Below are 54,875 nucleotides of genomic sequence, written 5' to 3' on the forward strand. Positions count from 1 at the left end.
CGTAGGCCGAGAGGGGGGCGTGCCGCGGTGCGGTCCCCGCTGCTGCCATGTCGGTGTAGGCGGTGCGCTTGAGCTGCATCGCCAGGTTCTCGAGCGCCCGGGCGGCCGCGAGTTCGTCGCCGATCTCGGGCACGTCGCTGTCCGTGGGGTTGCAGCGCGCGGTGCCGTGGCCCGTGAGGCGGGTGGTTCCGGTGTCGAGTTCGATGCGGACCTTGGTCGCGTGATCTTCCTCGAAGAGGTAGAGGTGGGTCTTCCATTCGGTCGTGTGCGACATGGTGTGCCTCCGATCGGATCAGGAGTAGCAGTGGTGCCGGCGTCGGGCCCAGCGTCGGACCTCGTCGCTTCCCCAGACCAGCGGTGGGGGCCGAGATGAGGAGGACGACATCCCAAGGCGGCAGGTCTCGCGGTGAGCGGCGGCTCGGTTGCCGTCCGTGACGGACGGCAGGCAGGTCAGCGCGAAGGCGGATGCAGACGGGTCCGGGTGCGGTCGGCATCACGCCTGAGCGGGTTGGCCCCCGTCCGTTTCGCCCGGTGGTGCATGGCACGCCTCCGTGCTGGTGCGTACCGGAGCAGGGCCGTCCCTTCAGGCGGCCACGATCTCGGCGCTGATGTGGTGGGCCCACTTCTGGATGCGCTCGGGGTTGCGGAAGTCGCCGCCCTTGCCCTGGCGGTTCAGCGCCTTGGCGAGGAAGCCCGGGGTGTGGGCCGTCATGCTGCCGCCGAAGGTCATGTGCTCGCGCGCTCCGATCAGCTGCATCTCCCGAGCGACGGCGGAGACCGGCGGGATGTCGTGTTCCTCGGTCGAGCGGTCGAGCGGGCCGCTGCTGAACATCCACACCGGGCGGTGCCGCAAGGAGGCGGCATTGCGTTCTGCGCAGTGCTTGGCCTTGCTGCTCCAGTGGCCGGCGTAGAGGGCGCCGCCGAGGACGACGGCGTCGTAGGCGCGGACGTCGTGGACATCGTCGGCGGGCAGTACGACGGCGTCGAGACCGTCCTCCCGGAGGGTCGTGCCGATCTGTTCGGCGATGCCGGCGGTGGCTCCGTGTTTGGTGCCGTAGGCGACCAGGACTCGCTTGGTGCTCATGGCGGGTGCTCCTTGGTTCCGTGGCGAGGGGCCGATACCACTGTCACGCGGCCGCGGGCCGGTCCGCTTGGGCCGGACGGACCCCTACTGAGGCCATTCGGTCCTCTCCGAAGCGGCCTTCCTCGACGGCGAGGTGTTGCTTGGCAGCGGCGAAGCTGTCAGGGGCTACGGAGATCGACTTGATTCCGACGCGGACGAGGAAGGCGGCGCAGGCCGGGTCGTCGCCGCAAACCTGCTCCTCAACACAGCCCGTCCGGAAGGGCCTACCACCACCGCGTAGGCCTGCGCGCCCTCGGTTGAGTGAGACCCGACCAGGGGCACCCGGCCGTGCCCGTGCGCACGACGGTGGGCTCGGCTCCCGGGACGGCCCGGCTGCGCGCGGAGACGAAGGAGTGGCTGGGCCGAACGCCAAGCGTGTCAAGGTGGGGCTACGGGACGGACACGTCCGCCCGGACGATGGTGATCGGACACGGCGCGTGGACCGCCGCCTGCTGGCTCACCGAACCGAGCAGGGCTCGGCGGAAGCCGCCGCGACCGCGGCTGCCCACGACCAGCATGTCCGCACCCTCTGCCGCATCCACCAGGACATCGACCGGATTGCCGCGCACCAGGCGCTGGTGCACGGAGGAGGCACCGTCCTCACCGAGGACCGTGCTGACCTCCTCGACCAGACGCCGCTCGGCCTCCTCCTCGTCGAACGTGGCGTCGACCGCCGGGGCCGACCACGACGCGGCACCGGGCAGGTCCCATGCCGCGACCGCCTCCACTCGCCCGCTCACCAGCGCTGCGTACCGGACCGCCCAGCGCAGCGCGGCCTGGGACGAGGGCGATCCGTCGACGCCCACCACGATCCGGGGAGCCTCATGCTGCCTGTCCATTCCGTTCACCCTTCCCAACGGCTGATACATCCACAGTGTGCGCATCACGAACGCACCGCCACGCGGAACCGCGGTGGCTACCGCGTCAGCCATTGGGGAGCCGGAACCACCGCTCCTGGCCTGCGGCAATGCGTTCGAGGTAGCCGACCATGAGGGTGGCGGCCTCCTTGGACGCCTGGTAGCGGTTGGGTGTGTCCCGTTCGGCTTCAAGGATGCGGTCCAGGCGGCGGATGTCGTGGTAGCGGGTGCGGTGGACGTCCCAGTCGAGCTCGGCGAGGTCCCCGTAGCCGTGGAACTGGCTGATCACGCCGCGATGAAACGGCACGTACAGGCGGCGGGACACGTCTTCCCAGACGGTGAGCTCGTCGGGGCAGACGCCGAGCTGAGTGAGGAGCTCCGCGCGCCGGGCCGCCGGGAGTTCCCCGTACAGGTCGAGGGCGCGGGCCAGTACCCACGCGGCGGTGACGTGGGTGTAGGCGTTGTCGTCGATGCCGGGATCGGCGGCATCCGGGTAGGCGTCGTGATACTCGTCCGGTCCGACGACGCCGCGGATCCGGTAGCGGCCCAGGCCGGCGTCCCACGTCGCCGCGTCGCCCCAGAAGTGGGCCATGTGCAGGAGGAGTTCGGCGCCCGGGCCGTGCATGAATCCGGCGTCGCCGGTGGCCTGCCCGTACCGCCACACGTTCCAGGCGACGGCCGACCCCACGTGGCGCTCGAGGCGGGAGTGGTCCGGAAGCCAGCGGCCGGAGCGCGGATTGAGGAGCAGCCGCGGTGCCTCCTCGCTGCCGGAACTGCCGCTCTGTGGCGGGCAGCGAGGAAGGCGCGTACGCCGTCGAGACGGGCCCTGCCGTCCATCAGGTCCCGGTACTCGCGGACGGCGTCGAACGGGCGCGGTCGTGCTCCGGCCTGCGATGGCTGCCACTCGGGGAGGCAGCCATCGAAAGTCTCCTTCCAGGCGGCCGCATGACGGTCGGCCGTCGCGAGGAGCACTCCGTCGGTGTCGAAGACGACAGCCCGAAGTTCGTTCATGAGTCGTGCACCACGCGACGGCCGGTGATGCGGGCGGGGGTGACCTTCATCCAGTGGCTACGCGGTCCGCCGGCCCAGGGCTGAGAGCGGGCCGTGTTGCTGAGGTGGTGCGTCTCGTCGGGGTCTGTGACCGCTGCCAGTTCACCCACGGCCAGCACGCTCCAACCAGTGGCGGTCACGTCGTCGATGTTGTCGATCTCGAAGGCGACCTCGGTTCCGGCAGCTCTGGCAGTGACGGCTTCGGCGGAGGTGCGGAAGGCGATGTCGGGTCCTGCGATCAGGTAGTTGACAGGAAGGACGGCCGGGCCTTCGGGGGTGAAGACGGCGATGCGGCCCACGCCGTGCGTGTTCAGCAGCCGTCGGCATTCGGTCTCGTCCAGCGGTACGAGCGTACTGTCGCGCCGGGCGGTGGATCGGCCGGCGACGCGGTGGGCGTTGACGCCGGTCAGGTCGTCGACGGTGAGGCCGAGCGCGTCGGCCACCCGGACGAGGGTGCCGATGGCAGGACTCGCGGCGTGCTCCTCCAGGTAGGCGATGTACGTGCCGTCGGCGCCGCACCGCCGGCCCAGTTCGTCGCGGCTCAGACCGAGGGCTTCGCGGCGGGCCGCAAGGCGGCGGCCCAGGTCGGTGCGTCCGGTCATCTCGCCGGACTGCTGCGGGTGGGTGCTCGGTGTGCTCTTCACGGCACTCACTGCTCCTGGGGCGGTACGGCGACGGTGTCGTGCTGCGGTCCGCCGAGCACGACTTTGAGAGCGCCGGTGTCTCCGGCGCGGGAGAAGACGTCGTACGCCTCCTCCATCTGGTCCAGCTCGAAGCGGTGGGTGACCATGGCGGCCCCGGGCAGTCGGCCTGCGGCCATCATGCGCAGGAGCATCGGGGTGGAGTGGGTGTCGACGAGACCGGTGGTGATCGTCACGTCCTTGATCCACAAGTCCTCGAGGTGGAGGACGGCGGGCTTGCCGTGCACGCCGATGTTGGCGACCCGGCCGCCCGGTCGGACCATGCGGGTGCACATCTCGAAGGCCTCGGGCACGCCCACGGCCTCGATGACCACGTCCGCCCCGAGCCCGTCGGTGAGGTCTTCCACCAGCCGCTCGGGCTCCTCGTCCGCGTTCGCGGTGGCATCGGCGCCGAGGTCGCGCGCGGCAGCGAGCCGGGACGCGGCGAGGTCGACGGCGATGATCCGCCCGGGGCTGTAGAGCTGCGCCGTGGCGATGGCGGCCAGGCCTATGGGTCCGGCGCCGACCACGACGACCGTGTCGCCCGGGCGCACGTTGCCGTTGAGCACGCCGACCTCGTAGGAAGTCGGGAAGATGTCGGCGAGCAGTACGGCGTCGTGGCTGGCCAGGGCGCTGGGCAGCGGGTAGACGGAGAGGTCGGCGAAGGGGACGCGTACGTATTCGGCCTGCGTTCCGTCGATGGTGTGGCCCAGGACCCAGCCACCTCCTCCGCGGCACTGGCCGTAGTGCCCTTCGCGGCAGAAGCGGCAGCGGCCGCACGCAGAGATGCAGGAGATCAGGACGCGGTCGCCGGGGCGGACGCTGCGGACATCGCCGCCGACCTCGACGACGGTCCCGACGGCCTCGTGCCCGAGGATCCGGCCGGGCGTCACTTCGGGGACGTCGCCCTTGACGATGTGCAGGTCAGTGCCGCAGATGGTGACGGCGTCGACCCGGACGATCGCGTCGGCGGCGTCCTTGATGGAGGGGTCCGGGACGTCCTGCCAGGAGGTCTGTCCAGGCCCGTGGAAGACGAGTGCCTTCATGGCGCGGCCTTCTCTCTGTGCGCTGCGCGGGAGGGAGTCACCGTCAGGCTGTGCCCGTACCCCTCCGTCCGGCTTGGGCCGGTCGGCCCCTATCCGGGGCCGGTAGGTCCCCAGCGGACAGAGCGTTCCGGTGCGACGGTGGAGACCGGCATCCGTCCCGAAAGGAGGGCTGCTGCCATGTCCCAGTCAGCCCCGTCTCCTGCTTCCGCCCGCCCGGCCCTGCTGAGGTTCCTCGGCGGAGTGCGGACGGTCACCGGCAGCAAGTTCCTGGTAGAGAGCGATCACGCCCGGATCCTCGTCGACTGCGGACTCTTCCAGGGTGTCGCGGACCTGCGCCGTCGCAACTGGGACAAGCTGCCCTGCGAGGCCTCGGACATTCACGCCGTCATAGTGACCCACGCCCACCTGGACCACTGCGGCTACCTGCCGCGACTGGTCCGCCACGGCTTCCGCGGCCCCATCCTCACCAGCGCCCACACCGCCCGGCTCGCCGAGATCGTGCTCCGCGACAGCGCCCGCCTCCAGATGGAAGCCGCCGAGCACGCCAACCAGCACGGCTGGTCCACGCACCGCCCGGCCAAGCCGCTCTACGACGACGATGACGTCGACCAGACGATCAAGTACTTCGACCCGGTACCGGTGGGCAGCGAGATCGAGATCATGGCCGGCACGAAGCTGATGCTGCACCACGGCGGTCACATCCTCGGCTCCGCGTGGGCGTCCCTGACCCTGGAAGACGGCCACACCCTCGCCGTCAGCGGCGACCTCGGCCGCCCCGGCCACCCGCTCCTCCTGCCGCCCGAGCCCTTCTCCGGTGCCGACGTCCTGCTGATGGAGTCGACGTACGGAAACCGCCGCCACGACCACGAGAGCGCCCGCCGGGAATTCGCCTCGGTGATCACGCGGACGTTGTCCCGTGGCGGGACCGTGGTCATCCCGGCCTTCGCGATCGACCGCACCGAGGTCGTCCTGCACGAGCTGGCCACCCTGCGCAGCGACGGCACCCTGCCCCGCCACGTACCCGTCTACGTCGACAGCCCCATGGCGCTGGCCGCCCTCGACGTCTACCGCGACGCCGTACGGGCCCACTCGCCCGAGCTGCGCCCCGAGATCCTCGCCCGGGGCGAGGCGGCGATCAGCCCGGAGCCCTTCCTGGCCGCCCGGACCGTCCAGGAATCGATCGACATCAGCAACACCACCGGCCCGGCGATCATCGTCTCCTCCGCCGGCATGGCCACTGGCGGCCGCGTCCTGCACCACCTCCACCGCATCCTGCCCGACCCCCGCAACGCCGTGGTCATCGTCGGCTTCGCCGCCGCCGGCACCCGCGCCCGCGACCTCGTCGACGGCGCCCGCACACTCAAGATGTTCGGCGAGTACGTCCCGGTACGGGCCGAGGTCGCCGACGTACCGCACTTCTCCGCGCACGCCGACGCCGACCAGATCATCGACTGGCTGCGCGCCGCCCCCGCCCCGCACACCACCTACCTCGTCCACGGCGAGGAGACCGCCTCCGAAACCCTGCGGGACCGAATCGACCACGAACTGGGATGGACGGCCGTCGTACCCAAGTCCGGGGAGGCCGTCCTGGTCCGCTGACCGGGTCGGACGGTCCCCACGGTGTGCCGTCGGCGTGGTCTCCGAGGCCGATCTCCTGCCCAAGGAGGAGTTTCACGAGCACCGCCCGGGCCTGGTCGAGCAGATGCGCCACCTCGGCGACACCGCCGAGGCCGGCTCCACCCGCGCCGAGAACATAATGACCACCCCGGCCGTCACGATCTGCCCCGACGCCACACTTCCTCAGGCCGCCCACCTCATGGCCGACCGGCACATCAAGTGCCTCCCGGTCGTCGACGCAGACGGCATCCTCAAGGGCATCGTCAGCCGCGCCGACCTCCTCAAGGTCTTCCTCCGCACCGACGAGGAACTCTCCACCGAGATACGCCGCACCGTCGTCGACCGCCCTCTTCCCCCTCTCCCACGAAGCCGTCAAGGTCACCGTGACCCAAGGGATCGCCACCCTGACCGGCGAGGTCCGCGACGCAGTACCTGTACCGCATCCACAGACTCCGCCCGATGCGAGGCTCCGGTGAGCTTGCAGCCGCTAGACTTGCAGAGTTATGCAATTTACTAGTTTCGGATTGGGTGGACGGGGGTTGCGGTGTGGCTGGGTTCGCGGAAGCGGCGCTGGAGCGGGTCCGGGTGGCGCGGGCTCGTCTCGCGGCTGCGCGGGAGGCTGATGATGCCTTCGAAGAGGGGCAGGCCTCGGACGAGCTGGAGGACGCGCTGCGTGTGGCCCACGATCACGGCGTGGCGACGGGCGACGAGGACGGCCGGTGAGCCCGGCGGCGTCGAGCCGGCCGGTTGCACGGTGATGGGCCGCCGTTCGAGCGGTCAGGCTCCGGCGGCGTCGGCGCGCAGGCATGCGTGGACGGTGCCGCTGGTGCCGGGTTCTGTGCGGTCCGCACGCGAGCGCACCGCGCGGTCGCTCGTGCTGTTCGGCCTGGAGAGCAGCTCGTCGTTGTTCGGGGCGGTGCTGCTGGTGGTCAGTGAACTCGTCGCCAACGCGGTACGGCACGCTCGGCAGTCACCGGACGCCGAGGTCACCTTGCAGATGACCGAACACCTTCTGGTGGTCGGCGTGGGGGACCTGGATCCGCGCCCCATGACCCTGGCCGACGCTGAGCGTACGTCTGGGCAGGGGGTGCGCACCGTGGCCGAACTCGCCCGTACGTACGGCGGCGACGTCCGCGTGGAGCCCACGGGCGAGCGCGGCAAGACCATCGTGGTCCGCTTCATCCTGCCGGAGGGAACCCCGTGATCAGTAGTCACAGACCAGAAGCCCAGCTGTACCAGATCACCTACCTGGGCACTGTCGGCGAGCCCGATGCCCGTACCGTCGAGGCGGGTGAGGTCGCGGGCATCATTGCGGAGGCCGGGCAGCACGGCAGGCAGGTCCTCGTGCGCCCGTACGCGCACCCGCAGGATGCCCTGGACGCCGGGGAACGGAGCGGGCTCGTGATCGGCGGCAAACCCGAGGAGAGCGCAGAGGCGGAGCATGAGAGGTGGCTGGCGAAGGGTGTCGCCCTGCGTGCCTTCTTCTATATCGCCGGCACGCACCTGTTCGCCGGGTTCGTGTGGCTGCTGTTCTACCTGGGCCAGCACGCACAGAAGTAGGAAGCGGCCGTCTCCCGGTGTCAGAAGCGCGATGAACCCCGCGCTACGGGAGACGGCCGCCGTTCCTGGCCCCGTGCTATCGGGGGCTGTTGGCGCGAAGGTCGGCGAGCAGTTCGGCCTGACCTTGAAGGACACCGGAGAGGATGCTGCGAGCAACTCGCAGCAGCTCTACGACCTCGTCGCTGGTGAGCCGGTAGTACACGTTCGCGCCTTCGCGGCGGGTGATCACCAGGTTGGCCTTGCGTAGGACCGCGAGCTGTTGGGACAGGCTCGCGGCTTCGACGCCGACCTCGGGCAGCAGCTCGGCGACCGCATGCTCACGCACACTGAGCAGCTCCAGAACGCGGATGCGGACCGGGTGGCCCAGTGTTTTGAAGAACTCCGCCTTGAGCTGGTACAGCGGTGCGCTCACTTGGGTACCCCTGCCTCGACTGCCCATCGCATCCACCCAGAACCGTTTCGCCGTAGGGGGCGTCCTTTCGCCCCTACACACCTTGTGACCTCCACAATTGCAGATCAGCGCAACTCCTGGCGCAAGGCGGCCCGTCTTTGTGACGTTCGGCCCCGCACGGAGGGCTTTCGCCGTCAGCCCTCCGTGACGAACGCGGTCCCCATGGAGCAGGCCCCCTCGGCCGGCCACTGGTCGCTGCTCCATTGGCGCTGCTCGTCGCCCACCGCGTGGTGGGCGGCCAGCGCGGCGGGAAGGTCGCAGTGGACGGGGATCGGCGGGCAGGAGCCGTCGGGGACGAGGGAGCCGTCCGCGGGGATCGAGGCGAGTTCCAGGGGCCGGCCCTCCTCGGCGAGCCGGCGGGCCGCCTGGGCGACGGCGAGCTGTCCGCCCACCGACCAGCCGAGCAGTCCGCTCAGGTCGAGGATGACCGGTCCGGTGCCGCGGGCAAGGACCCACCCGATCGCGCCGGTGAAGCGCGCGATCGCATCCGAGCCGAGGTGTCCGGCCAGGGACAGGACGCCCAGGCCGGGGTGGGTGGTGTAGCGCCACTCGATCGTCATCGTCATTTCCTCAGGTCTCACAAGGGAAGGGTGATCCAGATGCTCTTGCCGTGCCCGTCCGCATCCGGCCGGACCACTGCGGTCCCGCCAAGCTCCATCGTCATCTCGACGACGGTGGCCAGCCCGCTGCCCGGAGCCGTGGCCAGCGCCCCGAAGAGGGCCGGCTGGTAGGGGTGACGGTCGTGGACGGCGAACGCGTACGCACCCGCCCCGTGCGCAAAGGTCACCGTGATCATCGGCGACAGCACGACGGCGTGGCGGACGCTGTTGGTGACCAGCTCGGCCAGGATCAGCAGCCCCGGCCCGACGCTCGGATGCCGCAGGCCCACACCGCACTCGACCAGCACCAGTTCGGCCGTCTCCCGGGCGATACGTACGGCCGAGCCCATGGCGGGGACGCTCAGCACGTGCCGGTAGGACATGGTCTGGACCTCGACGCTCACCGCCCGGCCCCCTGAACGGGGCGGGCGAGACGGAACCCCGACACCTGCTGCGGGTGGATGCGCACCAGCGTGTCGTGCGGGCCGTGGGCCCAGCCGGGCAGCGTCCGCCGGTAGTGCGCGGCCTCGTCCGGGTCAGTGATGATGTCGGCGGGGCCGTGGGCCGTCACCGTCCATCCGGTGCCGGTCGGGGTGCGGATCTCGTCCGCGTGATAGGTCAGCACCGCCCTGCCGGGGATCGCCGCGGCCTGCACGGGCGTGCGGACGATCAGGCGCCCGTACTCCATGACGTGGGTGGCCGGGCGGACGAGAGCGTGCTCGCGCTGGACGTAGACCAGGCGTCCTTGGGCAGAGCCTTCGAGGAGCCACAGGGCCTCGGTGCCGGAGACGTCGATCATGAGGCGGTCGGCGGGGACGGTCATCGTGCGGCCTTCCGGATGCGGTGCGGACGGTGCTTGAGAGGCAGCAGCCCTGCCTGCTCCAGATGCTTGCGGGCGCCTGCGATCGCCTCGGGCGTGGTGGCGTACTCCCGGCCCTCGTGCCGCAGCAGGTCGAGTGCACCGACGGCCTCCAGCGCTTGGCGCTGACCGGGTCGGATGCCGGACGTCATGACGGCGATGCCACGCCGGTTGAGTTTCTGGACCGCGTCCTTCAGGACGAGGGCGCCGGTGGCGTCCATCGTGGTGACGCGGGACATGCGCAGGATCACCACCTTCACGTCGGAGACCTCCGACAGCTCCAGCAGGAAGCGGTGCGCGCCGGCGAAGAAGACGGGCCCGTCGATGCGATAGGCGACGATGTGCTCGGCGAGCAGCGCGTGCTCCTCATCGCTGTGCTCGCCGGGCAGGTCCGGGCGGAAATCCACCTGGTCCATCCGCGCCTGGCTCGCGACCGCCTTCAGGGCGAGCGCCCCGGCCACGACGAGGCCAATGATCACCGCGTAGACGAGATCGAGGACCAAGGTGGCGGCCGCCGTCAGGACCAGCACGACGGCGTCCGAGCGGGTCGCCTTCGCCATTGCCCGGAGCGAGCCGACCTCGACCATCCGGATCGCGGTCGCCAGCAGCACCCCCGCCAGGGCGGCGAGTGGGATCTTGGAGACCAGGGGCGCGGCGGCGAACACGATCACCGCGAGCACGGCGGCATGCGTCAAGGCGGCGAGCCGGGACGAGGCACCGGTGCGGACGTTGACCGCGGTACGGGCTATCGCCGCAGTGGCCGGCACGCCGCCGAACAGCGGGGCGGCCAGGTTCGCGATGCCCTGCCCGAACAGCTCCTTGTCCGGGTCGTGCTTCTGCCCGACCGTCATCCCGTCCGCGACCGTGGCCGACAACAGCGACTCCAGCGCGGCCAAAGCTGCCACCGCAACCGCCGGAGCGAGCAGCGAACCCAGCGCGGACAGGTCGAGGAAGGCCAGGGAGGGCGCGGGCAGCCCGGACGGCAGATCTCCGATGGGCGCCGCGGCGTCCAGGTGGAAGACCTGGACGATCACGGTCGCGGCGATGACCGCCACGATGGAGAACGGGACGGTGGGCCGCCAGCGGGCGCCGAGCAGCATCACGGCGGCGACGCCGAGTGAGAGCGCGCTGGCCGTCCAGTTGGGGGCGTGCGCGAACTCGACGACGGCCCGCCAGGCAACGGCGAGTACCTTCTCGCCGTCCGGCTCGGGTACCCCGAGCGCGCCCGGTATCTGCTGAAGTCCGATCACGCACGCGATACCGAGAGTGAAGCCCTCCACTACCGGCGCCGGCACGTAGCGCATGTACTGCCCGGCCTTCAGCAGTGCCAGGGCGATCAGGAGGACACCGGCCATCAGCCCGACGGTCAGCACCCCGCCGGGCCCGTACTGGGCGACGATCGGCACCAGAACCACCGTCATCGCACCCGTGGGCCCCGACACCTGAAGGTTCGACCCGCCGAACAGCGCGGCGAGCGCACCCGCGACCACGGCGGTGGCAAGCCCGGCCTCTGCGCCGAGCCCGGAGGAAACCCCGAAGCCGAGCGCGAGCGGCAGAGCGACAATCGCGACGGTGAGACCGGCCAGCAGGTCCCCGCGGGGGCTTCGGCGCATCACCTCGAAATCGCCCCGGGCCGGCATCAAGGAGCGGACCCGGTCGAGTGCGGCGGTCAGCACGGTATTCACTGTGCGGGGACCTCGGACTCGCGCAGTTCCTCTAGGAGTTCACTCTGCCCGGTCAGCACCTCGGTCAGAATCCGCCGAGCCGCCCGCATCAGCTGCGCGACGTCCCCACCCGCCAGTTCGTAGACCACCGTCGAGCCGTCACGGACCGAGGTCACGATCCCCGAGCGGCGCAGCACCGCGAGCTGCTGCGACAACGCCGAGGGCTCGACCTCGATCGCGGCCAGGATGTCCCGTACTGGCATCGGCCCGTCCTGCAGCAGCTCCAGGACCCTTATCCGTACGGGGTGCCCGAGCATGCGGAAGAAGTCGGCCTTGGCCTGATACAGGGGAACAGGCATGGTCTCGCATCCTTCTCATCGCCCCGGGCGCCGGGGAAGTGGCTGGGCCTGTGCCCGCGGCTACCTACGGGCGCGGGCAGTACAGCATCTACGAAATTGCATAATTTTGCAATTCGTGGATTCTGCGACCGTTCCCGTCCCGGAGGCTGTAACGTCACGGCGTGGGCCCCGCCGCATCCCCCGTCGGCGGGGCCCCTCCGGCGGGTTCCGTGCCGGCGTCGGTCGTCCTCGACTGTGTCCTCAGCCTCCCGCGCGCGTGCGTGCGTGCGCTGCGCCGCCATGAACGGACGCGGCGCCCTTTGAGTACAGGGAATTGCAGAAGTTTGCAATTAAGATATCCTCGTCTCGCCATGGCGCGGGTGCCTCAAGCCCCGCATGTACGTACCGAGCTAGGACAGAACAGATGACGGCGAGCCTGCCCCCGTGCCCGAAGTGCTCCAGCGAGTACACCTACGAGATGAACGCGCTGATGGTCTGCCCGGAGTGCGCCCATGAGTGGGTTCCCGCTGCGACCGGGACGGATGACGAGAGCGCCTCGGGCGCGCGGGTGATCAAGGATGCCGTCGGGAACATGCTGAGCGACGGTGACACCGTGACCGTCGTCAAGGCGCTCAAGGTCAAGGGGAGCCCGTCGGGGATCAAGGCGGGCACCAAGGTGCGCAACATCCGCCTGGTCGACGGCGTCGACGGCCACGACATCGACTGCAAGATCGACGGGTTCGGTGCCATGCAGCTCAAGTCGAGCGTGGTCAAGAAGGCCTGACCTGGCTCCCGGTTTCGGAGAGCCTGATCAACACTTTCGGGTGCACTCCGGCAGGCGGGCGCTCTCGGCGGCTGTCCGTTGTCATCCAAGCGAGGCGTTTGACAGCGAACCCAGTCGTACCGGTGACTCCGGTCAACGGGCGGGAAGTGAAGCCAATGCGAGATCCCACTGTTCGGCCGCGTGGAGCAGAGCGGCTGTGTCTACCCGAGCCTTCACGAAGTACTGGTAGATGTCCGGACCGTTCTCACCCTGCTGCCATGGGGGTGCCGCCTCCATGGACAGGTGGACGCGAATCACTGCACCGGCGTCACTGCGACCGGCGAGACTGAAGGCCATGACCGGCTCGATGAACCACGTGTCCGGGGACAGGTAGCCGTCAACCTCTGGCCCAGTCACCTCAACCGTCCCTGCAGCCACGGCGCGCAGCCAAGCGGCCACCTCGCGGGCCTCATCGGTCAGCAGACAGGGATCGGTGAAAGACCAGGTGCCTTCCGGGGTCATTGCAGTGCCTGCGACGACCAGCCAGTTGTCATCGTAGGAGTCGCCGTTGACCTCGGAGAACTGATAGCGCAGGGGGCAGAGCTCGACACTGTTTACGTGATCACCCAAGAGCATTGCCCCAGGGTGTCACGGACCGTCTCGACGTTGCACAGGCCCTCAGAGCATGCCCGCACAGCCCTATGGGCGCGCGGGGGACGCAGGGCCGTTTGGCATCCAAGTTGGTCGCTCCAGGTCAGGGACCCGCGCTGGACCAACTTCCTTGTCAATGGACACTCGAGCACACGCGCTTCCCGGCGCCGCGCGCTACACGTGGCGGACGACCTGATAGATCGTCTGGGACACGGGCGCCGGGTGCTGGGCCCCGGTCTCGTTCCAGCCGATCTCCTCGGCGCGCTCCTCGATGGCCTTGTGTGCGGCCTGAGCTGCGGCTTCGTCCTCAAAGAAGGCGACGGACAGCCCGTTGCCGGTAGCAGGATCGACGAGGTGGTACGCGCCGTGGACACCGGGCACGGCTGCGACGGCATCTAGCACCCAGCCCCGGTCGTCAGCTGGCATCGGCTCCCACACTGCCACCCTCGCGATCATCGCCGCCTCCTTCGTTGGTCTGGGCCTCCAGGATGAAGCAGCCTTCGGTGACAATGCTCACCTTCCCTGCGACGGATCAGGTGTCCCGACACACGGCGGTGATGGGCGGGGCTGTCCGTTGTCATCCAAGCGAGGCGATCTGACAGCGAACACAGCCGTTGCGACTTCCTGGCCAGCGAACCTAGTCGTGCGAGGTGAGCGCTGGGGGTGCTGGATGGCTGTCCCTGCCGAAGTGGATCTTGCGAGTCGGCGGTGGAAGAACCAGCGGGTTTCGGTGGCGAGCTCGGCCTGATTCCTGGCCCGGAGGCCCCCCGCCTTTGGCGTCTTGAAGCTCGGAAGAAGCTCTGACCGTGGGTAAAGGCTCGCCGGAGCGACAGCGTCGGCGAGATCATGCGGGCAGCAGCCGTCTGACAGAGGGGTCGGCCTCGGGGGCCTGACCGGTCGGCGCGAGGAGCTTGCTGCTACCGGCCGCACCGTCGTCATCGCCGCCGTCGACGGCCGGGCAGTCGCCCTGATCGGCATCGCCGACGCGCCCCGGGAGACCGCTGCCGCCGCCGTGAGCGAACTGCACGCCCTGGGCGTTGAGGTCGTCATGGTCACCGGCGACAACCAGGCCACCGCCGAACGGATCGCGCAGCGCCTGGGCATCGACACCGTCATCGCCATCGGCGCCGGCACCGACGTCGCCATCGAGACCGCCGACCTCGTCCTGATGCGGTCCGACCCCCTCGACGTCCCCACCGCCCTGCGCATCGGCCGCGGCACTCTGCGCACGATGCGCCAGAACCTCGGTTGGGCCATCGGCTACAACGCCATCGCCCTGCCCATCGCCGCAGGCGTCTTCGAACCCGCCACCGGCCTGATCCTCCGCCCCGAGATCGCTGCCCCCTCCATGTACGGATCCAGCATCATCGTCGCGCTGAACGCGCTCGCCCTCAAGCGCCTGCCCCGCCCAGCCCCCACGGGCCCGGCCGGGGGAGGCGTTCGCGGTGGCGAGTAGTGCCGCCCGGGCCGCGCTGCGCAGTGCCCGGGTGCGTTCTACCGTGGAAAATGTGACCGGCCGCGAGCCCCGCACGCAGCCGCAGCCCCTGCTGCGGCTCACCATGCTGCTCGTCCTCGCCGTCATCGTCGGGCTGCTCGGCATGCACGCCTTGGGCGCCGCCGCCCTGCCGTCGGCAGGCGCCACCGAGCACACCTCCCACCACGTGGCGGCAGCCCTCGCAGCCCCCGGCTCGCAGTACCGATGCCCCGACGACGATCGCGACACGGGTCGCCATGTCATCCACACGGACCAGATGTGCGCGTCGGCTGCCGTGCCGGGTTCCCCCGGTATCGCCGCCGCGGACACCGAGTCGGTCGCCACCACGGCGCATGGCGCCCATGCCCCGGTCCTGTGGCCGATCGCGGTGGCCTACGAGCCGGCTGGAGGGCGGGCACCGCCCTCACTCGCCGGACTGCAGCTCCTGCGGATATAGGAGCCCCGTCTGCGGCCCGCGCCCCCCACGGTGCCGCACACCGCGCTTCCTGTTCGCATCCGATCACTGGAGCTCAGCGAAATGAACACGAACCGATCCCTGCCGCGTCGCGCGGCCCTGGCGGCCACCGCGGCCACTGCCGGCCTGGTCCTGGCCGCCTGCGGCAGCAGCGACAGTACGAGCACGCCCGGCACGACCGCCGCGACCACCACCGCCCCGGCTTCCACGGAGGCCGACCGGCACAACCAGGCGGACGTCGCCTTCGCGCAAGGAATGATCCCCCACCACCGGCAGGCCATCGTCATGTCCGACATGGTCGAATCCCATGGCGCCTCCGACGAGGTCAAGGAACTCGCGGAAAAGATCAAGAAGGCGCAGAAGCCCGAGATCGACACCATGACCCGCTGGCTCGAGGCATGGGGCGAGAAGGTTCCCACCGGCACCGGGATGGGGCACGGCGACGACGACTCCGGCATGCCCGGGATGATGGGTGACCAGGACATCAACCGGCTCGGGAACGCCAAGGGCAATGCCTTCGACACGATGTTCCTGACCATGATGATCGAGCACCATGAGGGCGCGATCGACATGGCCAAGACGGAGAAGGAGCAAGGCGCCTACGGTCCCGCGAAGGCCCTCGCCGACAGCATCATCACCTCCCAGACCGCCGAGATCGCCCTCATGCGGACGATGCTTGCCGGCTGAACGCCAACCGAGCCCGGTCTGGTGCGGCGTCCTGGCTTCCTCCTCCTGGGCAAGCCGCACCGGCCGGCACGGACCGCGGGCGTACGGACTCTACGGCCCGGTCGGGGGACCCTGAAGACATACGGATCCACCTCCTCGTCGTGCCCGACTGCCCGCACCACAAGCCCGCAACCGAGCGGCTGCGGCGTGTGCTCGAGGACATCGGGAGCAGCACCACGATCGCCACAAGGGTCATCACCGACCAGGCCGAGGCGGAACGGCGGATCGGCTTCATCGGCTCCCCGACCATCCTCATCGACGGCCGCGACCCCTTCCCCGAACCGGGACGCGGTGCCGGACCGGAGGCGCACATCCCTGCGGTGAATGGGTCGATGCTGTGCGCGGCTCCGGTGGACCGGCCCTTCCGTGCGGAAAGGTGAGTGGCGGACGCAGGAAGGGGAAGCCGGATGACCTGGTTGTTCAACGTGGCGGGTGTGGTCCTGGTGTTGTTCGTCCTGCGGGACGTGTTCCACACGCTTTGGCATCCCACGCGCCACGGTGGCTTGAGTCGACTGGTCATGACCGGTCTGTGGCGGCTGTCCTCCTCGTTGACATCGCGCCGTCGGGCCTCTGGCCTGGCCGGCCCCGTGGCCATGGTCGCCGTGGTCGGGGTGTGGGCCCTGACCGTGGTCTTGGGCTGGGCGCTGATCTACTGGCCGCACATGCCGGAAGCGTTCACCTATGCCGCCGGACTTCGGCCCGCCGACCACGCCTCATTCGTCGACGCGCTGTACATCTCCCTGGTCAACGTCTCCACCCTAGGCCTCGGCGACATCGCACCCACCGAGGGATGGCTGCGGATCCTTGCTCCTCTGGAGGCCCTCGTCGGGTTCGCCCTCCTGACCGCGACCGTCTCGTGGACCCTCGGCATCTACCCGGCACTGGCCCGCCGCCGCGCCCTGGCGCTGCGCCTGTCCCATCTCGCCCGCACGCACCCCACGACGGATCAGATCGACACGGACGCGGGGGCGGCGGTCCTCGACAGCCTGGCCGTTGGGATCTCGGTGATCTCGGTCGACTTCATGCAGTACGCCGAGTCCTACTATTTCCACGACGGCGATGACCGGACGTCCTTGGCACTCCACATCGCGTACGCCGACCACCTGGCCGACCAGGCGGCCGTTGCCCGCCATCCTGATGTCCGCCTCTCGGCCGCCGTACTCCGGGCCGCTCTGGAGGACCTCGCAGTCATCCTCGACCAGCGCTTCCTTCACACCCGTAGCGCGACGCGAACCGTCTTCGACGCCTTTGCCCGCGACCACGGACGCCATGCCGGTGCCTGAGGGCGCGTCGTCCCGAGGAATGCTCCGTGCCACCCAGGGAGCACATGGCCACAGGCCCCGCTGTGCAGACGATCCCCGCCGCTTCCCGGAGAGCCAGTCGCTCCCCACGACGCCAGGCCGGCAACGGCAGGGCGACGACGAGATCGGCGCCGCCACCGGCTGGACCGGTGCGACAACCCCCCTGTGAACGCCGTCGATTTTCCCACCCCCAACGTCACGGAATGGGACATGGGGACGTCGGAGTTGCGCCGTCGTCCCCATGGGGATGCCACACCTTCCCGGGCGGCCCTCTCCGGAGGCACGGCATGTCAAGGCCGGCACGCGGGGACGGAGGAGGACGAGATGGGGAATCGCGTGAACGCTGACACCCCCCAGCGACAGCTCCAGAGCATCCCGAACGCCCCCTGAGAGCGGTTCGTGGGAGAGGGCTCCCGTCAGGTGGTCCCGGACCCGTATCGCGAGGTTGCCGTTCGGGAACGCCAGCCGCGCCACCAGGGGAGTCCCGGGCAGCTGCATTCAATTCGGAAGCGCGCACTGCTCGAGAGCTCGCCCTTTCAGCAGCGCGACCGCCGGAGTGTGGGTCACAACCAACGCTGGACGGTTCCGGCCCAGCTCATTCCCGCGCCGACAGCGACGTGGAGAACGGTGTTCTCCGGGCGGAGGCGGCCCTGGTCCCGTGCCACGTGCAGGGCCATGGGAATGGAGGCCGCGCCCGTGTTGCCGAAAGTATCGGCGGTGACGACGAGTTGTGAGGCGGAGATGCCCAGCGCACGACTCAGGGCACGCAGCATGCGGGGATTTGCTTGATGCGGGATGACGAGGTCGATCTCGTTCAGGGGTAGACCGGACAGCTGGACGAGTCTGTCGACGATCTTGGGGAAGACGTCGTGGAAGTATGCGGCGACTGCCTTTCCGTTCATGTGGAGGTAGTGCCCGCCTTCGGAGAGGGTGTGTTCGGTCGTCGGCTGTGCGCTGCCGCCGGCGCGGATCCCCACGATGTCGGCGAGTGCGCCGTCGGTTCCCTGTGCGCTGCACAAGATCCCCTTTCCCGTGGTTGCCGGGCCTACCACAGCGGCGCCGGCACCGTCGGCGAACAGGACGCCCGTGGAGCGGTCGACGGGATTTTGGAACTTGGAGAACGTCTCGGCTCCGATGACCAGGGCGTGCCCTTCGGGATGGGATGCGGCGAGGATGTCGCGGGCGGTTTTCAAGGCGTAGAGGAAGCTCGCGCATGCTCCGCCGACGTCGGTGGCCCAGGCCCGGTCAGCGCCGAGACGGTGTTGTACCCGGCAGGCCGTGGAGACCGCGAGCTGATCCGGGGTGCTCGTGGCCACGAGGATGACGTCGATGTCCCGGGGTGACAGGTGTGCATCGGCGAGGGCGTGTTCGGCGGCCGAGACTGCGAGGTCGGACGTGGCCTGGGCGGGCTCCGCGTACTGCCGTTGCCTGACACCGGTCATGCGCTCGATCCACTCCGGGTCCACCCCGTACTGGCTGGCGATTTCCGCATTGCTGACCCGGCGCTGCGGGATGTGGACACCCAGGCCCTGGATCCCGAATGCGAGGGACGGCACCGGACCGGTCACGTGCGGACCTCCTGGGCGTTCGCTTGCTGAACCACGCGTGCACAGTGGGCCACGGTCACGCCCTGTTCGGCCAGTAGCGAGTCGTCGACGGGACTGCCGAATTCCTCCTCGGCCCGGACCGCGATCTCCACCACCTGGAGCGAGTCGAGGTCGAGGTCTTCGACAAGCCGGGATTCCGCGGTGATTTCATCGACCGGACGATCGGCGACGGCGGCGACAAGGGCTGTGACCCGCTGCAGAACGTCAGATGTTGTGGACATGGTGGATTTCCCATCTCGGTGGACAGCGCGGAGAGGTCTTTTGAGTGTGGTGTCGGTCAGCCGCCGGCCAGGACGGCGTGTTCCGGCGATACGGCGTGCGATGGCATCGATCCTCGGGCTGAACTTCATGTGATGGTGCTGCGGTCGCCGGCGGTGAGGATCTCCAAGTCGGTGTAGAAGCGTCCCGACGGGCGGGGCTGGCCCAGGAGGATGCGGCGCGCGGCGTCGGCGGTGAGGGCGCCGCCCAGTGCGACTCCGGAGGCGAGTTGTGGCCAGCTGCTGAGGGTGACGCCGATCTGGGAGATGGAGGCCGTCAGCTCCGGGCTGATGCGTTCCCGGTCGACCATGGTGAGGATGACGTCGACCATCTCCTCGTGGGTGAGGTCCTTGAGGTCGCTGGAGGTCGTCTCTCCGAGAAGGCCGTGCAGGAGGGGGCGGTCGGGTTCGAGGTCGAAGCGCTCCACGTCCAGCAGGCCCCTGTCGTTCGCGTCCATGACGACCGGGATGCCCATGGCCCGGGCGCGCTCGCGGGCGGCGATCTTGACGTAGGGGGTGTCGCACTCTTCGACCAGGAGGTCGATGGGGCCCGCACCGCCGGTGAAGAAGTCGTCCATGGTGTCGTCGGTCAGACCGCCCTGGTAGAGCTCGATGTCCAGCCAGGGGTCGATCTCCAGCATCTGCCGGGCCGCGAGCACGCACTTGTTCAGGCCCAGGTGATGCACGCCCGCGCGCAGGCGGTTGAGGTTCGAGACGCTGAGGGAGTCGAAGTCGGCCAGCTTGAACGATCCGCCGATGCCTTCCATAGCGAAGGTCAGGGCGGCGCTGCTGCCGACCGAGAGACCGATGATGCCCACGCGGCGTCCCAGCAGCCGGCGCTGCTGGGCCCGGTCGATCCGTCCGCGGTTGCGGTCGGTGCGTACGAGGCGGAACTCGTCGCGGGGCAGCAGGTGCACCAGGCGTCCGGACCACGGGTACCAGATCCATGTCCCGTACTCCTGCGGGCTGGTGCCGGCCAGTTGTTCCGCCACGGCCCGCTGCACGGCGTCCGGAGAGGAACGCAGACGGGGCTCACGGCTGGTGACCAGCTCCGTCAGCTGATCCGAGATCGTGTCCATCACCTCGCGGACCTCACCCGAGTCGATCAGACTCTGCAGGCCGATCCGGTCCTGCTCGAGCTCCGGGGTGAAGAGCACGGGCTGCCAGCACGCGCCGGAACGTGGATCGCCGCTCGTGGCGGTGGCCGCGACCGTGAGACGGGTGGAGGACGGGTGTACGAGGTCCTGCGGGGCTGCGCCGGGCCGTGGCGCAGTGCTCAGCCCGGCATGGCGGGCGGGGACGACCGAAGCAGGAAAGACTTCCTCCACTTGCTCGATGAGCCCGCTGAACTCGCCTGCCGAGAACCCGGGGCGGTACAGCATGATCACCACGTCTTCGGTGTAGTGCTCGACATAGCGGCGCGTGCCCGGGACGGGGCGGAAACCGAACCGCTCGTGGAACCGGTCCTGCCCGTCGGCGGTACCCGAGGTCCCGATCATCGCCTTGGCTCCCAGGAAGCGCGCGGCGCCCATGGCGAAGGCGTTCAGATGGATTCCCAGGCCCAGCCTGCGCGCCTGGTGCTCCACCACCAGGCGGCTGTGCTCAAACGTTTCCGCAGCGCCGAGGCCGTTCTCCCGGAGTACTTCGTCGTAGCGCTCGGCGCCCAAATATGCCCGGGTCTGGAAAAGGTCGCCCGTCTCCGGTGTCGAAAGCCGCACGTACCCCAACGGCGGGCCTCCCGCCTCCCGCCTTCCGATGAAGTGCCATGCGCCGAAGTCCAGTTCCTGGTCGTCGGCGTATCCGCCGTCCAGTGTCTGGAAGTCGGGCCGGCGGCCGTGGTCGAAGAGAATCCTGGCCCTCAGCTCACGGACCCACCCGACCAGCTCAGCGTCCCCTGACCGGCCCGCTTCGACGCGGAACGCGGATACGTGCCACGCAACGCCCGTGGTCGTATGAATGTTTTTCACAACCAGTAACCCACTTCGACTAGCGCATATTGCTCAGCTGTGCTCCGGGGGCGCACGCCTAGCGCACCCAAGATCACAACGAGTGCGCCGATGATCGGTTGCGCGCTCGTCGTCGTGATCGTCAGGAACTTCCCGGCGAGGGGTGACGTGCAGGGGACCGGGGACGGGCGCAATGCGTTTGAACCCTTGGCGCGGCCGGAGTTGGCGCCCTGACGCCCGGCCCTTGCCATCGGTGCCGGCCTCGCCCAGGGGGTGATGCTGCCTGATTTGCCGCCGAGCGGATGACAACCGGATGCCTGTTCCCCACGCCCGGACGGGTGATGGGCGCGGGTTCCGGCGATCGGGCCCGCCAAGGATGGTCCGGAACCGCATTGACGTCCCCCGCTACATGGAGGAGCCCTCATGGCCGATACCGTCACCCCGGTGTTGACCCGCAAGATGCACTACATGTTCACGCTGCTCGACGCCGACCAGGACGGCTTCCTCGGGGAGGACGACCTAGCCGCCGTAGCCGACCGGATGGCCGACGTGTTCCCGGGGCGGCCGGACCGGATCCGGGCGCTCCGCGACGCCCTGCACCGGCTGTGGGAAGACCACCTCGCCCACGTCGATCTCGGGGGCGGCCGTCTCGACCTCAAAGCTTTCGAGCAGGGGATCCGACGGTCGGTCGCCGCCAGTCCTGTCACTCTGCTGGAGACTCTTCACGCGGGGGCCTCGGCCTGGATCGCCCTCACTGGCGTCGAGGACGACGGACTGATCGGGCTGGACGAGTACCTGCGGCTCAGCCAGGCAATCGGTGGGGTCCCCGCACAGCGGATGGAGGAGGCGTTCCGCCGCCTGGACCGCGACGGAGACGGCACGCTGGATCCGGCCGAAATCGGCGCCGCCGTGGTGGAGTTCTTCACCAGCGAGGACCCGGATGCCCCTGGCAACTGGCTCTACGGCCCGTTCTGATCGGCTTCGAACGCGCTCCCTCTGGCCGAGGCCATCGCAGGGCCGACGGCGATACTGACGACGGTGTCCGCGATCTGGTTGCGACTCGAGACGCCGGCCGCCAGGGACACCTCGGTCGCCGCCCCGGCCCCGGCGCCCGCGCCGGTCGAGACCAGCCTGGTCAAGCGCTGGAAGCTCGACGAGTTCGGCAACGAGCTCCTGATCACCAGCAAGCGCCTCGCGCTCTACTTCCTGGGCTTCGCGACCCTGGGCTTCCCGATCAGCAACACGATCCCCACCCGCTACCTGACCGGGTACCTCGGCGGCAGCAACTGGTACTCCGTCCCGCTCGCCGCGCTCATCGGCATCCTCTTCACCGAGGCGGTCGTCCTCGGTTGCACCGCCCCGATGTGGCTCTGACCCACTTGGCCTGAGGGCCCAACGCGACCGACGGCAAGGGCCCGTCCCCTGCTCCGGGGCGGGCCGCAGCCATGTCCGGAGGCGGTAGGGGCTGCGACCGCGGTCACCCGCGGGTGCCCGGTGCGCATGCCCGCGGCAGGGATTCCTCGCCGATAGTCGGTCGGCGAACCCTGCAGCGCGTCTGCGTACAACCGTGCGCCCCCGCGCTGCCGGAAGCGCGTTAGGCCACGCTAGTGACGGTGCGGCTGCGACGAGGACGTCGATCACCTCGCGAACGTATCGGTACGCGGCCGCGACGGTGATGCGGAACCCGGCGGCGAGCCAATCGTAGGTGTCCCCGCACGGTAGGCGGGCCAGGTGGCGCACGGTACCGCTGGACAGTCGATCGACGAGGCGTAGACATCCGTCTGCCAGGCGCTTCGTCGTTCCGTACGGCTGACCGCCTCCAACACCTCGCCGTCGAAGTCGGGTTGGAGAAGGCGCAGCTATGCCTTGGTGGCCTTCGTCCACTCGATTAGCTTCTGCATTACTTCGATGACCAGCTCTTGCCTCGGCCGAGGTAGAAAGATCCATGACAGCCAAGCTGGGGCCAAGAGTAGGACGACGATCAGTAGCGGAACGAGGCGCAGTGCTGACAGGACGTGACGTGGGCTGAGAAGTTCTAGAACTGCGGACATCCCGTTGGGCCCTTCGAACGGAGCGGGTTGCTGCGATGTCCGTTCGAGGAGCGCACCCCTGATGAACCGGCGCGGTTCACGACGTCACCACAGCAGCATTGCGGCATGGCTTCGATTTATCGAAGTCGAGAAGAAGCGATCGCGCGCTTCGACGAGGGTTGGCCGACTCCGGAGGCGTCGCCTGAGGCGCCCATGAACACAGGCCTGCCTAGGCTCAGCTGCCTCAAGAGGCCGAAGGGTTGCCGCAACGTAACAGGCTAGACGTACGGAGAAGTGACCTGAGGCTCATGTGCCTCCCCCTCCGCGCTAGGTCCCTGCCCTCACCCGCTCATGCCGGAAGGGTCCGCTCAATGTAGGCACGCTGCGTGATCGACAGCAAGAACCTCATTTCAGCCACAACTTACCTTGAAACAACCGGAGTTCAGGCGATAGTGATCCACGTTGTGGCCTCGGTGGAGGTCCACCCAGCCCTTCAGCGCCCCTCGATTGGAGACCCCGCCCCCAGCAGTTGGGCGCCCTTGCTGACGCCGAACATCCAGTCGACCCGCACCGAACAGCAGGGGGCAATTGCAGCCAACTCCACACCGACGTCTGGGGATACGGAGCCGGAGGGGGCGGGGGCAGTCGGCCGCACCGAGCCCGAAACCCCCGTGTACTGGGGGCTGCCCGGCGGAGGGGTCGAGGAGAGCGACGAGTCCCGGGAGGCCGCGCTCCACCGGGAGATCCACGAGGAGATCGCGGGGAAGGCCGACATCGTCCGCATGGCCCAAACCGCTCGGGCAGGTCCCGCCAGGCAGCCCCCGTCGACAGTTTCCACAGGATCCCGTTCAGGACCTGTCGACGTTCCCGCACCGGGCTACCGGCCGGCGCCCGTGAGGAGTTCCTCCGCCACACCCGTCCGTGAGTAGAGCACGACCCGCCCCGCCCGGTGCGCCGACACCAGACCGGCGGCGCGGAGCGCTCCGAGGTGCTGGGACACCGCGCCGGCGGTGAGGCCGGTGCGCCGGGCCAGTTCGGTCGTCGCGGCGGGTGCGGTGAGCTCCGCGAGGAGCCGCGCCCGGGAGCGCCCGAGCACCCGGGACAGGGCCGCGGAGGCCAATCCCGGCGGGGCCTCCCACAGCGTTCCGATGCCGCGCGGCGGATACCGTAGCGTCGGCTGGTACACGGCGTCCGTCGTCGCGAAGACCCGAGGCCACACGAACGCCGACGGCACGAGCAGCAGCCCTCGTCCGTCGAGTCGTCGCACGCCCCGCAGGAAGCGGTGCTTGACCTTCAAAGTCCCTGACGACCAGGACAGTTGGGGTGCGAAGTCCTCGAAGAGGCTGTGCGTGCCGTCTTCGGCGAAACGGCGGGCCCGGTAGTGGATGTCGGCCTCCAAGTGCATCTGGATGCGGGGCCAGTACGGGGCCATCGCGAGCTCCCAGAACGCGGCGATGGCATCGGTGAGGCGCCCGAGCCCGCGCCCGGGATCCGCCCGCAGTGCCTCGATGCCGGCCTGCGCCTCGGGCGCGGAGGCGCGCAGCCGTTCGGGCGGGGTGGCGCGCAGGGCGGCCAGCTCCACGCCGAGCGACGGGCCGGACGTGCTGGGCGGAGGGCAGAGGAAGCCGGGGACGGAGGTGGCCGTCACCGGCACCAGCGCGGTCAGCGGGCTCAGATCGATGCGTGCGGCCGCGATCCGGTCGCGTGCCTGCCCGGCCCACCGGCGGTGCAGCACCTGCTCGTCGGCGCCGGACAGGATCCGTACCCCCGCCACGACCTCCCAGAGCGGCGAGATGGCGAAGCGGGTCCGTGCGACGTCCTCGGCCGAGAACTCGATCTCGAGCACCGGGTGCCCTCCTCCCTGGAAGACCATGGAGGCCGTCCGTACGCCATGGATTTAGGACAGGCTAAAACATTCGGTCGGAGCTGCGATGACCGGCACCGTGACGGGCATGCCCAGACACCTCCCCGCGACCGTCGACGCGCACTCCCCGTGGCGATCGGGCGGCTTCCGCGTGCTCTTCTCCGCATCAGTTCTCGGCGTTGTCGGTACGAACGTCTCCTACGTCACCATCCCGCTGATCGCCGTACTCGCCCTTGACGCGGGCCCCGGGCAGGTCGGGGTGCTGGCCGCCCTGGGCACGGCGGCGTTCCTCCTCATCGGCCTGCCGGCGGGGGCATGGGTCGACCGCGTACGGCCCCGTACGGTCCTCGTCGCCGCGGACCTGCTGCGCGGCATCCTGCTCGCCGGGATCCCGCTGGCCTGGTGGTGGGACGTCCTGACCTTCGAAGGGCTCTGCGCGGCGGTGTTCCTGAGCGGGGTTGCGACCGTCTTCTCCGACGTGGCCGCGCAGAGCGCCCTGCCGCAGCTGGTCCGCCCCGAGGCCCTGGTCCCGGCCAACTCCGCCATGGTGAGCCTGATGGCCGCGGGCAACGTCGCGGGCCGGGGCGCGGGGGGCGCGCTCGTCCAGCTCCTCGGCGCACCGGTCGCTCTGGTGTGCGCGGCGGTGGGCCACCTGGGATCCGGGCTCCGGCTGATCCGCATGGAACGCGGCGATGCCGCTGACATCCCGGGCACGGCCGACGGCCCCCGCCGGGGCCCGAGCCTGCGCGCCCGGATCGCCGAGGGCCTGCGGCACGTCCTGCGCCACGGGGAACTGCGCGCCCTCGCGCTCACCGGGGCACTCGGCAACCTCGGGACGGTCATGGTGAACACGATGCTGCCCGTCGTCTTCACCCGCGAACTCGGACTGTCCGCAGGCGCACTGGGCCTGTTCTGGGCGGTCGGAGGAGTCGGCCTGCTGTTCGGAGCCCGATGCGCACGCCGGCTCGCCGACCGGTTCGGGCACGGGCGGGCGCTGGTCCTCGCGGACGCCTGCCTCGCCCCGACGGGACTCCTGGTACCCCTGATGGACCGGGGCATCTGGTTGTGGGTGGCGGGTGCCGGATGGTTCCTCTTCGCCGTCAGGACGGGGACGGGCAACGTCCTCGGAGTGAGCCTTCGCCAGCGCCTGACCCCGGACACCCTGCTCGGCCGTATGAACGCCACCTTCCGCTTCGTCCTCACCGGGGCCATGGCCCTCGGCGCCGCCCTGGCCGGTGCCATCGGTTCCTACGGGTCTCCCGGCGCGGCCCTCTGGTCAGGCGGAGCCCTGCTCTGCCTGGCCTGCGTACCGACCCTGGTCTCCCCGCTGCGCGGGCGTCGCGAGCTCCCGCCCGCGGGGGCCGCCGGGGGCGCCCTGCGCGGATCCGGCCGGGGGACGTGCCGTACCGCTTCGTGACGCGGCGCGGGCCCCTAGGGCCTGTCGTCAAACTCCCGTCTGCCGCGCGACGCCTGGCACGCGCTCTCGCCGCACCGGACGGAAGCCGAGTACGTCCAGTACGCGGGCTTCCGCCCGGCACGCCGAGAGCACGCACCAGACGCCGCGCGGCCGCCCTTCGGGCGACGACGGGATTTTGACGACAGGCCCTAGAGCTGCGCGGGTCAGTCCCCGCGCAGCGCGGCGGCCACCGGGCCCTCGCCGTGCACCTGGAGGCGGCCTGCCCTGACGGCCTGTGCCACGCCGAGCGCGCCCTCGCCGAGCTCCCGGCAGGTGTCGGCGTCGAGCACGAGGCGTGCGTCCGCCGCGTCGGCGGGCCCGTCCCCGTAGACGGGCACGTCCCCCTGGGTCGGGCCGAGGCGGACGTGGAACACGCCCTCGTCGAGGACCACGTCGACCACGGCCGGGCCCCCGGTCGCCGGGAGGCGGCGTAGCAGGAGGAGGGCGTACCAGTGCGCGCGCAGCGCGTCGGTGGGGCGGCGTTCGGCGAGGTCGGGGGCGCCCCATTCGGCGAGTGCCGTGAGCACGGGCAGTAGTTCGGCGCCGCGTGAGGTCAGCTCGTACACGGTCGCGGGCGCCGGCGGCGGCAGCTTGCGGCGGATCGCCAGGCCCTGCGCCTCCATGTCCTTGAGCCGGCCGGCCAGTACGTCCGTGGAGACGCCCGGCAGGTCGGCGTGGAGGTCGGTGTACCGGCGGGGGCCGGCCAGCAGCTCCCGGACGATCAGCAGGGTCCATCGGTCCCCTACCGCGTCCAGGGCGCGGGCCGAGGCGCAGTACTGGTCGTAGCTTCGGCGGCGTGGCTGACGAGGTGACATGCAGCGAGTCTAGACAGGATGTTGGACTTTCCAAGCTTCTACTTGGTAAAACCAAGCAGGTAGTCCGGAGTGCGGGAACAGCGGGAACAGGGAAGGCACGGCATGGAGTTCAGGCAGTCGAGCAAGCTCAGCGAGGTCTGCTACGAGATCCGGGGCCCGGTGATCGAGCACGCCAACGCGCTGGAGGAGGCGGGTCACAGCGTGCTGCGGCTCAACACCGGCAACCCGGCCGCCTTCGGCTTCGAGGCGCCGGAGGAGATCGTTCAGGACATGATCCGAATGCTCCCCCAGGCCCACGGGTACACCGACGCGCGCGGGGTGCTCTCCGCCCGCCGGGCCGTCGTCCAGCGCTACCAGGCGATCGGCTTGACCGATGTGACGGTGGACGACGTCTTCCTCGGCAACGGTGTCTCCGAGCTGGTCTCCATGGCCGTCCAGGCACTGCTGGAGGACGGGGACGAGGTCCTCATCCCCGCCCCCGACTTCCCGCTCTGGACCGCCGTGACCACCCTCGCGGGCGGCAAGGCCGTGCACTACGTCTGCGACGAGTCCGCCGACTGGTACCCGGACCTCGACGACATGGCGTCCAAGATCACGGACCGCACCAAGGCCGTGGTCATCATCAACCCGAACAACCCCACGGGCGCCGTCTACCCCCGGGAGATCCTGGAGGGCATCCTCGAACTCGCGCGCCGCCACGGTCTGATGGTCTTCTCCGACGAGATCTACGACCAGATCCTGTACGACGACGAGGTCCACCACCACGCCGCCGTCCTCGCCCCCGACCTGGTCGTCCTCACCTTCTGCGGGCTCTCGAAGACGTACCGGGTGGCGGGGTTCCGGTCCGGCTGGCTGGTGGTGAGCGGCCCCCGGCAGCATGCGCGCAGTTACCTGGAGGGGCTGACCATGCTCGCCTCCATGCGGCTGTGCCCCAACGCCCCGGCCCAGTACGCCATCCAGGCCGCGCTCGGCGGACGCCAGTCCATCAAGGAGCTGACCGCCCCCGGCGGGCGCCTCCTCGAACAGCGCGACCGCGCCTGGGAGAAGCTGAACGAGATCCCCGGCGTGTCCTGCGTGAAGCCGAAAGGCGCGCTGTACGCGTTCCCGCGCATCGACCCCAAGGTGCACCCGATCCACGACGACGAGCGGTTCGTGCTGGACCTGCTGCTGCGGGAGAAGATCCAGGTCGTCCAGGGCACGGGGTTCAACTGGCCCCGCCCCGACCACTTCCGGATCCTGACCCTGCCATACGCCGACGACCTGGACGCGGCGATCAGCCGGATCGGCCGCTTCCTGAGCGGGTACCGCCAGTAGGCGAGGTCCGCGAGGTCCGGGGGCCCGGACGGGACGTCCGGAAACGGACAATCGGCGAGGTCCAGCGACGGGCGGTTGTACGCGCCTGCGCCGCGGCCGGCCTCGGGCCGTCGGGGACGGTCGACGAACCGGTCGCGGCCATGTACCCCACGGACTCGACGGCGAGCCGGGTGCCTCGGACCTCGTTGTCCATGTCGGCGGTGCCGCGCTGGCGGCCGACGTGGTGACCGTGGGCGGGGACGGGGACGGGATGGATACTGCCGCGGGCCACCCGGAAAGGGTGCCTCGCCGCACCGCGTACTCGCCGCCCTGGATTCCGACATGCTCGCGCTTGCCGCCGAACACGCCCGGGGCGGGGCGGGGCGGTGCTGGGCATGCCCGTCGTGTGGGAGCGACTCGCCACGCACCTCCCCGTCAGACCGGGCGCACCCGAGTGCGGCACCATCCGGCAAGACGGCGGGACACGGCCGGACGCAACTGACGGATCGTCCTGCCGGTGGCCGACACTTCCAGTACGAGCCGTCACGGAACGGCAGTTGAACCGATGGAAGAAGAGGATCGCACCATGGTCGAGCAGGACGATCGATTCGATGTCGTCGTACTCGGAGCCGGGCCCGGGGGCTATGTCGCCGCCGTCCGTGCCGCCCAACTGGGCAAGCGTGTCGCCGTCGTGGAGGAGAGGTACTGGGGAGGTGTCTGCCTGAACGTGGGCTGCATCCCGACCAAGGCCCTGTTGCGCAACGCGGAACTCGCCCACATCTTCACCCATGAGGCGAAGACCTTCGGCATCAAGGTCGAGGGAGAGGTCACCTTCGACTACGGCGAGGCCTTCCGGCGCAGCCGCGCGGTCGCCGACGGCCGGGTCAAGGGGGTCCACTACCTGATGAAGAAGAACAAGATCACCGAGGTGGACGGCCGCGGCACCTTCCTCGACCCGCACACCCTCCAGGTCACCGGTTACGACGGGAACACCCGCACCATCGGGTTCGACCAGTGCGTCATCGCCACCGGCGCGACCCCCAAACTGCTGCCCGGTACCAAGCGCAGCGCGCGCGTGGTGACCTTCGAGGAGCAGATCCTCGCTGATGACCTCCCGCAGTCCATCGTCATCGCCGGGGCGGGTGCCATCGGCATCGAGTTCGCCTACGTACTGCACAACTATGGTGTGAAGGTCACGATCGTCGAGTTCCTGGACCGTGTCGCCCCGCTGGAAGACGCCGAGGTCTCCGCCGAACTCGCCCGCCAGTACCGAAAGCTGGGCATCGAGGTCCTCACCTCCACTCGGGTCGACGCCATCGACGAGTCCGGGCCCCAGGTCCGCGTCTCCGTCACCGGGAAGGACGGCACGCCGAAGGTCCTGGAGGCCGACAAGGTCCTCCAGGCGATCGGCTTCGCACCGAACGTCACCGGGTACGGTCTGGAGCACACGGGCGTGCGCGTAACCGACCGCGGCGCGATCGAGGTCGACGGCCGCTGCCGCACCTCCGTCCCGCACATCTACGCCATCGGTGACGTGACCGCGAAGCTCATGCTCGCCCACACCGCCGAGGCCATGGGGGTGATCGCGGCCGAGACGATCGCCGATGCCGAGACCATGGAACTCGACTACGCGATGATCCCTCGCGCCACCTACTGCCAGCCGCAGATCGCGAGCTTCGGCTACACCGAGGCCCAGGCCCGTGAGCTCGGCTACGACGTCAAGGTCGCCAAGTTCCCCTTCACCGCCAACGGCAAGTCCCATGGCCTCGGCGACACCACCGGATTCGTGAAGCTGATCAGCGATGCCAAGTACGGCGAGCTGATCGGCGGTCACCTCATCGGCCCCGACGTCACCGAACTGCTTCCCGAGCTGACTCTGGCCCAGCAATGGGACCTCACCGTCCACGAGGTGGCCCGCAACGTCCACGCCCACCCGACCCTGGGCGAGGCCGTCAAGGAGGCCGTGCACGGCCTGGCCGGCCACATGATCAACATGTGAGCCTCCCGCAGCGTGCCGGTACGGCAGACGGCCGCACCGGCACGCGGCGCCGATGGCGCGCCCCTGGTCCGCCGCGAATCGGCGTAGCCGGCTACGTGGCGCCGGGAGCGTGGTGCGACACGCTACGAGGAGGCCGGGGTGTCATCGGCCGCGTCGGTGGAACGCAGTAGGCGCAGGAACGCCTTCACGCCCGCGATGATCTCCTGGTTGTCGGTGAGGCGGTTCACCGTGGACTCGAACTCCCTGCCCAGCGCGGTGATCCTGCGGTTCGTCTCCTCGGTCCGCTCGTAGGTGCTCATGGCCAGCGCGTCCACGGTGCGGCGCAGTTCGGCGAGGGCTCGGTACTGTTCCTCGCTCTTCTCCTCCAGGGCCCGTGTCCCGGCTTCGGCGCGGTTCAGTCGCTTGTGCAGTTCGACGACGTCGTCCCGCGGGTACGTGACGTCCTTCAGGAGGGTTCCCAGGCGCCGTCGGAGCTGGCCGAAGTAGGCACCGGCCGGCCGGAAGAAGGTGCTCAGCAGGAAGAACGCGGCGAACCAGTAGCCCGTGAACTCGTCCGTCGCCCAGGTGGCCGCCAAGACGGCCGCTGCCGTGAGGATGTGGCCCGCGATCGCCGCGCGGAGCATCGTGCGTGCGATGCGCGCGGCCTCGGCATCCCGGGCCGGGGAGACTTCCATGCCCTTCTCGCGGCTCACCGCGATCTCGGCGAGCACCGCGTGCGCGCGGAAGTACAGGTTCCAGGGCAGCGTGAGCAGGAGCAGCAGCCACAGGAGGCTGAGCACACCCGCCCCGACGGCGAACACCACCGCGGGCGGTGCCCCCGCCACGTAGGCGAAGACCAGTGCCGCGACCGCCACCACGACGGCTGCCGCCACCCCCAGAGACCTACCCATGCCCCCGCCTCCCGTCCGGACGTCCGGACTGCCCATGCTCCTCCGGGCGGGTACGGGCCGGCATGAGTAGGCGTACTCAAGTTCGCGGTAGGGCCCGGGTGAGTCCACAGCCGGGCCACAGGTCAAGGACAGCCCGCGCCTGGAGGAGTCGCCTTCGCCCAAGCGCGTTCTGACCCCAGGGCGGCACGTTCCCCGTAGCGGCCTCACCGAGACCACACCGGGCCGGCGCGTGTACTGGGGATTGACGCAGACCACACCCGCCGATCAACTTCACCTGCTCCAAGCGATGTTCGGCGAGGAGGCGGTGCTTTCCGCCGATGCCCGGGCGTGCTTGTGCAGGCTGATGGGTTCGGTCGCCCCGACCAGGACTCCTCCGTGGCGATGTCCTCGCCGACCTCGTCCCGCCGCTTCCACCTCGTCACTCGGTCGGCCTAGCCGCGCGTTGCTTTGGGTGATCATCGGTGTGCAGAGTGTAGCCGCTCGGTGGCGCTGGCCCCGGGCGCCGTCATTGAGGGGGATCGATTCTTCGTGTGTGGGCTCGCTGGTTGGGTTGTGTTCGGCCGGGACGGGATGCCGGAAGCGGACTTGGCGGAGCTCAAGCCGATGCTGGAGTCGATGGCCTGCCGGGGCCCGGACGCCTCGGCGTCGTGGACGGGTCCGGGTACGGCTGTGGGGCACACCCGCCTGGCGATCGTCGACCAGGCCGGCGGCCGCCAGCCCATGGTGGACCAGACCGCCTCCAGCGGGCCCGGTGCGGTGCTGGTGTTCACCGGCGAGGTCTACAACCACAACGAGCTGCGTCGCGAGCTCACGGCACGTGGTCACCGCTTCCGGACGCGCTCCGACACCGAGGTCGTCCTGGCAGCCGTCCGGCAGTGGGGCGCGGGCGCCGCGGAACGGTTGGAGGGCATCTTCGCGTTCGCGGTGTGGGACCCGCGTGGGCGGCGTCTGCTGCTGGCCCGCGACCGGCTGGGAGTGAAGCCACTCTTCTACGCGCTGACCCCTCGTGGCGTCCGGTTCGGCTCCGAACCCAAAGCGGTCCTGGCCCACCCGCAGGCGGAAACGATTCTTGACCTGCCGGGGCTGCGCGAACTGATCCTGTCCTCGCACCCGATGGTCAACTCACCGGGCCGGACCGCGTTCTCAGGCCTCGGCGAGGTGCCGCCGGCGCATGTGGTGACGATCGACGCCGCCGGCCGGGCCACCGTGCGCCGCTACTGGTCCCTGACCCCGCGCCAGCACACCGACGACCTCCCCGACACCATCGCCACCGTCCGTGACCTGCTCGCCCAGGCGGTCGGCGGCCAGGCCGTCACCGAAGTTCCGTCCTGCACGCTGCTCTCCGGCGGTCTCGACTCCAGTGCCATCGCCGCCCTGGCCCGGCAGACCACCCGCTTACCCCTCACGACCGTCTCCCTCGACCTGACCGCGAAGACGAGGCCGTCCGCCCGGGACGCGATGCGCCGCGACGACGACGCCCCCTACATCGTCCTGATGGCCGAAGCCCTCGGCTCCCGCCATCACCACATCACCCCCGACTCGCTGCGGCTCGCCGACCCCGCCCTGCGCTCCGAAGTCGTCCGCGCCCGCGACGGTCTGAGCCTGGGAGACTTCGACCACTCCGCCCTGCTGCTCTTCAAGGCCGTACGCGCCCACGGCAAGGTCGCCCTCTCCGGTGACGGATCCGACGAGCTCTTCGGCGGCTACCGCTGGTTCGAAACGGAGGACGCGCCGCCCGGCGGGGCCCCGCAGGCGGCCTTCCCCTGGGAGCGGGTCATCACCCGCGCCGACCTCACCCAATTGCTGGCTCCGCCCCTGCGTGCCGCCCTCGGCCTGGACGCCCACCGCGCCCAGCTCCTCGCCGAGGCCCGGGCAGAACTCGACCACCTGCCCTCCGCCGGCGCCGCCGAGCGCAGGCTGCGCACCATCAGCCACCTCAGCCTCACCCGTTTCCTGCCCGCCCTCCTGGAACGCACCGACCGCCTGAGCATGAGCTGCGGCCTGGAAGTACGCGTTCCGTTCCTGGACCACCGCCTGGTCGAGTACGTCTTCAACACCCCCTGGCCGTTCAAGACCCACGACGGCCGGGAGAAGAGCCTGCTGCGCGCCGCCTGCCGCGGCCTGGTTCCCGACCCGGTCCTCGACCGGCGCAAGAGCCCCTACCCGGTCAGCCGCGACCCCGCCTACCGGCAAGCCCTCACCGTACAGACCCGCCTCCTCCTCGACTCCGACAGCCCGGCCGTGGACCTCCTCGACACCGCGGCCGTACGCGACCTGCTCCTCGATGCCGACACGGCCCACCGCTTCCCCCGTGAGGGGCTCGAATTCGTCCTCGACCTAGACGTGTGGCTCCGTACCCACCGCCCGACCCTGAACCTGTGAGCACCCCCATGACCACGACCGAGCCCCGCCCCGTCATCGTCTCCGCGGTACGGACCCCCATCGGCCGCGCCCACCGCGGTGCGCTGGCCTCCGTACGGCCCGACGACCTCCTCGCCACCGCGGTCGAAGCCGCCCTCGCACGCGTCCCGCAGCTCGACCCCGCCCACCTCGACGACCTGATCGCCGGCTGCGCACTCCCCGGAGGCGAACAGGGCTTCAACATCGCCCGCATCACCGCGGTCCTCCTCGGCCTCGACCACGTGCCCGGGGCGACCGTCAACCGCTTCTGCACCTCCTCCCTCCAGGCGCTGCGCATGGCGGCCCAGGCCGTCCGCTGCGGGGACGCGCGGGCTGTGGTGGCCGCCGGTGTGGAGTCCCAGTCCCGTCTCGCGTACGGGAGCTCCGACACCTGGCCCGGCACCCGCAACCCCGCCTTCGCCGACGCCGAAGCCCGCACCGCCCACCGCTCCGCCACCGCCGACGAGACCTGGTACGAGCCCCGCACCGGCGGCGCCCTGCCCGACCCCTACCTCCCCGTCGCGCTCGCCGCCGAACACGCGGCCGACGTGTACGGCATCACCCGCACCGAGATGGACGCCTACGCCGTCCGCTCCCACCGCCTCGCCGGCCATGCCTGGGAGACCGGGTTCTTCACCCCCGAAATCGTCCCCGTCCTCACGCCGGCCGGGGAGAAGGTCACCCGCGACGACTGCCCCCGCCGAGGGGTCACCCTCGACACCCTGGCCGCCCTCGCACCCGCCGCACGCCCCGACGGCCGGGTCACCGCCGGGAACGCGGCCCCGCTCAGCGACGGCGCGGCGGCCGTCCTCGTCATGGACGAAGCCTTCGCCCTCGCCCTCGGCATCACCCCGCTGGCCCGGATCCTCGCCACCGCGGTCAGCGCCCACACCCCCGAAACCGAGGGCCCCGCCCCCGTCGAAGCCACCCGCCGCGTCCTCGCCCGTACCGGCATGACCCTCGATGACGTCGACGTCTGCGTCGGCAACGAACCCTTCGCCGCCCAGATGCTCGCCTACTGCCGGGAACTCGACTGCGACCCGGACCGCTTCAACACCCGGGGCGGCTCCATCGCCCTTGGCGAGCCGTACGGCGCCGCCGGAGCCCGCCTGACCACCACCGCCCTCAACACCCTGCGCCAGGACGACTCCTCCACCGCCCTGATCTCCGTCGTCGCCGCGGGCGGCATCGGCATGACCGCCGTCCTGGAACGCCTCGCCTGACGAGCGCGGCGAAGGCCGGTCGGTCCGGCGTGCCGATTCGCAGGTGCGGCAGCGTCCGAACAGAGGTTGTCGAAGCCCTTGTCCTAGCCGGCCTGCTGCTCGTACCCCACGAGCCGGACACAGACGGCGAGCCCCTCGATCGCCTGCTCCAGCTCCGCGAGGGACGGGTAGCTGGGTGCGATCCGGATGACCGCGTCGCGCGGGTCGTCGCCGTACGGGTGCGTGGCGCCGGCCGGGGTCAGCACGATGCCCGCCTCGGCAGCGCGGCGTCCAGGATCCGCGCCACCGCCTCGAACTTGGGCTGGAGCAGGGCACGCTGGCGCTCCATCTGGGCCCTCACCCCGTCGGCGTCGCGCAGGAACAGGGCGTGTCGCAGCTGGTTGACCTTGTCGGGGCCGATGGACCGCTTGGAGTTGTTGGCGAGCAGCCACTGGAGGTTCGTGGGCGAGGCGCCGAAGAAGGCGACGCCGGCGCCCGCGGTGATGATCTTCGAGGTGGAGCCGAACACGAACACCCGGTCCGGGTTGCCGGCTTCGGCGCAGGTGGCGAGCAGGTCGGCGATCTCGGTGGGCCCGTCGGTGAGGTCGTGGGCGGCGTACGCGTTGTCCCAGAAGATCCGGAAGTCCGGGGCCGCGGTGCTCATCGAGGCGAGCCGCGCCACGGCCTCCATGTCAGGGCCCTCGGCGGTCATCGGTACCGGGATCATCTCGATCCCGGTACCGCTCGCAGAGCGCGAAGTGCCGATCGTACCCGGGCACCGGGCACAGGAAGGCGATCCGCCCCTGATCCACCCACCGCGACTCGGCGCCCGGCAGCACGCCCAGCAAGGCGTGCACCAGGCAGTCGTGCTTCACTCCAGGCTGGAATTCCCGGCAGCGAGCAGCTGCCCGGCCGGCACCTGGAGCACGCCGGCGAAGATCTCCCCGAGCTCGGACAGCCCCTGCAGTCCGCCGTAGTTGCGCACGTCCGTGCCATCGGCGGAGGCATGCCGTCCACCGGGCAGGCTCAGCAGATCCTGGGAGAGGTCGAGCTGCTCCGGTGCCGGCTTGCCCCGGGTGAGGTCGAGCGCGAGCCCGCGTTCCGCGAGGGCCCGGTAGTCCTGGCGGGCCCGCGCCAGGAGCTTGGTCAGGGCGTCGGGGCTCAACTCGGTGGTCATGGTGTCGCTTGGTGCTGGTGGCCGACCTCGCGCACGAGGTCCAGCCCGAGGACGCGGTCGAGGAAGGCGAACGTCTCGAACTTGGCACCGGCCGGCACATCGGCGCGTGTCGCCACGTCGGCCAGCATGTCCAGGAGGGCGGGGACGCCGAGATCGTCGGCGAGTACGGCACGAGCCTGCCGCAGCTCGTCGGCAGGAATCGGCCTGGACGGCTGCTGCGCCCATTCGGCCACCTGCTGCCGCCAGTGCGTGAGCGTCCGCCGGGCCTCGGCAAGCACGGAGCCGGTGGCCATGACCGGCACGCCGTAGGCGTGGCCGAGCAACAGCATCCTCACAGCCAGCGGATCGGTCCCAGCCGGGGCGAATCCGTCCGGGGGCGGCGGGCTGACCTGGCCCACCTCGATCCGGGCTCCGTCGGCCGCGTCCGGGAGGACCGCGTCGTACGCGAGGATGTGGACGTCGGCAGCCGCGCAGATCGTCTCGGTCAGCTGGGGGACACCGATGGTGGCGGGCGGGTGGATGCCGAGAGCAGCCATGGCCCGATCGAGCGCCTGGGTTTGGTCATGCGGGAGGTCCGGCGTGGTGAGGGCCGTAAGGGCCTGCAGGCCGTGCAACTCCGCGGCGCGGGCCAGTACGTCGCCGACCAGCGGCGCCCGCAGATGCGCCATGCCGATCCCCGTGTCGATGGCCGGCAGGTGGACGCAGATGCGCAGCAGGTGGCGGTGTGCGGAAGGAATCTCCACGACCCGGCCGGTGCGGGTGTCGGTGATACGCAGCATGATGCGGAGGCTAGTCCTGAAAACCTCCGGCACCGGGGAGGACCTGCCCGGACGCAAACGTTGCGAGCTCCGCATCCCTGCCGACGGGTCCCGGTCCATCCGCGCCGAACCACCGTGCCGTACAGCAGATGCAGCGGCCGGGCCAGGTCCTCGGCGTCGGCGACCCCGGCGTCCCGCGCCAGATCAGTGAGCAGTGTCCGCACCCGGAGGCGGTACCTGTCCGCGGCGAACTCAACGGGACTGCCGGGCTGCGCCTCCGCGCTGGCCGACGTGTGCTCACGGGGCCGGAGGCGGGAAGGGCAGGACCGGCCCCTGCTTGGGGGCCGGTCGGCCCCTTCTACCGCTGCCGGGGTGTGGAGTGTGGAGTGGGGAACCGGCGGACCGCAGCACCCTGGGCGGTGGAGTACGGGACCGCACGCTTCGTTCGTGTGTGACGGCGGGAGGCCGGCGGGGCGGCTCATCGGGGAGGATGGGCCGTTCCCGCCGGCTGTCAGGGGCCGGCCGGAGCGGGGGCGCTCACATGCGCAACAGCCGCACGGTGATCTCCCGGTACTGGCGCAGGGCGAGCCGTAGGTCTTCCGTCTCGGCTTCGGTGCCGCGGCCCTCGTGGGTCGAGCCGATGGCGCGCCGGCGTTCCACGAGTGCGGCCGTGACGCGGGTGGTGGCTTCGGCGAAGGTGCTGTCGGCTTCCTCGACCGCTTCGCGCGGGCTGTGGACGAAGGTGCCGAGTGCGTGCTGGAGGTGCAGGGTCAGCCTGTCCCGGTCTCTCTGCGCGAGCAGTGACACCGGGACCGGGGTGTCCGTGCGGGCCCCGGGCGGTTCTTCGGGGGGTGGGGCGTGAGGAGCCGGGCCCCCGCGAGGGTCGAGCCGCCCGGGGAGCGGGGCCCGGGTCGGGGATTGCCGTGCGCGTTCCTGGCCGTACGTCATCGCGTGCCACTTCCCTCGGCGTGGTGACGCTGCGGACGGTGCCGGCCGGAGTCGGCCGGCTGCTGTGCGACCAGGGCGTCGAAGAGGTTCCGGGCCCCGGTCATGGCCCTGCGGTTCTGCTCCGTGCTGCCTTGGCCGTGGACGGCCGCGTGCAGGCCGCGATAGCCGTCGACGTGCTTCGCGTGGTGGACGGAGAGCGCGGCGAGCCGCTCTTCGAACGGCCCGCCGACCGGAAAGCCCCGGTCCGATGCCAGCCGTGCCAACAGCGCGTCGGCCTCGGCGACCGCTTCCTGCGGGGAGTCGACGAACCGCTTCTGGATCCCGGCCCATTGGGCCGCGTACTGCTCCCGGGAAGCCGATGAAAGCGGCCGTTCCCTGACGGAACCGTGCTGCTTCAGGCGCTCGCCGAGTTCTCGGTCCGCGGCCTTGGTGTCACCTTCGTGGCGGGTCACGAGGCGTTCGTACTCGGGGCCGAAGCGCCGTTTCAGACCGTGCCCGATCCGGCGGTGGCCGAGCGTGGCCAAGAGGATGGCCGTCACGGCGACGAGCGTCGCGGCGACGAGGGCCGCGATGATGATCACGGCCCGGGACACGGCGGTCCCCCGATGTTCCCGGCTCGTAAGTCGTTCTGCTGCATACCGTCGGCTCTCCTCGGTTGATGGCGGGGCGGTGCCGGCAGGAGGAGGAGAATCCGGAGGGGCAAGGCCGGGACCTGCACAGCGGTCACAGGGGTGGTGCCTGCGTTCCGCGGGGTCCGGGCGAAGCGGAGGGTGGAGGGCTTGGCTCCGGAGCCTTCCCGGGTGGTACGGCCCAACACCGTCCGTGTCAGTCAACGCCGGGCGGTGTCGCCTGTCAATGGGCCCGACGACTGTCGCCGAGCCCCTCGCAGGACTACGCTGCCGGATGAAGCCCTGGTCCCCGGCAGCGATGATCTGTTCCGCTGTGGAAGGGACCGCTCGTGTCCGTCGCGTTTCTCGTGCTCCTGGTAGCCCTGATCCTCTTCGGCTACTCCAACCACCTGCTGTGGGTGGCCGCCGCAGTACTGCTCTTCGCCCTCGTGCACCGCGGACGGCGGGGCGGCTCGGGCCGTCAGGGCGACCACCGCGGTTACGACGACCACCGCGGTTACGACGACTACGACGACTACCGGGACCACCGTGACCAGCAGCACCGCTGGGACCGCCGCTACGATCGACAGCACCGTGGCCGCCGGAGCCGTGAGGACCGCCGCGACCGCGGCCGCGAAGAACCGCGCTGAAGGTCAGTTGACCAGGCCGGTGAGGGGTTCGGTTCCGTCGATGAAGGCGCCGGCCAGCTCGGACAGGCGCCGGTTGTGCCCGCGGGCGTAGCTGCGAAGTGCCGTGAAGGCCTCCTCCATGCCGATGCCCTGGCGTTCGGCGAGCTTGCCCTTGGCCTGCTCGATCAGCACACGGCTGTTCAACGCGGTCTGCAACTGCTCGTTGAGCACCGTGCTCTGCTGGGAGGAGCGCTGCTGCAGGAGACTGATGGTGGCGACGTCGGCCAGGGCCTGGGCGACGGGCGTGGCGGCCGGATCGAAGGGTCCGGGGAGGGCGCGGAACAGGTTCAGTGCTCCGACGACCTCGTCCCGCAGGCGCATCGGCAGGGCCTGGACCGCGGAATATCCGCTGTGGCGGGCCTGCGCGGCGAAGCGTGGCCAGCGAGCGGCTTCCGTGCTCAGGTCAGGGATGGTGACGGGTGCGCCGGTGTGGAAGCACTCCAGACACGGGCCTTCGTCATTCTGGAGCTGGAACAGTTCGAGCAGGCGGACTTGCTCGTCGGAGGCGGCCATCACGCGGAGTTCACCGTTGCGGTCCGCGAGGAGTACGCCGGCCGCGTTCACATCGAGCATGCCGACACATCTGTCGGTCAGCATGCGGAGGAAGTCGATCAGGTCGAAGTCCGCGACCAAGTTGTCCGCAAGTTCGACGAATGCCTTGGCGAGGAGCTGCTCATTCATCGTGTACACCTTCTGTTGTCAGGCATCGTCGGGGGCGCTCCGTTCCTCGTCCGCGTCCCGGTCCGGCGAGAACCGCAGCCTGCGGGCCACCACGTCGGCTGCCACCTCGGCGAGCCGGCGTCCGTGGGCATAGGCGTAGGCGCGCAGACGGACGAACGCCTCCTCGATGCCCACACCGAGCTGGACGGTGAGCATGCCGGTGGCCTGGTCGACCTCGGCCCGGTAGCCGCCCAGCTCCTCGCTGCCCGCCCCGTCGATCCGGGCACCGAGGAGCACGAGCGTGGCGGTGTCGGCGAACACCATGGCATCGGCCAGTTCCGCGGAGTCCAGCTCGACCGGCACATCGGAGTAGAGGTCCAGCACTCCGGGGCTGATCCCACCGATCCGCAAGGGGAACGCGAACACCGCCACCGCACCGGCGGAGACGGCTTCCAGGGCGAACACGGGCCATCGGAGCCGTTCCCCGTCGGCCCGCAGATCGGGCGCCAGGACGGCCGACCCAAGGGCGAAGGCATCCACACCGGGGCCCTCGCCCAGCGTGAGCTGGAGTTCCTCGACCCGCTCGCTGACCAGGTCGGTGGCGTACAGGGGATGGCCGGCCGAGGCCTTGGACATGGCCGACACCCCTGCTCCGTCGATCGGAAGCGCGGCCACCGCGGCCGTGCACACGTCCACCACCCCGATCCGTTCGCCGCGCCGGGCCGCCTGCTCGGCCACCAGTACCCGGATCCTGGCCGACCGGCCCCCCGTCACCGCTCCGGCCGCCGGGTGCCCGGGGGGAGCCCCTGGCCGGACGCGGCCGCCGGCGCCCTCCCGAGGGGCAGTACCAGCGCCCGGTGCAGCGCTGCGCCGGGCGGCCTGTGGACCTCGCCGACCTCGCGCCATCCCCAGGACCGGAAGGCCGCCAGGCTCCTGACTGCGGACTCGAGCACCAGGGTGGCGCCGAGCGACGCGCGATGGTCGTCCAGCAGCCGCTCCTGCAGCCGTCTGCCGAGGATGAGGGCCTGTTCGTGCGGGGCGACCACGACGTCGGTGACGGCGAAGACGTGGCCGGAGGCGGTGAGTTGCTCGATGTCCCGGGGAAGGGGCCCGAGGAACCCCCTCCACCAGGAGCCGTCGCGCCGCAGGGGGAAGCCGAAGACGCATCCGAGCAAGGTGGCCCGCTCGGCGACCAGCATGGCGAATCCGGGCTGGCGGACATCACCCGTGAGGCGGTGCAGGAAGGCTTCCCGGCTGCTGTGGGCCGTACCCGCCAACGGGTGGGAGGACTCCACGTACAGGTCCGCCACGTCCTCTTTCAGTCCCTCGGCCTGCCATCGGTTCAGCCGCCGCAGGCGGATCGAGGCCATGTCGGCGGGACCGTACGGAGCCCCGCGGCGGCCCCTCTGCGAACGCCCCAGCGGCGACGTGTCCGTCACAGCACACCGCCCAGGGCGGGAGCGGGACGGTCGCCGAGCAGGAAACCGGAACGGGTGATGTCGATGATCCGGACCAGTGCGGGCGGCGGGTGGTGCAGCCTCAGGGTTCCTCCGGCCGCCGTGATGCGCCACCACGATGAGAGGAGGACGCCCAGGCCACTGCAGTCGCAGAAGGTGACGGCGGACAGGTCGATGTCGATCGTACGGACGCCGTCGTGCAGGCATTGCGCCAGTGACGCGCGCAGCAAATGGACGGTGGAGATGTCGAGCTCACCGGCCGGAGCGATCAGAACCCGGCTGTTCTCGTCGTACCTGGGGGCGTTCGGATCGGGGACACGCATGATGGGGCGCCTCGGTTCGGGACCAGCCGGGCAGTACCGGGCAGCGCCGGACTCCCCGGCTCCTCCGGTCACTTCCCGGTGCGGATGTGCGCGCGCGGCGGGCAGGGCCGATCCGGCAGCCTGCGTTCCAGGATGGGGACGAACCATGCCCTCGGATGCGTCGGGCGGATCGTGAGTCCGGGCCGCGACGCGGAGATCTGTTGCAGGCAACGCGCCGTCAGGGTCTGGAACGGGGACGCTCTGTTCGCAGCATAGCCCGTTACCGGTGCCGGCGGAGGGGTGCAAGCAGGCCTCTTCTGGCTGGTAGCCGACCGGCGCGCGGGCTTACGGGCGTGCGCCCCCGCTGCGAGCCGCAGGCGCAGAGACCTCAGACGCGGTCGCCATCCGGTGCCGGGGACGTCGTGGCGGCGCGCACTCGCCAACTTGATTTTGCCGGTGGTGCTTTGGCTCGTCTCCGTGAGGCGGTTCAGGCGAGCAGCTGGGGCCGAGGCGTGGGTGGAACGACCCATAGGCTGGCCCTATGTCTGACACGCTGAGTTCCGATAAGACCGCGTCCGCGCTGCGGACATCTGCGCGGGTCTCTGCCGAGTTGCTGCTGGTCCTCGTGGCGGCTGCGGTGGCGTTGTGGCTCCTGGGCCGGATGTGGTCGGTGATCTGGCCGCTGATAGTGGCCCTGTTCCTCACCACCCTGACGTGGCCCCTGGCCGCCTTCCTTCGGCGGCACGGATGGCGCCCCGCACTGGCCGCGTCAGCGGTGACCCTACTGTTCCTCGTAGCCGCAACGGGAGTCGTGGCGCTGATTGCAGTGCCGGTGGCATCGCAGTCCGGCGAGCTGGGCGACGGCGTGGTCAAGGGTGTCCAGCAGTTGCGCGAGTGGGCTGCAGGGCCGCCGCTGAACATCGGTGACGCTCAGATCGCAGGGGCGTTCGACGCGGCAGTCGAGCGGGTCCAGAACAGCGTCGGCAGTGCGGTCTCCACCGTCGTCACTGGGGTGAGCACCGTCTTCAGCGGCCTGGTCACCGCGATCTTGGCGCTCTTCCTCATGTTCTTCTTCCTCAAGGACGGCCCGCGGTTCCTGCCGTGGCTCGCCCGGCAGCTCCCCGGCCGGCTCGCCACCGACGTTCCCGTCGTCGCCGCGCGCGGCTGGGAGACCCTCGGTTCGTTCGTACGCTCCCAGGCGTTCGTCGGCTTGCTCGACGCCGTCTTCATCGGGCTGGGGCTGTGGATCGTCGGTGTCCCGCTGGTGTTGCCGCTGGCGGTGCTGACCTTCGTGTCCGCGTTCGTGCCGATCGTTGGTGCCTTGTTCGCCGGCCTCGTTGCGGTGCTCATCGCGCTGGTCTCGAACGGCCTGACGGACGCACTGATCGTGCTGGCGATCATCATCGTGGTGCAGCAGTTGGAAGGCAACGTGTTCCAGCCGATGATCCAAAGCCGCGGTCTCGGGCTTCACGCCGCGGTGATCCTGCTGGCGGTGACGCTGGGTGCCAGCCTGGCCGGAGTGGTCGGCAGCTTGCTGGCAGTGCCGGCGGCGGCACTGATCGCGGTGGTCTGGAACTATCTGCGCGAGCAGCTGGTCGAGCCATCGCCCGGCACGGAGACCGACCACTCGACCACCGGGGCTCCCTCGTAGCCCCCGCCAACCGTCGCCTTGGGGTCCGGCACCACCCCGACCGGCTAGGGCCGGACCACCGAGCGGCGCCGCAAGGAGGCCAACGCCACCACGAGGTGCGGGGGAGCCCGGTAGCGGAGAGGATGGCGCTGTGTCCGTGCCGAGGAACGACGAGCGTCTGCGCCGCTACTGGGACAAGCACGCCGCTTCCTACGACCGGCAGATGCGGTTCTTCGACCGAACCCTGTTCGGCGAGAGTCGCGCCTGGGTCTGTTCCCAGGCCACCGGCGAGGTGCTGGAGGTCGCCATCGGTACCGGCCTGAACCTTCCCCTCTACCCTCCCGGCGTCCATCTGACCGGCATCGAGTGGAGTCCGCAGATGCTGGCCCTCGCCCGTCGTCGTGCCGACGAGCTGGGGCTGGTCGCTGACCTGAGGGAAGGCGACGCCCAAGCTCTGCCGTTCCCGGACGCGTCCTTCGACAGCGTGGTGTGCACGCTGGCCCTGTGCGCGATCCCCGACGAGCAGCGTGCGATCGCGGAGATGAGCCGCGTGCTCAGGCCCGGCGGCAGGCTCCTCCTGTTGGACCACGTTCCCAGCTCCGCCTGGCCGCTTCGCGCGATCCAGTGGCTCATCGAACTCCTCACCGTTCCGCTCGGCGGGGAGCACCTCCTGCGCCGACCGCTCCAGGGCGTCCAGGGGGTGGGTCTGGAGGTCGAGCAGCACGACCGGTTCAAGCTCGGCGTCGTCGAACGCCTCGCCGCCCGCAAGCCCGCCCCCGGAACCGCCGACGCGTGAAATGGGTCCGCACGGGTTGGGCGGTGGTGCCGCAGACAGACCGTTGCCTGAGCGCACGTGACGGCGAGCCGGTATGGCCTCCTGGCCCGTCTGCGGCGGTGGTAGTTGGGCAGGGCGTTCGGGTTGTCGGCCGATGAGGTGTGCAGCCATACCCGGCGTACGTCAGGTCCCAGTATGCGTTCGCGCGTGAGCGCTGCCTTTCCGTCAGGCGTCGAAGCGGCGGCGTGAGGCCTCGATGTGACCGAAGTACCGGTGCGTCCACGCGCAGAGCCCGTCGATCGTCGCCCGCAGGGCTTGGCCCGGCTCGGTGAGGGTGTACTCGACCCGCGGTGGCACGACGGGGTGCACGGTCCGCTCGAGCAGTCCGTACCGCTCCAGCATCCGCAGGTTCTGGGTCAGCATCTTGTGGCTGATGCCCTCGACCTCGTCACGCAACGTGCTGAAGCGCAGGGTCCGCTCCCCGAGGGCTTCGATGATCAGGAGCGCCCACTTGTTGGCGACGTCCGAGAAGATCTCCCGCCCCAACGAGTCCGCCCGCCGAAGGTCCGCGTCGTCGGGCACACCATGGCCATCACCCTCGTGAACCCCAAGGGACTGCCGGAGATCGACGCCTATCGGCAGGTGTCGATCGCGACCGGGTCGACGCTCGTCTTCGTCGCCGGACAGGTGGCCTGGCACGCCGACGGCGTCACGGTCGGTGAGGACGACCTCGCCGCGCAGGTCGAGCAGTGCTACCTCAACGTGAGCACCGCCCTGGCCGAGGTCGGGGCCTCCTTCGACGACGTGGCGAAGCTGACGGTCTACGTCGTCGACTGGACCCCCGACAAGTTGCCCCTGCTGATGGAGGGGATCAGCCGGGCGGCCCGGAAGCTGGGCGCCGTACCGGTCCCGCCGGCCTCGTTGCCGGGCGTCGCGGCACTGGACGTACCGGAGCACCTGGTGGAGATCGAAGCCACCGCCGTCCTCGACTGAGCACGTGCCCGGCGCCGGGGCTGAGGCTCATGGAGGCTTCGCCCCGGCTCGTCAGGGCGCGAGCCCGGTTGCGTCGTACGAATCGCCGACCTGGTCGTCCGTCTCCCCGACGCGGTCACCCGCGCGGGGCCCGGGAACAACTCGGCCTGGCCTCGATTCAGGCGTGGACCGACGGGGCCGGGAGCGTGGCGAGTTCGCCCAGGACGCGGGCCGCCGGCGCGGGGGCGACCAGCCACTGCAGGTGGCTGCCCGCCAGTGTGCGGACGTCGTACGGGTTGTCGGGCGTCAGCTCGTTGCCCTCGCGGATCAGCCGGTCCTGAAGGGCAGGAGGCAGGCTCGTGTCGTCGGCCAGACGGATGTAGGTCTTGGGGATGCGGCCCCAGGACGCGGCCTGCGCCCGGTCGGCGGAGCCGCCGACGTCGAGGTTCTCGTCCGGCTGGAAGGTGTTCAGGAAGGTGTGGAACTGCTCGTCGGTGCCGTCGGCGAGGAAGGCCGCCTTGAATGCCGCGAGCGCGTCCGGGTTTGCGGTGCGGAAGTTGACGCGGAGCAGACCGAGGTCGGCGGGGTTTCCCGCCAGCGCCGAAGCGAAGGCGGCGGGGTCGACCGTGGCCATCTCCGGCTCGGCGTAGTAGTCGCTGACGTCGAGCCGGACCGGGCACCAGGCCGAGACGTAGACGAGGCGGTCGATCAGATCGGGGCGTGCGTTGGCCGCGGCCGTGACCGTGATACCGCCCCGGCTGTGGGCGACGAGGATGACGGGGCCGTTCCGCTTGGCCCGTTCGAGGATCCCGATGAGGTGCGCGACGTTGTCGGCGAGCGTGACGCCCTTGATCGAGCCGGGCGCGGTGGCGAGCCCCTCGGGGTCCTGCGGTGACTGGTAGGCGCGGGTGAAGGTGGCCTGGAACCCGTGGCCGGGCAGGTCGACGGCGACCGAACGGTGTCCGAGGAGGCCGAGTTCGGCCTGGAGGGGTGCGAAGGAGAAGGAGTTCGCGAAGGCTCCGTGTACGAGTACGAAGGTCGGTTGCATCTGTGTCGTCACTTTCCGGCCGCCGCGCTTCGGCGGCGGCCATGGGGTCCGTCCTGGGCGTCCAGGATCGAGGAAGGGATCGGCGGCAGTCCTACGAGGTCAAACCGCTGTTCGGCGCAGGACCAGGCAGAGGAAGCCGAAGCTGTCCCGGTACCCGTGCAGCCAATCCGAACGCGCGGCGGTGGCCGTCTCCAGTACCTGCGCGGCGGCCGGATCGGCAGGGTGGTCCAGGGCCCACGCGGCCAGCGAGCCCCAGCAGGCCCACTCGTAGGAGTCCAGCTCGCTGCGGGTACTGACATGGCCGTGGACGGGGGTCCATCCGTCGGCGACGACGCTGTCCACCGTGGTCGCCAGGTCGGCGAGGTCACCGAACATCTCGACGGCCTCAGGTGAAGGGGCGCGGTCCCAGTACGACTCGCCGATCAGAACGCGGCCGCCGGGAGCCAGGTGCTTGCGGGCCGCCGCGAGGGTGGGGAGGAGACCGCCGAAGGCATGTGTGGCGCCGACGCTGATCACCAGGTCGTACGGCCGAGGAGAGCCGAAGTCCGCGGCCTCCTGCTGGTGGAGGACGAGCCGGTCCGCAACACCGAGTTCGCTTGCGGCCCGGCGGGCACGCGTCAGGGAGACTTCGGAGACGTCGACGCCCTCGGCGTGCAGGTGCGGGCGTGTCGCCAGGGCGCGCAGGAGCCACTCCGCCGTGCCGCATCCGAGGTCGAGCACGCGCTCGTCGCCTCGCGGGAGGCCGCGTTCGAGCAGCCGGCCGACCGACTCGTCCGCGAGCGGAGACTTGATCGGGTGGTCGGCGTGGGCGATCGCGGAGATCTGTTCGCGGCTCATCGGAGCGGTGCGCTCCGTGTCGAGGATCAGCTTCGCGGCCACCGCCGTACCGTCGGTGCGGATCGTGGCGGCGACGGCCTTCGCCCGTGCTGCGGTCTCCGGGGTCAGGGCCGTCCCGAGTGCGGCGGAAAGGGAGTCGAAGGTCGGGGTCGGGCCGTCGTGCGCCGCGCCGATGCCCAGCTCGGCCACGCGGGCGGCCCAGTGCGGCTGGTCCACGAACTGGGGTACCACCACCTGGGGTGCACCGGCCCGGGCGGCGGTGGTCGTGGTGCCCGCGCCGCCGTGGTGCACGACGGCCGCGACCCGACGGAACAGGGACTGGTGGTTGACGTCGCCGACGGCGAAGCAGTCGTCCGCGTCGTCCACAAGGCCCAGGTCGGCCCAGCCGCGGGAGACGAGGACGCGCCGTCCCTGCGTGCGGGCCGCTTCGACGGTTGTCCGGGCGATGTCGGAGGCCGCTCCCATCGGCATGCTGCCGAAGCCGATGTACACAGGCGGGGTGCCGGCGTCGAGGAACGCCTCCAGATCGGCGGGCAGGGGGCGTTCGTCGGGCAGGATCCACGCTCCGGTCTGTATGACGTCGAGGTTCGTCAGCTGCTGCCAGGGGCCCAGGACCGGGTCCACCGCCAGCCACGGCCGTTCGGTGAACACGTGGTCGCGGACGTTGTCCACCGGAGCGAGGCCGATCGCCGAGCGGTGGGCGTTGAGGGGCTGGAGATAGAGGGCGTTGACCTTCTGGACGTCCAGGTCCCACAGGGCCTGGTTGTCGGTCATGCCGGGCGGAGCCGGCGGGCCCGGCCGCGGCGACGGCCGGTAGTGCTCGGAGGGCATCTCGAACGGGTGGAAGCCGGCGTACACGTAGCGGATGCCCAGCTTCTCGGCCACCGAGCGGGCGCCGGCCGGCATCAGACCGCTCGCTACGAGCACGTCACAGCCCTCGGCGGCCTTGCCGACCGTCTCGAAGTGCGCGGCGACCAGCTCGGCCGCGAACGCGGCCGCGTCCGACGGTGGCGCTCCCGTCCGCAGCGCGCGCACGTCCCGCCCGAAGGGCACCAGTTCGGCGCCGACACCGGCCAGCAGTTCCGCGAACTCCTCGTCCGGCGGTGCGCACACGCGGACCTCCGTGCCCAGACTCCGCAGCTCAGCGGCCAATCCGGCCAGCGGGGCGATGTCGCCGCGGGATCCGTATGCCATCAACAGCACTCGCATGTCGTCGTTAACCCTTCTGTGGATGCCGGTCTCCGCCGACGGTGTCGAGGAGCAGCTGTGCCGCCAGCGTCGCCCCGTCGGTGCGGACCGTGTCTGCGACGGCCTCGGCCCGGCTGACGGTGTCCGGGGCCAGGGCCTTCCTGAGCGCGGCCGCCAGGGACTCGGCGGTCGGAACCGGGCCGTCGTGGGCCACGCCGATGCCCAGTTCGGCCACCCGGCCGGCCCAGTACGGCTGGTCGGCCAGCTGGGGTACGACCACCTGCGGAGCGCCGGCCCGAGCGGCCGTCGTCGTCGTACCCGCGCCGCCGTGGTGCACGACGGCAGCCACGCGTCCGAACAGCTGCTGGTGGTTGACCTCGCCGACGGCGAAGCAGTCGTCCCGGTCGTCGATGAGACCCATGTCCGCCCAGCCGCGCCCGACGATGACCCGGCGGCCCTGAGTGCGGACCGCCTCGATGGCCACCCGGGCGGCCTCCTCGCCTCCGCGCACGGGCATGCTGCCGAAGCCCACGTACACGGGCGGTGCGCCGGCCTCGAGGAAGGCCACCAGCTGCGCCGGGAGCGGCCGCTCGTCGGGCAGCACCCACGCTCCGGTCTGTACGACGTCGAGGTCCGGCGTCTCCAGCCACGGATCCAGCACCGGGTCCGTCGCCAGCCAGGGCCGGTCGCCGAAGGCGTAGTCGCGGACGTTGGCCACCGGAGGCAGGCCGATCGCCGCCCGGCTGGTGTTCAGCGCCTCGCCGAACAGAGCATCGATGCTCTGGGCGTCCAGTTCCCACAGGGCGCGGTTGTCGGTCACCTCCGGTGGGAACGGCCGCCCCGGGTACGCCAGCGGCGGGCGCTGAGGCGAGGGCAGCGTCAGCTGCTGGAAGATCACGGACACGTAGCCGATGCCCAACTTCTCGGCCACGGACCGCGCCCCGGCGATGGCCGGCATCGCGCCCGTCGCCACCAGCAGGTCGCAGCCCTCTGCCACCGAGGGGATCACCTCGACCTGACTGGCAATCAACTCTGCTGCGCGCTGCGGAAGATTGGCCTTCGACGGAGGCGGCGCCGCGGTCGTCAGCGCGCGTGCCGACTGGCCGACGCCCACCACGGACACGCCCATCCCGGCCAACCGCTCCGCGAAGTCCTCGTCCGGTGGCGCGCATACCCGCACCTCCGCGCCGAGTTCACGCAACCGCACCGCGAGTCCCACCAACGGTTCGACGTCTCCGCGCGACCCATAGGTCGACAACAGCACACGCATTTCCTGAATCTCCTGTTTCCGTGGTCCGGCGAATCGTGCCGCCTTCACCCTGCCCTCAAGACGGTGAAGGCGGCGGGAATGATCAATTGTGTCTCTATGCGTCACGGGTCACCGAGCCCAGGGCAGTTCACGGGTGCCCTCGGTGCCGGGAACGGAGGCGACGCCGTCGGCGGGCATCGAGACGTGGGCCTCCGTCCGTTCCAGGGCGCGGATCCGGCGGAGACGGCCCGCCGGCAGGATCAGGGTCCGGCCGACCGCGACCTTCACCGTACGATCGCGGCAGGTCACCTCCAGCGCGCCCGTGGTGACCGTCCAGACCTGCTCCCGGTTGATGGAGTGCTCGGGGCCGGTGGCGCCGGCCTCCATCGTGACCGTCCAGGTGCTGAGTTCGATGCTGCCGCGGCTGGGGGCCGCCAGGCCGGTCATGGTGGCGTTCGGGGAGATGGTGACGTGGCCCGTGGAGGGCGTGATCACGACCATGGGGGTGCTCTCGTCGTTGCCCGCCGGAGCGGGGTCGGCGGCGGTCGCCCACTCGACGAGCTGGACGACGACACCGTTCGGGTCGGTCATCTGGAACAGCCTTTCCCCCCAGGGCTCTTCGCGCAGCGGCATGGTGATGGGGGCGCCCGCCGCGCGCAGCCGGGCCTCCTCCGCCGCGAGGTCGGCAACGGTGAGCGCCAGGATCAGACCGGCCGCCCGCTGGTCGCGCTGCTCGGGCGGGAGGACGTCCGTACCTCCGCGGAGCAGGACGATGTCCACGGCGGCGTCTTCACGCCTCAGGGACACGAAGCCTTCGTCGGCCATGGCCACTTCGTAGCCGAGGTGGGTGCACAGGAACGCGCGGGAGGCGTCCACGTCGGCGACGGTCAGGGAGAGGGTGGAGGAGGAGACGTTCAAGGCAGCACCTTCGTGAAGTGGGGTGAGGACGGGATGGGGGTGCGGGGTGGAGATGGCGGTGGCCACCGTTCAGGTCGAGGGCAGGTCGAGGTCGAGCTGGAGCTCGCACGTGCGCCGGTAGGGGCGGAACCCCAGGCGGTGGTTGACCGCCAGCATGTGGACGTTGTCGTCGGCGTTGTCCGTCTCGATCTCGGTGACCCCGGGGTGCTCGGCACGCAGCCGGTTCGCCATGGCGGCCTTGACCCACAACCCGAGCCCGTGGCCGCGGTGTTCCGGCACGACCGCCGTGTCGTACTGCTGGACCCGCGGCGGCGCTCCGTGGGGGATCACGATCTCGGTGTAGCCGGCCATGGCGCCGCTGTCGTGCGCGGCGGCGACGGTGAGCAGCGTGTCCCCGCGGTCGGCGACCACCGCGGCCATGGCGCGAACGCGATCCGCGTCCCACGCCACGCTCCCGTAGTCCAGGTCACCGACGGGCGCGTCGTTCATCGCGTTCTTGGCAGCGGCGAAGGAGGCGGCGAGGCCGTCGGGAACCGTTCCGGTCCAGCCGGTCAGCCGGTACCCGGGGTGCTCGGCTTCGGAGATCCGAAGCAGGTCGGCCCCGTCCGTATCGTCGAGGCGCAGCACGAGGTGACTCAAAGCCAGTGCCCGGCGGAAGCCCCGTCGTCCGCTGAAGGCTTCGCCCGGACCGTCGGCCGGGGCCGTGGCGATCAGGCTGCGCCGGTTCTCGGCTCGGCAGGCCGCGACGGCCGCCGACAGCAGGAGGGAGCCGGTTCCCAGGCGGCGGTGTGCGGGGTCGACGTGGAGGTCCAGCTCGGCCAGGTGCTCCTGGCCCGCGGAGGTGAACACCCGTAGGGAGGCGACTCCGACGGGGACCCCGTCCGTACGGGTGGCCAGCCACATCAGCCGGCGGCTGCCCAGAGCGGGCCGGGTGAGCTGGGCCTGGATCTGTCCGAGGTCGGGGGTCGGTACTCCGGGCAGGTCGTGGGCCGTCGAGGCCTGGACGACCTGATGCCATGCGATGGCTTCGGCGGCCGAGACGTGCTGGAGCGGCAGGACTTGTACTGATGTGGGCAAGGTGATGGCCTTCGTGGTCGAGTCGGTCGTACGTCGGATACGTGGAGCACTGCGAACGCTCGGGGCGCTTCGCGCACTTGGGGCGTTCGTCCAGTCGGTGTGGCGCACGAGCGGCCAGTCGACTTCGACACGGGCAGCCGTCGCGAGGTAGTTGGTGAACACGTTGAGTGCGACATGGGCGATGACCTCGACGATCTGCTCGTCGCACAGGCCGGCGCGCCGGGCCGCCGTCAGCTGCTCGTCGGCAACGGTTCCGCGGTCACGGACCGTCGAGGCCGCCAGCTCCAGGACGGCGGCGGCCCAGGGGTCGTCGGCCTTGCCCCGGCGCGCACCGGTGGCCTCGGCCGCACTCAGCCCGGCCGTCCTGGTTCCGCGGAACGCGTGCACGGAAAGGCAGTAGTCGGAACCGTTCTCCTGTGCCACCAGCAACGCGATGCTCTCGCGCACCTGCGCCGGCAGGGTTCCCTCCGTGCTGAGGGTGGTGACGACGCCCAAGTACCCCTTCAGTACGGCCGGGCTGTTGGCCATCACCCTGGCCAGGTTGGGGATGACCCCCAGGGCCCGGTGCGTGGCGGTGAACAGAGCTGCGGTTTGACCGGTCGCGATCTCCGGTTCGACGGTGTGGAGTGACATGCCGGTAACCATGCAGGTCGATCTTGATACATTCGCGATGCTTCTTCGATGCACGTGCTGGTGACCCCGGGGGTAACGGAATGCGGTTCACGATCCTCGGCCCGGTGGAGGCCGTGGCTCCCGGTTCGGACGCACCCGGCCTGGCACCCCGCCATCGTGCGGTACTCGCCTATTTGCTGCTGCACGCCGGGGTCGCGATCAGTACGGACCGCCTGATCGACGCCATGTGGGGGCCGCTGCCGCCGGACTCCGCCCGGGCACAGATCCAGACCACGATCGCCGCGATCCGGCGGATGCTCCGCGCTTCGGAAGCCGACGGGATGCTGGCCACGCGACCGGCGGGGTACGTGATCACCCCCGAGGCGGGGCAACTCGATCTGGACGAGTTCACCAGCCTTACGGCCACAGCAGCGGCCGTCTCCGACGCCCCGGGGGATGCGGCGGACCAGATACGTGCGGCGCTGGCGTTGTGGCGGGGAGAGCCGCTGGCCGACATCACCGCCCATTACGTCCAGAGCGCCAGAGCGCGTCTGAACGGGCAACTGCTGGCCGCCGTCGAGCGCTTGGCCGAGCTGGACCTGGCCCGGGGGCGGCACGACGAACTCATCGACGAACTGTCCGTCCACGTGGCGGCCAACCCCTTGCGGGAGCGGCTGTGCTGCCAGCTGATGCTGGCTCTGTACCGCGCCGGGCGCCAGACCGAGGCGTTGGACGTGGCAAGAACCTTCCGGGCGACCTTGGCCGATCAGCAGGGACTGGACCCCGGCCACGCGTTCGGCAAGCTCGAACAGGACATCCTGCGGGACGCCCCCGATCTACGGCCGCCGGTGACCGCGCCGGCGAAGCCGCAGGGGATCAACTTCCTGCCCTACGACGTCCCGGACTTCACCGGACGCGAGGACGAGATGGACGGCCTGATCCGCCTGTGGTCGGGCAACAACGGCGGTGTCGTGACCATTTCGGCGATCGACGGGATGGCCGGGGTCGGCAAGACGACGCTCGCGGTCCACGCGGGGCATCGCCTCGCGGACCACTTCCCGGACGGACAGCTCTTCGTCGACCTGCAGGCTCACACCGCCGGTCAGGCACCGCTCGACGCCGGCGCAGCGCTCGAGATGCTCCTGGGGCAACTCGGTGTGCCCACGCAGCAGATACCCGCGTCGGTCGCCGACCGCGCCGCGCTGTGGCGGTCCGAACTCTCGGGCCGACGCGTGCTGGCCGTACTGGACAACGCCCTCGGCGCCGACCAGGTGCGCCAGTTGCTACCCGGATCCTCCCGCGCCCTCATCCTGATCACCAGTCGCCGACGGCTGACCGACCTGGACGGGGCCCATGCCCTGTCCCTGGACGTGCTGCCCGCCGCGGAAGCCTTGGAACTGTTCACGGCGATCGTCGGCCAACGGGCGGCGGCCGAACCCCTGGCCGTCCTCGATGTCCTGCAGTTGTGCGGTTTCCTGCCGCTGGCCGTCCGCATCGCCGCCGCCCGCCTGCACCATCGCCCGCGCTGGACCGTCGCCTACCTGGCCGACCGGCTCCGTGACCAGCGCCGCAGGCTCTCCGAGCTGGCCACCTCGGAGCGAGGAGTGGCAGCGGCCTTCACCCTGTCCTACGAGCAGCTGACTGCAGATCAGCAGCGGATGTTCCGGCTCCTGGGGCTCCAGCCGGGCCGTGACATCAGCCCAGAGGCGGCCTCCGCGCTGGCCGACCTCCCCTTGGACGAGGCCGAGATGCTCCTGGAAGACCTCCTGGACGCCCACGTTCTGACCCAACATCAGCTCGGCCGCTACACCTTCCACGATCTGCTGCGCGAACACGCCCTCGCCACCGCTGCCGCCCAGGAAACCCCGGGTGCACAGCGCGAGGCACTCGGCCGGCTGTTCCACCACTATCTCCACACGGCGTGCACGGCCATCGACCACCTCTACCCCGAGGGCAAGAACCGCAGGCCGCGTATTCCCGCGCCGCAGACCCCGGCCTGGCCCCCGCGGGACGAGGCCGAGGCGATCACCTGGCTGGACGGCGAACGCGCGAACCTCATGGCGTCCGCGCAGTACGCGGCCGAGCACGACTGGCTCCCGCACGTCGGCCAACTGGCCGCCACCCTGCACCGCTACCTGCTGGGCCACGCCCACCAGGCCGACGCGCTGGTCCTCAACGGCCTGGCACTGGGAGCCGCCCGCCGCAGCGGCGACGCAGCCGCCGAAGCCCGTACGCTCATCGACCGCGGCCAGGTGTACTTCTGGTGGCACGGCGACTACGAGCAAGCGGCCGAGCACTTCCGGAACGCCCTGGACCTCGCGAGCGAGACCGGCGACCAAGGCCTCGCGGCCAGCGCGCTGGCGGCCCTCGGCACCGTCTCCACACGGCGGCGGGAATACGACCTGGCCCACGACCAGTGCGCGCAGTCCCTCGCGCTCTTCCGTGAGCTCGGCGACCGCGGTGGCGAAGCAAGATGCCTGACCGACCTCGGCATCGTCCATGAGCGCCGAGGACGGTACGACGACGCCCACGAGCACCACCGGCAGTCGCTTCTGGCGTACCGCGAGACGGGATCCCGCATCGGCGAGACCGTCGTGCTGAACAACATCGGGCTCCTGTACCAGCGGCAGGGCCGCCACGACGAAGCCCGGCACCATCACCGCCAGGCGCTGGACCTGAGCCGCAGGTTCGACTTCCCCGGAGACGAGGCCGAGTCGCTCAACGCCCTCGCGGAGGCCGCCCGGTCCATGGGCGACCTCGCACAGGCCGTGGCCGAACACGACAACGCGCTGACCGTCGCCCGCGAGTTCAGCTACCGCCCCGAGCTGGCCCGCGCCCATGGCGGCCTGGCGCACGTCCACCGCGACCTCGGCCGCATCGACCTCGCCCACGACCACGCCCGACAGGCCCTTGACCTCTACACCGCCCTCGCCGTCCCCGAGGCCGACGAGATCCGCACTTTTCTCGCCGAACTGCC

Annotated in this window: 56 protein-coding genes and 5 pseudogenes (2 of these 61 cut by a window edge); 24 read left to right on the plus strand and 37 right to left on the minus strand. The window is 70.5% G+C overall.

Annotated elements, in window-relative coordinates; all coding sequences use genetic code 11:
* The 6 genes and pseudogenes from ACE1OC_RS37005 to ACE1OC_RS37030 all read right to left on the minus strand — a co-directional run.
* Positions 1–274, minus strand: partial view of a dsRBD fold-containing protein gene (locus ACE1OC_RS37005; RefSeq protein WP_407840678.1) — the 5' portion only. Its footprint begins 11 nt before the window's first position; 274 of the gene's 285 nt are visible here — the first part of the coding sequence; it begins with the start codon at positions 272–274; its stop codon lies beyond the left edge, outside the window.
* Positions 275–583: 309 nt separating this feature from the next.
* Positions 584–1,084, minus strand: a complete 501-nt coding sequence (locus ACE1OC_RS37010; protein WP_407840679.1) for a flavodoxin domain-containing protein — start codon at positions 1,082–1,084, stop codon at positions 584–586.
* Between the two features lie 428 nt (positions 1,085–1,512).
* A complete protein-coding gene (locus tag ACE1OC_RS37015) occupies positions 1,513–1,962 on the minus strand; it encodes a universal stress protein (RefSeq protein ID WP_407840680.1) in 450 nt (149 codons plus the stop codon).
* A 136-nt stretch (positions 1,963–2,098) separates the two neighbouring features.
* Positions 2,099–2,770 (minus strand): annotated as a pseudogene (locus ACE1OC_RS37020) (glycoside hydrolase family 65 protein); the annotation flags it as partial.
* Between the two features lie 217 nt (positions 2,771–2,987).
* Positions 2,988–3,674, minus strand: coding sequence for a helix-turn-helix domain-containing protein (locus tag ACE1OC_RS37025; protein ID WP_407840681.1), 687 nt, complete (start codon positions 3,672–3,674; stop codon positions 2,988–2,990).
* 5 nt (positions 3,675–3,679) lie between these two features.
* Positions 3,680–4,756: a zinc-dependent alcohol dehydrogenase family protein gene (locus ACE1OC_RS37030; RefSeq protein WP_407840682.1), complete on the minus strand. Its 1,077-nt coding sequence runs from the start codon at positions 4,754–4,756 to the stop codon at positions 3,680–3,682.
* Positions 4,757–4,933: 177 nt separating this feature from the next.
* On the opposite strand from ACE1OC_RS37030, the gene ACE1OC_RS37035 reads away from it, so the two are divergent.
* The 5 genes from ACE1OC_RS37035 (at position 4,934) to ACE1OC_RS37055 (ending at position 7,933) form a co-directional block, all read left to right on the plus strand.
* Positions 4,934–6,355 (plus strand): MBL fold metallo-hydrolase RNA specificity domain-containing protein, encoded by a 1,422-nt coding sequence (locus tag ACE1OC_RS37035; protein WP_407840683.1) that lies wholly within the window; start codon positions 4,934–4,936, stop codon positions 6,353–6,355.
* 34 nt (positions 6,356–6,389) lie between these two features.
* Positions 6,390–6,890: a CBS domain-containing protein gene (locus ACE1OC_RS37040; RefSeq protein WP_407840684.1), complete on the plus strand. Its 501-nt coding sequence runs from the start codon at positions 6,390–6,392 to the stop codon at positions 6,888–6,890.
* A 29-nt stretch (positions 6,891–6,919) separates the two neighbouring features.
* Positions 6,920–7,096: a hypothetical protein gene (locus ACE1OC_RS37045; protein WP_407840685.1), complete on the plus strand. Its 177-nt coding sequence runs from the start codon at positions 6,920–6,922 to the stop codon at positions 7,094–7,096.
* Between the two features lie 103 nt (positions 7,097–7,199).
* Positions 7,200–7,577: an ATP-binding protein gene (locus ACE1OC_RS37050; protein ID WP_407840686.1), complete on the plus strand. Its 378-nt coding sequence runs from the start codon at positions 7,200–7,202 to the stop codon at positions 7,575–7,577.
* On the plus strand, positions 7,574–7,933 hold the full coding sequence (locus tag ACE1OC_RS37055; RefSeq protein WP_407840687.1) for a DUF6126 family protein: 360 nt from the start codon (positions 7,574–7,576) through the stop codon (positions 7,931–7,933). The genes ACE1OC_RS37050 and ACE1OC_RS37055 overlap by 4 nt, the downstream gene beginning before the upstream one ends.
* Positions 7,934–8,009: 76 nt before the next feature.
* Here the strand turns inward: ACE1OC_RS37055 and ACE1OC_RS37060 are convergent, their stop codons facing one another.
* The 6 genes from ACE1OC_RS37060 to ACE1OC_RS37085 all read right to left on the minus strand — a co-directional run bounded on the left by ACE1OC_RS37060 (position 8,010) and on the right by ACE1OC_RS37085 (position 11,865).
* On the minus strand, positions 8,010–8,345 hold the full coding sequence (locus ACE1OC_RS37060; protein ID WP_204357614.1) for an ArsR/SmtB family transcription factor: 336 nt from the start codon (positions 8,343–8,345) through the stop codon (positions 8,010–8,012).
* Positions 8,346–8,518: 173 nt separating this feature from the next.
* Entirely contained in the window at positions 8,519–8,944 is a 426-nt protein-coding gene (locus ACE1OC_RS37065; RefSeq protein WP_407840688.1) for an anti-sigma factor antagonist, read from the minus strand.
* A 17-nt stretch (positions 8,945–8,961) separates the two neighbouring features.
* Positions 8,962–9,366, minus strand: coding sequence for an ATP-binding protein (locus ACE1OC_RS37070; protein WP_407841798.1), 405 nt, complete (start codon positions 9,364–9,366; stop codon positions 8,962–8,964).
* Between the two features lie 17 nt (positions 9,367–9,383).
* On the minus strand, positions 9,384–9,806 hold the full coding sequence (locus tag ACE1OC_RS37075) for a pyridoxamine 5'-phosphate oxidase family protein (RefSeq protein WP_407840689.1): 423 nt from the start codon (positions 9,804–9,806) through the stop codon (positions 9,384–9,386).
* Positions 9,803–11,482 (minus strand): SulP family inorganic anion transporter, encoded by a 1,680-nt coding sequence (locus ACE1OC_RS37080; RefSeq protein ID WP_407841799.1) that lies wholly within the window; start codon positions 11,480–11,482, stop codon positions 9,803–9,805. The genes ACE1OC_RS37075 and ACE1OC_RS37080 overlap by 4 nt, the downstream gene beginning before the upstream one ends.
* Before the next feature lie 41 nt (positions 11,483–11,523).
* On the minus strand, positions 11,524–11,865 hold the full coding sequence (locus ACE1OC_RS37085; protein WP_407840690.1) for an ArsR/SmtB family transcription factor: 342 nt from the start codon (positions 11,863–11,865) through the stop codon (positions 11,524–11,526).
* Between the two features lie 403 nt (positions 11,866–12,268).
* On the opposite strand from ACE1OC_RS37085, the gene ACE1OC_RS37090 reads away from it, so the two are divergent.
* Entirely contained in the window at positions 12,269–12,628 is a 360-nt protein-coding gene (locus tag ACE1OC_RS37090) for a zinc ribbon domain-containing protein YjdM (protein WP_407840691.1), read from the plus strand.
* Between the two features lie 132 nt (positions 12,629–12,760).
* Here the strand turns inward: ACE1OC_RS37090 and ACE1OC_RS37095 are convergent, their stop codons facing one another.
* The 3 genes from ACE1OC_RS37095 to ACE1OC_RS37105 all read right to left on the minus strand — a co-directional run bounded on the left by ACE1OC_RS37095 (position 12,761) and on the right by ACE1OC_RS37105 (position 14,285).
* The gene (locus ACE1OC_RS37095; protein ID WP_407840692.1) at positions 12,761–13,243 is read right to left on the minus strand and encodes a hypothetical protein; all 483 of its coding nucleotides are present in this window, start codon (positions 13,241–13,243) and stop codon (positions 12,761–12,763) included.
* Between the two features lie 189 nt (positions 13,244–13,432).
* Positions 13,433–13,714, minus strand: coding sequence for a hypothetical protein (locus ACE1OC_RS37100; protein WP_407840693.1), 282 nt, complete (start codon positions 13,712–13,714; stop codon positions 13,433–13,435).
* A gap of 388 nt (positions 13,715–14,102) precedes the next feature.
* Complete coding sequence (locus tag ACE1OC_RS37105; protein ID WP_407840694.1) at positions 14,103–14,285, minus strand: hypothetical protein; 183 nt, start codon at positions 14,283–14,285, stop codon at positions 14,103–14,105.
* Between ACE1OC_RS37105 and ACE1OC_RS37110 the strand changes: the two genes are divergently transcribed.
* From ACE1OC_RS37110 to ACE1OC_RS37130, 5 genes are all read left to right on the plus strand, one after another.
* Positions 14,196–14,714, plus strand: coding sequence for an HAD family hydrolase (locus ACE1OC_RS37110; RefSeq protein ID WP_407841800.1), 519 nt, complete (start codon positions 14,196–14,198; stop codon positions 14,712–14,714). The two genes, ACE1OC_RS37105 and ACE1OC_RS37110, sit on opposite strands and share 90 nt — an antisense overlap.
* A 52-nt stretch (positions 14,715–14,766) precedes the next feature.
* A complete protein-coding gene (locus ACE1OC_RS37115; RefSeq protein WP_407840695.1) occupies positions 14,767–15,189 on the plus strand; it encodes a DUF6153 family protein in 423 nt (140 codons plus the stop codon).
* Between the two features lie 81 nt (positions 15,190–15,270).
* Positions 15,271–15,894 (plus strand): DUF305 domain-containing protein, encoded by a 624-nt coding sequence (locus ACE1OC_RS37120; protein WP_407840696.1) that lies wholly within the window; start codon positions 15,271–15,273, stop codon positions 15,892–15,894.
* A 140-nt stretch (positions 15,895–16,034) separates the two neighbouring features.
* Complete coding sequence (locus ACE1OC_RS37125; RefSeq protein WP_407840697.1) at positions 16,035–16,313, plus strand: hypothetical protein; 279 nt, start codon at positions 16,035–16,037, stop codon at positions 16,311–16,313.
* A gap of 27 nt (positions 16,314–16,340) precedes the next feature.
* Complete coding sequence (locus ACE1OC_RS37130; RefSeq protein WP_407840698.1) at positions 16,341–17,216, plus strand: potassium channel family protein; 876 nt, start codon at positions 16,341–16,343, stop codon at positions 17,214–17,216.
* A 581-nt stretch (positions 17,217–17,797) separates the two neighbouring features.
* Here ACE1OC_RS37130 and ACE1OC_RS37135 read toward each other — a convergent pair.
* The 3 genes from ACE1OC_RS37135 to ACE1OC_RS37145 are packed head-to-tail and all read right to left on the minus strand — an operon-like array spanning position 17,798 to position 21,065.
* The gene (locus ACE1OC_RS37135; protein ID WP_407840699.1) at positions 17,798–18,802 is read right to left on the minus strand and encodes a 3-oxoacyl-ACP synthase III family protein; all 1,005 of its coding nucleotides are present in this window, start codon (positions 18,800–18,802) and stop codon (positions 17,798–17,800) included.
* A complete protein-coding gene (locus ACE1OC_RS37140) occupies positions 18,799–19,191 on the minus strand; it encodes an acyl carrier protein (protein ID WP_407840700.1) in 393 nt (130 codons plus the stop codon). Before ACE1OC_RS37140 ends, ACE1OC_RS37135 begins: the two co-directional genes overlap by 4 nt.
* A complete protein-coding gene (locus ACE1OC_RS37145) occupies positions 19,188–21,065 on the minus strand; it encodes a ThiF family adenylyltransferase (protein WP_407840701.1) in 1,878 nt (625 codons plus the stop codon). Before ACE1OC_RS37145 ends, ACE1OC_RS37140 begins: the two co-directional genes overlap by 4 nt.
* 402 nt (positions 21,066–21,467) lie before the next feature.
* On the opposite strand from ACE1OC_RS37145, the gene ACE1OC_RS37150 reads away from it, so the two are divergent.
* From ACE1OC_RS37150 to ACE1OC_RS37160, 3 genes and pseudogenes are all read left to right on the plus strand, one after another.
* Positions 21,468–22,019 (plus strand): EF-hand domain-containing protein, encoded by a 552-nt coding sequence (locus ACE1OC_RS37150; RefSeq protein ID WP_407840702.1) that lies wholly within the window; start codon positions 21,468–21,470, stop codon positions 22,017–22,019.
* A gap of 63 nt (positions 22,020–22,082) precedes the next feature.
* Entirely contained in the window at positions 22,083–22,418 is a 336-nt protein-coding gene (locus tag ACE1OC_RS37155) for a hypothetical protein (RefSeq protein ID WP_407840703.1), read from the plus strand.
* Between the two features lie 1,327 nt (positions 22,419–23,745).
* Positions 23,746–23,805 (plus strand): annotated as a pseudogene (locus tag ACE1OC_RS37160) (NUDIX hydrolase); the annotation flags it as partial.
* A gap of 52 nt (positions 23,806–23,857) precedes the next feature.
* On the opposite strand, the pseudogene ACE1OC_RS37165 reads toward ACE1OC_RS37160, so the two are convergent.
* A pseudogene (locus tag ACE1OC_RS37165) lies at positions 23,858–23,935 on the minus strand (transposase); the annotation flags it as partial.
* Between the two features lie 16 nt (positions 23,936–23,951).
* Positions 23,952–24,920 carry an ArsR/SmtB family transcription factor gene (locus ACE1OC_RS37170; protein WP_407840704.1) on the minus strand — a complete coding sequence of 323 codons (969 nt, stop codon included), beginning with the start codon at positions 24,918–24,920 and terminating at the stop codon, positions 23,952–23,954.
* A 106-nt stretch (positions 24,921–25,026) separates the two neighbouring features.
* On the opposite strand from ACE1OC_RS37170, the gene ACE1OC_RS37175 reads away from it, so the two are divergent.
* Positions 25,027–26,355, plus strand: a complete 1,329-nt coding sequence (locus ACE1OC_RS37175; protein WP_407840705.1) for an MFS transporter — start codon at positions 25,027–25,029, stop codon at positions 26,353–26,355.
* A gap of 203 nt (positions 26,356–26,558) precedes the next feature.
* Here ACE1OC_RS37175 and ACE1OC_RS37180 read toward each other — a convergent pair whose 3' ends face one another.
* Positions 26,559–27,209 carry a winged helix-turn-helix transcriptional regulator gene (locus tag ACE1OC_RS37180; protein ID WP_407840706.1) on the minus strand — a complete coding sequence of 217 codons (651 nt, stop codon included), beginning with the start codon at positions 27,207–27,209 and terminating at the stop codon, positions 26,559–26,561.
* Between the two features lie 102 nt (positions 27,210–27,311).
* Between ACE1OC_RS37180 and ACE1OC_RS37185 the strand changes: the two genes are divergently transcribed.
* The gene (locus ACE1OC_RS37185) at positions 27,312–28,523 is read left to right on the plus strand and encodes a pyridoxal phosphate-dependent aminotransferase (RefSeq protein WP_407840707.1); all 1,212 of its coding nucleotides are present in this window, start codon (positions 27,312–27,314) and stop codon (positions 28,521–28,523) included.
* Positions 28,524–29,088: 565 nt separating this feature from the next.
* The gene (gene lpdA, locus ACE1OC_RS37190; RefSeq protein WP_407840708.1) at positions 29,089–30,501 is read left to right on the plus strand and encodes a dihydrolipoyl dehydrogenase; all 1,413 of its coding nucleotides are present in this window, start codon (positions 29,089–29,091) and stop codon (positions 30,499–30,501) included.
* A 122-nt stretch (positions 30,502–30,623) separates the two neighbouring features.
* Here lpdA and ACE1OC_RS37195 read toward each other — a convergent pair whose 3' ends face one another.
* Positions 30,624–31,391: a hypothetical protein gene (locus ACE1OC_RS37195; protein ID WP_407840709.1), complete on the minus strand. Its 768-nt coding sequence runs from the start codon at positions 31,389–31,391 to the stop codon at positions 30,624–30,626.
* A 528-nt stretch (positions 31,392–31,919) separates the two neighbouring features.
* Between ACE1OC_RS37195 and asnB the strand changes: the two genes are divergently transcribed.
* Both asnB and ACE1OC_RS37205 read left to right on the plus strand, forming a co-directional pair.
* Positions 31,920–33,773 carry an asparagine synthase (glutamine-hydrolyzing) gene (asnB, locus tag ACE1OC_RS37200; protein ID WP_407840710.1) on the plus strand — a complete coding sequence of 618 codons (1,854 nt, stop codon included), beginning with the start codon at positions 31,920–31,922 and terminating at the stop codon, positions 33,771–33,773.
* An 8-nt stretch (positions 33,774–33,781) separates the two neighbouring features.
* Positions 33,782–35,014 (plus strand): acetyl-CoA C-acyltransferase, encoded by a 1,233-nt coding sequence (locus tag ACE1OC_RS37205; protein WP_407841801.1) that lies wholly within the window; start codon positions 33,782–33,784, stop codon positions 35,012–35,014.
* Positions 35,015–35,097: 83 nt separating this feature from the next.
* On the opposite strand, the pseudogene ACE1OC_RS37210 reads toward ACE1OC_RS37205, so the two are convergent.
* The 4 genes and pseudogenes from ACE1OC_RS37210 to ACE1OC_RS37225 all read right to left on the minus strand — a co-directional run bounded on the left by ACE1OC_RS37210 (position 35,098) and on the right by ACE1OC_RS37225 (position 38,469).
* A pseudogene (locus tag ACE1OC_RS37210) lies at positions 35,098–36,170 on the minus strand (aminotransferase).
* Positions 36,167–36,949 (minus strand): hypothetical protein, encoded by a 783-nt coding sequence (locus tag ACE1OC_RS37215; RefSeq protein WP_407840711.1) that lies wholly within the window; start codon positions 36,947–36,949, stop codon positions 36,167–36,169. Before ACE1OC_RS37215 ends, ACE1OC_RS37210 begins: the two are co-directional and overlap by 4 nt.
* Positions 36,950–37,465: 516 nt before the next feature.
* Positions 37,466–37,735, minus strand: coding sequence for a hypothetical protein (locus tag ACE1OC_RS37220; RefSeq protein ID WP_407840712.1), 270 nt, complete (start codon positions 37,733–37,735; stop codon positions 37,466–37,468).
* Between the two features lie 137 nt (positions 37,736–37,872).
* Entirely contained in the window at positions 37,873–38,469 is a 597-nt protein-coding gene (locus ACE1OC_RS37225) for a hypothetical protein (protein ID WP_407840713.1), read from the minus strand.
* 365 nt (positions 38,470–38,834) lie between these two features.
* On the opposite strand from ACE1OC_RS37225, the gene ACE1OC_RS37230 reads away from it, so the two are divergent.
* On the plus strand, positions 38,835–39,134 hold the full coding sequence (locus ACE1OC_RS37230) for a hypothetical protein (protein ID WP_407840714.1): 300 nt from the start codon (positions 38,835–38,837) through the stop codon (positions 39,132–39,134).
* A gap of 3 nt (positions 39,135–39,137) precedes the next feature.
* Here the strand turns inward: ACE1OC_RS37230 and ACE1OC_RS37235 are convergent, their stop codons facing one another.
* The 4 genes from ACE1OC_RS37235 to ACE1OC_RS37250 form a co-directional block, all read right to left on the minus strand.
* Positions 39,138–39,854: a GAF and ANTAR domain-containing protein gene (locus ACE1OC_RS37235; RefSeq protein WP_407840715.1), complete on the minus strand. Its 717-nt coding sequence runs from the start codon at positions 39,852–39,854 to the stop codon at positions 39,138–39,140.
* Positions 39,855–39,872: 18 nt separating this feature from the next.
* Positions 39,873–40,571: a GAF and ANTAR domain-containing protein gene (locus ACE1OC_RS37240; protein WP_407840716.1), complete on the minus strand. Its 699-nt coding sequence runs from the start codon at positions 40,569–40,571 to the stop codon at positions 39,873–39,875.
* A gap of 32 nt (positions 40,572–40,603) precedes the next feature.
* Positions 40,604–41,203, minus strand: coding sequence for a hypothetical protein (locus tag ACE1OC_RS37245; protein WP_407840717.1), 600 nt, complete (start codon positions 41,201–41,203; stop codon positions 40,604–40,606).
* 65 nt (positions 41,204–41,268) lie between these two features.
* A complete protein-coding gene (locus ACE1OC_RS37250) occupies positions 41,269–41,613 on the minus strand; it encodes an STAS domain-containing protein (RefSeq protein ID WP_407840718.1) in 345 nt (114 codons plus the stop codon).
* Positions 41,614–42,133: 520 nt separating this feature from the next.
* Between ACE1OC_RS37250 and ACE1OC_RS37255 the strand changes: the two genes are divergently transcribed.
* Complete coding sequence (locus ACE1OC_RS37255; RefSeq protein ID WP_407840719.1) at positions 42,134–43,243, plus strand: AI-2E family transporter; 1,110 nt, start codon at positions 42,134–42,136, stop codon at positions 43,241–43,243.
* Between the two features lie 130 nt (positions 43,244–43,373).
* Positions 43,374–44,018 carry a class I SAM-dependent methyltransferase gene (locus ACE1OC_RS37260; protein WP_407840720.1) on the plus strand — a complete coding sequence of 215 codons (645 nt, stop codon included), beginning with the start codon at positions 43,374–43,376 and terminating at the stop codon, positions 44,016–44,018.
* Positions 44,019–44,222: 204 nt separating this feature from the next.
* Here the strand turns inward: ACE1OC_RS37260 and ACE1OC_RS37265 are convergent, their stop codons facing one another.
* Positions 44,223–44,579, minus strand: coding sequence for a winged helix-turn-helix transcriptional regulator (locus ACE1OC_RS37265; RefSeq protein WP_407840721.1), 357 nt, complete (start codon positions 44,577–44,579; stop codon positions 44,223–44,225).
* A gap of 3 nt (positions 44,580–44,582) precedes the next feature.
* Here ACE1OC_RS37265 and ACE1OC_RS37270 point away from each other — a divergent pair, with 3 nt between their 5' ends.
* Positions 44,583–44,990 (plus strand): RidA family protein, encoded by a 408-nt coding sequence (locus tag ACE1OC_RS37270; protein WP_407840722.1) that lies wholly within the window; start codon positions 44,583–44,585, stop codon positions 44,988–44,990.
* Positions 44,991–45,147: 157 nt separating this feature from the next.
* On the opposite strand, the gene ACE1OC_RS37275 is transcribed toward ACE1OC_RS37270, so the two are convergent.
* The 6 genes and pseudogenes from ACE1OC_RS37275 to ACE1OC_RS37300 all read right to left on the minus strand — a co-directional run bounded on the left by ACE1OC_RS37275 (position 45,148) and on the right by ACE1OC_RS37300 (position 51,919).
* Positions 45,148–46,017, minus strand: a complete 870-nt coding sequence (locus ACE1OC_RS37275; RefSeq protein ID WP_407840723.1) for an alpha/beta fold hydrolase — start codon at positions 46,015–46,017, stop codon at positions 45,148–45,150.
* A 99-nt stretch (positions 46,018–46,116) separates the two neighbouring features.
* Entirely contained in the window at positions 46,117–46,854 is a 738-nt protein-coding gene (locus ACE1OC_RS37280) for an SAM-dependent methyltransferase (protein WP_407841802.1), read from the minus strand.
* A gap of 18 nt (positions 46,855–46,872) precedes the next feature.
* Positions 46,873–48,063 (minus strand): annotated as a pseudogene (locus ACE1OC_RS37285) (glycosyltransferase); the annotation flags it as partial.
* 7 nt (positions 48,064–48,070) lie between these two features.
* Positions 48,071–49,312, minus strand: a complete 1,242-nt coding sequence (locus tag ACE1OC_RS37290; protein WP_407840724.1) for a glycosyltransferase — start codon at positions 49,310–49,312, stop codon at positions 48,071–48,073.
* A gap of 108 nt (positions 49,313–49,420) precedes the next feature.
* Complete coding sequence (locus ACE1OC_RS37295) at positions 49,421–50,209, minus strand: VOC family protein (RefSeq protein WP_407840725.1); 789 nt, start codon at positions 50,207–50,209, stop codon at positions 49,421–49,423.
* Between the two features lie 69 nt (positions 50,210–50,278).
* Complete coding sequence (locus ACE1OC_RS37300) at positions 50,279–51,919, minus strand: GNAT family N-acetyltransferase (RefSeq protein WP_407840726.1); 1,641 nt, start codon at positions 51,917–51,919, stop codon at positions 50,279–50,281.
* A gap of 80 nt (positions 51,920–51,999) precedes the next feature.
* Here ACE1OC_RS37300 and ACE1OC_RS37305 point away from each other — a divergent pair, with 80 nt between their 5' ends.
* Positions 52,000–54,875, plus strand: the 5' portion of a protein-coding gene (locus ACE1OC_RS37305; RefSeq protein WP_407840727.1) for an AfsR/SARP family transcriptional regulator. 61 nt of this gene lie beyond the right edge of the window; only the first 2,876 of its 2,937 coding nucleotides appear in the window; the start codon lies at positions 52,000–52,002; its stop codon lies off the right edge, out of view.

The sequence above is a fragment of the Streptomyces stoeckheimensis genome, assembly GCF_045822005.1.
GTDB lineage: Bacteria > Actinomycetota > Actinomycetes > Streptomycetales > Streptomycetaceae > Streptomyces > Streptomyces stoeckheimensis.

Excerpts from the sequence above, each read along its gene's own strand:
- ACE1OC_RS37010 (WP_407840679.1), bottom strand. The coding sequence starts at position 1,084 with ATGAGCACCAAGCGAGTCCTGGTCGCCTACGGCACCAAACACGGAGCC.
- ACE1OC_RS37015 (WP_407840680.1), bottom strand. The coding sequence starts at position 1,962 with ATGGACAGGCAGCATGAGGCTCCCCGGATCGTGGTGGGCGTCGACGGA.
- ACE1OC_RS37030 (WP_407840682.1), bottom strand. The coding sequence starts at position 4,756 with ATGAAGGCACTCGTCTTCCACGGGCCTGGACAGACCTCCTGGCAGGAC.
- ACE1OC_RS37035 (WP_407840683.1), top strand. The coding sequence starts at position 4,934 with ATGTCCCAGTCAGCCCCGTCTCCTGCTTCCGCCCGCCCGGCCCTGCTG.
- ACE1OC_RS37065 (WP_407840688.1), bottom strand. The coding sequence starts at position 8,944 with ATGACGATCGAGTGGCGCTACACCACCCACCCCGGCCTGGGCGTCCTG.
- ACE1OC_RS37070 (WP_407841798.1), bottom strand. The coding sequence starts at position 9,366 with ATGTCCTACCGGCACGTGCTGAGCGTCCCCGCCATGGGCTCGGCCGTA.
- ACE1OC_RS37075 (WP_407840689.1), bottom strand. The coding sequence starts at position 9,806 with ATGACCGTCCCCGCCGACCGCCTCATGATCGACGTCTCCGGCACCGAG.
- ACE1OC_RS37080 (WP_407841799.1), bottom strand. The coding sequence starts at position 11,482 with ATGCCGGCCCGGGGCGATTTCGAGGTGATGCGCCGAAGCCCCCGCGGG.
- ACE1OC_RS37085 (WP_407840690.1), bottom strand. The coding sequence starts at position 11,865 with ATGCCTGTTCCCCTGTATCAGGCCAAGGCCGACTTCTTCCGCATGCTC.
- ACE1OC_RS37090 (WP_407840691.1), top strand. The coding sequence starts at position 12,269 with ATGACGGCGAGCCTGCCCCCGTGCCCGAAGTGCTCCAGCGAGTACACC.
- ACE1OC_RS37095 (WP_407840692.1), bottom strand. The coding sequence starts at position 13,243 with ATGCTCTTGGGTGATCACGTAAACAGTGTCGAGCTCTGCCCCCTGCGC.
- ACE1OC_RS37100 (WP_407840693.1), bottom strand. The coding sequence starts at position 13,714 with ATGATCGCGAGGGTGGCAGTGTGGGAGCCGATGCCAGCTGACGACCGG.
- ACE1OC_RS37120 (WP_407840696.1), top strand. The coding sequence starts at position 15,271 with ATGAACACGAACCGATCCCTGCCGCGTCGCGCGGCCCTGGCGGCCACC.
- ACE1OC_RS37130 (WP_407840698.1), top strand. The coding sequence starts at position 16,341 with ATGACCTGGTTGTTCAACGTGGCGGGTGTGGTCCTGGTGTTGTTCGTC.
- ACE1OC_RS37140 (WP_407840700.1), bottom strand. The coding sequence starts at position 19,191 with ATGAAGTTCAGCCCGAGGATCGATGCCATCGCACGCCGTATCGCCGGA.
- ACE1OC_RS37150 (WP_407840702.1), top strand. The coding sequence starts at position 21,468 with ATGGCCGATACCGTCACCCCGGTGTTGACCCGCAAGATGCACTACATG.
- ACE1OC_RS37175 (WP_407840705.1), top strand. The coding sequence starts at position 25,027 with ATGCCCAGACACCTCCCCGCGACCGTCGACGCGCACTCCCCGTGGCGA.
- ACE1OC_RS37180 (WP_407840706.1), bottom strand. The coding sequence starts at position 27,209 with ATGTCACCTCGTCAGCCACGCCGCCGAAGCTACGACCAGTACTGCGCC.
- ACE1OC_RS37185 (WP_407840707.1), top strand. The coding sequence starts at position 27,312 with ATGGAGTTCAGGCAGTCGAGCAAGCTCAGCGAGGTCTGCTACGAGATC.
- lpdA (WP_407840708.1), top strand. The coding sequence starts at position 29,089 with ATGGTCGAGCAGGACGATCGATTCGATGTCGTCGTACTCGGAGCCGGG.
- ACE1OC_RS37195 (WP_407840709.1), bottom strand. The coding sequence starts at position 31,391 with ATGGGTAGGTCTCTGGGGGTGGCGGCAGCCGTCGTGGTGGCGGTCGCG.
- ACE1OC_RS37205 (WP_407841801.1), top strand. The coding sequence starts at position 33,782 with ATGACCACGACCGAGCCCCGCCCCGTCATCGTCTCCGCGGTACGGACC.
- ACE1OC_RS37215 (WP_407840711.1), bottom strand. The coding sequence starts at position 36,949 with ATGCTGCGTATCACCGACACCCGCACCGGCCGGGTCGTGGAGATTCCT.
- ACE1OC_RS37235 (WP_407840715.1), bottom strand. The coding sequence starts at position 39,854 with ATGAATGAGCAGCTCCTCGCCAAGGCATTCGTCGAACTTGCGGACAAC.
- ACE1OC_RS37245 (WP_407840717.1), bottom strand. The coding sequence starts at position 41,203 with ATGGCCTCGATCCGCCTGCGGCGGCTGAACCGATGGCAGGCCGAGGGA.
- ACE1OC_RS37250 (WP_407840718.1), bottom strand. The coding sequence starts at position 41,613 with ATGCGTGTCCCCGATCCGAACGCCCCCAGGTACGACGAGAACAGCCGG.
- ACE1OC_RS37255 (WP_407840719.1), top strand. The coding sequence starts at position 42,134 with ATGTCTGACACGCTGAGTTCCGATAAGACCGCGTCCGCGCTGCGGACA.
- ACE1OC_RS37270 (WP_407840722.1), top strand. The coding sequence starts at position 44,583 with ATGGCCATCACCCTCGTGAACCCCAAGGGACTGCCGGAGATCGACGCC.
- ACE1OC_RS37275 (WP_407840723.1), bottom strand. The coding sequence starts at position 46,017 with ATGCAACCGACCTTCGTACTCGTACACGGAGCCTTCGCGAACTCCTTC.
- ACE1OC_RS37280 (WP_407841802.1), bottom strand. The coding sequence starts at position 46,854 with ATGAGCCGCGAACAGATCTCCGCGATCGCCCACGCCGACCACCCGATC.
- ACE1OC_RS37290 (WP_407840724.1), bottom strand. The coding sequence starts at position 49,312 with ATGCGTGTGCTGTTGTCGACCTATGGGTCGCGCGGAGACGTCGAACCG.
- ACE1OC_RS37300 (WP_407840726.1), bottom strand. The coding sequence starts at position 51,919 with ATGTCACTCCACACCGTCGAACCGGAGATCGCGACCGGTCAAACCGCA.